Here is a 56,925-nt window from a genome sequence, read left to right as displayed (position 1 = left end):
GAACAAGTGAGTCTTGCGGTAGTTGCACAACCGCTCGCCCTGGGCGTCGATCAACTGCACGGCGTTGTAGATCTGCCCGTCTTCGGTGCGCTCCGGGTAGCCATATAAAATGGCGATCCCGGCAGACTTGGCAATGCGCGCAATGTGTTGCGCCGATTCACCGTTGTGCACCTCCGCGAGGACGCTGACGGCGTCGACGCCGATGTTGTAGCCGGTCAGGAACATCTCCGGCACTACCAGCAAATCGGCGCCTTTCGCTTCCTGGGCCAATTGCTGTAGACGTTGCAGATTGCCGGCGACGTCCAGGGGCAGCGGTGGACATTGGTAAAGGGCTACGCGCATTTCGGATTCCTCTTACTCGGGCAGGGCGATCGGTCCGATCTCGTTGAACACATCACCTGGACCCGGGTTCTCGGCGTGAGTTTCACCGCCGAAGTGTTTCATGATGCCCCACACCGCGTTGAGTGAGGTCTGCACCGCGCCTTCAACCCAGGCCGGCGTCCACGAAACGTCGTCGCCAGCGATGAAAATCCCGCGTTGCTCGGCTGGCATCTCGTCTTGCATGAAATGCGCGTACATGCGCTGGTTATAGCGATAGTGGCCGGGCAGGGCGCCTTTGAAGGCCCCGAGGAAATGCGGGTCGGCTTCCCAGGATACGGTGATCGGATCGCCGATGATGCGCGCTGCGATGTCGACTTTCGGGTAGATCTTTTTCAACGCGTCCAGCGCCAGCTTCACGCGTTTTTCCACCGGCTGCGGCAACATTTTCAGTGCGTCGCTCATCCACGAGTACGACAGGCAAATCACCCCCGGCTTATCGTCGCCGTTATCGAACAGGTAGGTGCCACGGGTCAGGCGATCGGTGAGCGTCATGCTCATCAAGTCGCGGCCGGTTTCCGGGTCCTTGTCCTTCCAGAACGGGCGGTCGACCATCACGAACGTCTTCGACGATTGCATGTAGCGCGTGCGATCCAGCGCCATCCACATTTTTTGCGAGAACAGGCTTTCGTCGCATTCGATCTGGGTGGTCAGCAGCCAGCTCTGGCAAGTGGTCAGCACCGCGGCGTATTCGCGGGTATCACCCCAGTTGTCGGTGACGGCGAAACGGCCACCCGGTGCATGGGCAATCTTCTTCACGCCGGTACGCGGTGCTCCGTTGTGCAGGGAGCTGAGGCTGGTGCCTTCAGGCCAGTGCACGCAACGTTCCGGCACATGGCGCCAGATACCCTGTGGCACCTGTTCCACCCCACCGACCACCAAGTGCTGATGATCGTCGCAGTTGGTCATCACCACGCGGAAGATTTCCAGCATAGAGTTGGGGAAATCCGAGTCCCAGCCGCCGGTGCCGAAACCGACCTGGCCGAACACTTCGCGGTGATGGAACGACAGCTTGGCGAACGCTTTGGAGGTGGCGACGAAGTCGTAGAAGGTGCGGTCGTCCCACAGCGGGACGAGGGTGTTCCACAGCTCCTTGAGGCGTGGCACGTCGCGGTCGCGGATCGCTTGCTGGATATCGGAGAACTGCGAGCCGGCTTCCAGGGCGTCGGCCCAGGCGTCAGCTACTTCCTGGAACAGTGCAGGAAGATCTGCCAGTTTTTGTGCGTAATGGGTTTTGCCTTCCAGATCGATCACGGTGCTGCCCGACGCGGGTGTCAGCGGGTTCGGGAAGGGTTTGGTCTCAAGACCGAGCTTGTCGACGTAGTGATAGAACGCGGTGGACGAGACCGGAAAACGCATGCCACCGAGCTCGGCGATGATGCCTTCAGCGCCATTGAACGCTTGGGAACGCAGGCGCCCGCCCATTTTCGAGGCTTCGTAGACGACGGGTTTGAGGCCCAGTTTCATCAATTCGTAAGCCGCCACCAAGCCGGCGATACCAGCACCGACAATCGCTACTTCGGCACCGTGGTTGTGCGCAGGAATGCTGCCCAGACCCGCCGGGTGTTCGATCCAGTCGTCGAAGGCGAAAGGAAAGTCCGGGCCGAAAATGGTGACTGGTTTTTTACCGTCTGCAGGATGGCGATTGTTCTTGTTCATGGCTGACCTTGCTGGCGACCCGACGCGGGATGCGCGTCTGAGTATAGGAAAAGATGGCAGCCATTCTAGTGAGCGTAGAACACGTTAATAAGACGCAAAATGTCGTCGATTTGCCATTTTAATGGTCAATATGACGTAGCGTTGAATCAGAGTGACAACTCGATCCCCTGTAGGCGCGAGCGTGCTCGCGATGGCGTCAGCTCAGGCGCCCATGAAACCTGAGTTGGAATGTCAAACCGGCTGCCCCCGATCAATCTTGCTGCTCAGAATGATCGAAGTCGTCGTCTTCTCCACCCCATCCACACTGCCGATCTGATCCAGCAATTGATCCAGCTGCTCTGGCGAGTCGGTACGCAACCACGCCACATAATCAAATTCGCCACTTACCGCACACAACTGCTGAACCTGAGCCATCGCACTGAGCCGGCGCAGCACTTCCTTGCCAGAGCGCGGTTGCACGGTAATCCCGACATACGCCTGCAATCCGCCATCGACCACGCGCTGACCGAGGCGCACGCCATAACCGGTGATGACTTTGGCCTTTTCCAGGCGCGCCAGTCGCGACGTGACGGTCGTGCGCGCGATGCCCAATTGCCGGGCCAGCATGGCCACGCTCTCGCGGGCGTTGATCTGCAAGGCTGCGATCAATTGGCGGTCGATTTCATCAAGCACGGGCGGGCGGATGTCAGGCAAGGGGTGGCTCCAGTGGCACGGTTCAATGGCTGAGCATGTTACAGACTCGTTCGGCGGGGCGCTTGTGGTCGATATTCGAACTGGGGCTATGTGATTGCTAGACATTGCCCAAGTGACGGCTGAATCACGGGCGTGAAAAAGCCGCGCATTAGCGCGGCTTTTCTGTTTGGCCGCTCAGCAGCCAGGAGTCGGCAGTTCGGAGCCGATGGTAATCGCGGTAACCTGCACAGCCTGGAAGCTTTGCTGCGCCTGCGCGTCGAAATCTCTCTCACAGTTAAAACGAGTATCGGTGACAAAATCTTCGCCCTTGACCTTGGTCATGCTGGCCTGCCACTGGTTAGAGGCTTTCAGCGCTTGATCGCTGACCAGCACAACTTCCAGCAACACCTGACGGAAGTCCACAGCTCGCGGGCCGTCCCATAGCGCAAAAACCGACGGATCGGCAGCGTTGCCGCACATGGTCAGGCAGTCCGCGTAGAAATTCAGGTCCCCAGCCGCTTGTTGAAAGTTTCCGAAGGTCAGGGGCTTGTTGGCGGCCGGTGCGAACGATTCACCGATGAAGGATTTCAAGTCGGCTTGGCAGGTCGGCGAAAGCTCCATGCGCAGTTCACTTATTGTGCCGCCACCGGCAGTCGCCGTAATTTGGCAACCTTGAACCTCATAAGAGTGATGATCGCCCGAACTCTCACGTGCGACGCCGGCAACCGATTCGAAGTGACGCAGATTAGTGCCCAACATTTTTCCATTAAAAACATCGGCAACGCTGGCTTTCGCTTGGGCAATCGCAGGGCTGCCTGCAACAATCAGTGCTGTGAACAGGCTGGTAAAAATGGCTTTCTTCATCCGCAAATTCCTTTTGTCTCGATTGAGTCGAACGTGCCCTTCGACGATGAGGCGCGAACATACACAACGTTGATAGTGATTGGCCAGTAGTGAGTGCCAGGTCGCGTATCGGCGAATGCGTCACGACACTCGTGACGATGAGCTGAAGGTCTCGAATACTCGGGGCACAATCCTGTTGAGTGCTGTTACTCGGATTTCGTCGCGGTCCGCGCAGGTCGCGGCGTAAGCACCTTCACTACATCATCAATCAACGCCTTATCCATCGCCGTCAGGTAGTGCGCGGCCCAAGCATGGCGGTCGGTGTCCTTTGTGTAGGTTGCATCCTCGGCAAATGCCTTGGCCAGGAATAGCAGATCGGAGGCTTGTGATAATGCTTCAACGATGGGGACGCCGGCGCGGACGTTGAACAACGCCTGATCCGAGCAGTATATGAACGGAGTGAAGCCAATGGTTTTTAGTTCTGATTGGTTGTTCATGGTCAACTTCCTTGATTTGAGGAGATGCCAATTTCGTTTCCAAGCGAATGGGTGGCAGCTGTGCGCAGGTTGGAAAACCGGGAATCAAGGAACCGGCACGCCCTAAGACGTCCCGCGCACAGCCGCCATAACTCAGGTTGCAGATAAGCTGCTGCAATCGTAATCAGGGGCGCTGTTACGTTTTGATTCGACGGGTTTCCAAGCCCGATCACTGCATTGGCAGTGACGTCCGGAGAGTATCCCGTCGAACAAAAGCGCAACAAGGCAGCAAAGTGCCCATCACAAGATAATCAGATGTTGCCTACAACCTTGGCGGGCGTCATCTGATAGCTGCGACATACAACTTAAAGAAAACCAGCTCGTCGCATACGAAAAAGCCGCGCATTAGCGCGGCTTTTTTGTTTGGTGGGCCCACACGGACTTGAACCGTGGACCAAAGGATTATGAGTCCTCTGCTCTAACCAACTGAGCTATAGGCCCTCAGTAGGTCGCGGATTATAGCGACGGTTTCTCGGCTGTGCTATCCGAAAAATCGGATACGGCTATACGAAGAAACGTCGCGGCAAATTCGTCGGGGGGCAGAGGCAGGCTGACGATGTAGCCCTGGATCTGTTCACAGCCTTCGGCAGTGAGGAATTCCTGTTGGGCCACGGTCTCGACGCCTTCGGCAATGACGGTAAATTGCATGCTGCGGCCCAGCGCGATGATCGCGCGAACGATCGCCGCATCGTGCGGATCGTCAGGCAGGCCGCGGACGAACGACTGATCGATCTTGAGAATATCCAGCGGCAAGCGCTTGAGGTAGCTCAGCGACGAATAGCCCGTACCGAAGTCATCGATGGCCAACTGAACACCCAGTTGTTTGAGTTGGTGCAGCACCGCCAGCGCTTCTTCGGCCTGGCTCATGATGAAGTTTTCGGTAATCTCCAGTTGCAGAAAACCCGGCGCGAGATGGCTGTCCTTGAGCAGTTGTTCGATCCGCCCCAACAGGTTCGGTTGGCGCAGTTGGGCGCCTGCGAGGTTGACCGAGAGCGGGCCGAGGCATTCATACACCTGATTCCACTCTTGCATCTGCCGGCAAGCCGTCTCGAGTACCCAGTCGCCAATTTGCAGAATCATGCCGTTTTCTTCGGCCAGGGGAATGAAGTGTTCCGGCGGCACGGTGCCGAAGGTCGGGTGATGCCAGCGAATCAGCGCTTCGGCGCCGACCAGTCGATGGTCGGCGAGGCTGATTTTCGGTTGGTAATGCAGGAATAGTTCGTTGCGCTCGATGGCGCGCCGCAGCTCATGTTCCAGCGCCACGCGTTCGCTGGCCTGTGCGGTGAGGTCGCGGGTGTAGCTTTCAACCCGGTTACGCCCCTTGGCCTTGGAGCGGTACATCGCCGCGTCGGCGTTTTTGACCAGCGTGGCGACGTCCCAGCCGTCGTTGGGGTACAGGCTGGTGCCGATACTGGCGCTGATGAAAAACTCATGCTCCCCGGCCTGGAAGGGCGCGGAGAAACAGTTGAGCAGCTTGGTCGCAATATTGTCGGCATCGCTGGATTGCTGAAGGCCCGGTAGCAGAATGATGAATTCGTCACCACCAAGGCGCGCAACAGTATCGATATCGCGCAACTGCTCTTTGAGGCGCACGGCGATGCCTTTGAGCAGCAGGTCGCCGACGGGGTGGCCGAGGCTGTCGTTGATGTGCTTGAAGCGGTCCAGGTCGAGGAACAGCACTGCGCCCTGGCCGCCGTTTTCCTTCTGCGAGTTGAGTGCGGTTTGTAGTCGGCTTTCGAACAGCGTGCGGTTTGGCAGGCCGGTCAGTGGGTCGTGATGCGCCTGGTAGTCGAGTTTGGCCTGGGCGTGTTTGAGGCTGGAAATATCGGCAAATACCGCCACAAAGTGGGTGATGAATTTTTCCCGGTTGCGCACAGCGCTGATGGTCAGCCAGCTCGGATAGAGTTCGCCGTTCTTGCGGCGGTTGGAAATCTCGCCTTGCCAATGACCTTCGGCTGTCAACTGATGCCACATCGCGGCATAGAATGCGCTGTCGTGGAGGCCCGAAGCGAGCAGGCGAGGGGTGTGGCCCAGTGCTTCGCTCTCGCTGTAGCCGGTAATCTCGGTAAAGGCACGGTTGACCGCGCTGATGTGCTGTTGGGTGTCGGTGATCAACACACCTTCGGCTGTGCTTTCGAATACGGTGGCGGCCTGTTGCAGCTTTTCCTGCATGAGGTGCCGCTCGGTAATGTCCCGGGCAATGGTCAGCATGCAATCTTCATCGCCGATCGGCAGCGGACGGCTCGATACCTCGCAGAGGCGGATCTGCCCGTCGCTGCGGCGGATGTGGCAGCTGAAGTCGCGGACGAAGCCATCGCGGTGCAGCAGGTCGAGCATTTGCTTGCGTTCGTTGAGGTTGACCCATATCCCCAGGTCCAGGGCCGACCGGTCCACGGACATTGCGCTGTTGAAACCGGTAATGCGGCTGAATCCTTCATTGACCTCCAGCAGTAACCCGTCGCTCTGGCGCGACAGCAACAAACCGTCTGGGGAAGCATGAAAGGCCTTGGCGAATTTCTCTTCGGAGGTTTGCAGTTGTTGCTGGGTTTCTTTTAGCTGGCTGATGTCACGCACCACCACTACGAGGGCGGGAGTGGTATCGAGATCAAAGGGTTCGGCGGAAATCAGGCCGGTAAACACGTGGCCATTACTGCGACGAAAGGGCATTTCCAGGTTGCGGATACTGCCGGCCTGCAGACGTTGCAGCAGGCCCGGACCCACACCGGGTATGCCCCAGATGTTCAGGTCGGTGGCGGTCTGGCCTATGACCTCTTCGGCCTTGAGACCAATCTGTTCTTCGAACGCTTTGTTGACCTCTAGCAGACAACCGTCACTAAGCCGCGCGATCACCAGGATGTCCGGGCACTGCTGGAATACCGAGGCGAATTTTTGCTCGGAAAGGCTTAGCGCCTCTTCAGTGCGCTTGGCATCACTGATGTCGATCATCAACCCGCGCAACACCGGCTCATGGCCGTGCTCGATCAGGCTGACGATGTCGCGCACCCACAGGCAGCGGCCATCGGCGGTGATGACCCGGTAATCAACGCTGTGATCGCGCCCGGCCAGCACTTCGTGATCGCAGTAGGTTTGAGCCCGTGTCAGGTCCGCAGGGTGGATGATATTGCGCCAGAACCCCGGAATCAGCCAATGGGACAGGGGATATCCCAGCAGGTCTTCGGCGTGTGGCGACACGTAGCTGTAGGTGTAATCGCTGATCCGTGCTTCCCACGCGATGGCCGACAGACTCTCGACCAGCCCGCGATAGTGGTACTCGCTGCTGCGCAGCTCCTGTTCGAGGTCGACCCGACGAGCAATTTCAGAACTCAGTCGACGGTTGATCCGAATCACCACGGCCAGCATGACCATCAGAAACAGCAGCCCCGGCAAGCCGTAAGCCAGCAGATCCGACCAGAAGCTACGGTGATCCAGGACATTTCCGACCCAGTGTTCCTGAATGGCGCTGATTTCACTCGGGCTCATGTCCGCCAGCACTTTATCCAGAATGCCGACCAGCACCTTGTTGTTGGGGGGCACGGCCATTGCCAGTTGATAGCGATACGGGGTTTCGCCGCTGACATACAACCCTTCGAGCTTGAGCTGACGAAGGCTCCAGACGCTGGAAGCGAGATCGCCCACCACGGCGTCTACTTCATCGGTGGCCAGCGCCTGCAAGGCTGAACTCACATTGGACATCGGCACCAGATTCAAGTCTGGGTGGTGGGTGCGCAGTAGCTCATGCGGCGCATAGTTTTCCACCACGGCAATCTTTAGCCCGTACAGGTCTTCGAGCTTGTGCGGTTGGGCGCCGCCGACATGGGCCAGGATGACAATCGGAAAGTCGAGGTAGGGGCGCGTAAACGACAGGTATGACTGGCGTTCCGGGGTCGACATGATGCCCGGTAACATGTCTAGCTTGCCTTGCTTGGCCTGTTCCAGTACGACCGTCCAACTGACCGGCTCGATGGGCGTGAGTTTGATCGCCAGCCTTTGGCGGATCACGTTGATGTAGTCCGCGGCCAGGCCTTGATAGCGGCCCTGTTCGTCGCGGAACTCAAATGGCGGCCATGACGCGTCCACACCCAAGCGTAAATCCGGGTGTGCGGTCAGCCAGCTACGTTCGTCGTCGGTCAGAGTCAGCGCGCCAGCCGTTGCGGTCCAGGTCATCAGCGACAGCAAAAAAAGCACGGTCGGCAGTCTGGGCATAACGGTCTCGTTATGGCTCGGGGGAATGTTTCGAGTGTAGACGGGCTAAGCGGTGGGGGGGATGTGCGGGGGATTTAATCTGCATAAAGCAAAACCCCCGGCCTGGGCCGGGGGTTCTGTTGTTACTCGTCGAGGAAGGAGCGCAAATGCTCGCTTCTCGTCGGGTGGCGCAGCTTGCGCAGTGCCTTGGCTTCGATCTGACGAATCCGTTCACGGGTCACGTCGAACTGCTTACCAACTTCCTCAAGGGTGTGGTCGGTATTCATGTCGATACCGAAGCGCATGCGCAGAACCTTGGCTTCACGTGCAGTGAGGCCGGACAGCACTTCGCGAGTCGCTTCTTTAAGGCTCTCAACAGTGGCGACATCGATTGGCGACTGCATGGTCGAGTCTTCGATGAAGTCACCCAGATGGGAGTCCTCGTCATCACCGATCGGGGTTTCCATGGAGATCGGCTCTTTAGCGATCTTCAATACCTTGCGGATCTTGTCCTCAGGCATTTCCATGCGTTCGCCCAGCTCTTCCGGAGTCGGTTCGCGACCCATTTCCTGCAACATCTGACGGGAAATACGGTTGAGCTTGTTGATCGTCTCGATCATGTGCACCGGAATACGGATGGTGCGGGCCTGGTCGGCGATCGAGCGAGTGATCGCCTGACGGATCCACCAGGTGGCATAAGTCGAGAATTTGTAGCCGCGGCGGTATTCGAACTTGTCTACCGCTTTCATCAAACCGATGTTGCCTTCCTGGATCAGATCGAGGAATTGCAGGCCACGGTTGGTGTACTTCTTGGCGATGGAGATCACCAGACGCAAGTTCGCTTCGACCATCTCTTTTTTCGCGCGGCGGGCCTTGGCCTCACCGATCGACATGCGACGGTTGATGTCCTTGATCTCGGCGATCGTCAAACCGGTTTCGGTTTCCAGCGCGGTCAGCTTCTGCTGGCAACGAATGATGTCCGGTTGCAGGCGACCAATGGCTTCAGCGTATTTGCTCTTGCCTTTGGCCAGTGCATCGGTCCAGCTTTCGTCAACTTCATTGCCCGGGAACTGGCGCAGGAAGTCGGCACGCGGCATGCGGGCATCACGAACGCAAAGTTGCATGATCGCGCGCTCTTGCTGACGCAGACGATCCAGGGCACTGCGAACACGCTCGACCAGGCCTTCGAATTGCTTCGGAACCAGTTTGATCGGCATGAACAGCTCAGCCAGGGCCAACAGCTCGGCGATTGCCAGCTTATTGCCACGACCGTGCTTTTTCAGCGCCTTGCGGGTGATTTCCATCTGATCGGAGACAGCGCCAAAACGCTGTGCAGCGATGATCGGATCCGGGCCGCTTTCGGCTTCTTCTTCGTCATCCGTTGCTTCGGCGTCATCGTCGTCGGTGTCGTCGGCAGCGGGAGCGGCTTTCGGATCGATCGGCGGTGGCACTTCTGCAGCAGGCGGTGCAATGCCGTCGTCCGGGTCGATATAACCGCTCAGGACGTCGGACAGGCGGCCACCTTCGGTGGTGACGCGAGTGTATTCGGAGAGAATATGGTCAACCGTGCCAGGGAAGTGCGCAATTGCGCCCATCACTTCGCGGATGCCCTCCTCAATACGTTTGGCGATTTCGATTTCGCCTTCACGTGTGAGGAGCTCTACCGTACCCATTTCACGCATGTACATGCGCACTGGGTCGGTGGTGCGACCAATGTCGGTCTCGACCGCTGCCAACGCTGCTGCTGCCTCTTCGGCCGCGGCTTCGTCGGTATCGGCGTCGGCCAGCATAAGGGAATCCTTATCTGGCGCAACCTCGAATACGTTGATCCCCATGTCATTGATCATGCGGATGATGTCTTCCACCTGTTCCGGATCTGAAATATCCTCCGGCAGGTGGTCGTTGACCTCCGCGTAAGTCAGGTAACCCTGCTCACGACCAAGTGTGATCAACTCTTTGATACGAGACTGCTGTTGCGCTTTTCCGGACATAACACCCTATCCACTGAAGGTCTTGGCGGGCAAAAAACAAGCCGAGGATTATACCTGAGCTATGACCTCACGCGCCAGTTGAGGTCGGGTTTGATACAGCCATATTGCGTTTTAATAGGTCGCGCATCTGATTTGCTATCTGATTTGCTTCCTCCGCGGTCAATCCTGGCTGCCTTGCTTTCCTGATTAGTACTTCCAGGCTATCCGTGTGTTGAGCGGCTGATAGCCTAGTAATGGTGTCTAAAAACTGTTGTTCAAGGTTGTCACCTGCAATCAGCCATTCCTTTTCCGCCAATGCCTTGAGCAAACGCCCCTGCTCAGTCCCGTGCCAGCGGGCCATAAGCTGAATTGAGTTTAGCTTAGGATTTTTTTGCACCGCTTCGATCAGTGCGACCAGCAGCTGTGCGTAGGTATTGCTCTCATTGGCGAAATGGTCGGCGGTTTCTACCCGGCCGGCCAGGTCTGGATGATGAATGAGGGTTCGAAGTGCGATCAGCGTTGGGGCTTCCACGGCAATTGGAGTGCGCGGGGCGCTCGGTTGATCACGATCGCCACCGCGTTTGCCATTCTTGTCCCAGGGTTTCTTGTCCCACTTCTTGCCGCCAGCGCCGGGTTTTTTCGGCGTCCACTCCTGCTGCGGCGCGTACATCTCTTGTGACTGCGGCTGATGGTAGTCGCTGTAATCGGGCATGGCGTCGTAATCGATGCCTGGATCGTATGCCGGTGGCGCTTCCTGCGGGGCGCTTTGCGCCAGTTGGCTGACGGCTTCACCGCTAAGCCCGGTGATTTCGCTCAGACGCTGGCGCATCAGGATGCGCAGGTTGGCACCCGGTACCTTGTCGATCAGCGGCGCGGCGAGGGTGGCCATGTGGGCCTTTCCTTCCAGCGAGCGCGGGTCCGACTCCTCGGTCAACTGCTGGAAGAAATAATCCGCCAGTGGCTGGGCGTGCTGGTTGATTCGCGCACGGAAGGCATCCGTGCCTTCGGAGCGAACCAATGTATCCGGGTCTTCGCCTTCCGGCAGGAACAGAAAGCGTGCGCGCCGCCCGTCTTGTAGGCAGGGCAGTGTCGCTTCCAGTGCCCGCCAGGCGGCATTACGGCCAGCCTGGTCGCCGTCGAAACAGAACAGCACGTTGGGCACGACGCGAAACAGACGCTTCAAGTGCTCTTCGCTGGTGGCGGTGCCCAGGGTCGCGACGGCATTGCGCAGGCCTTGCTGGGCGAGGGCGATGACGTCCATATAGCCTTCGACGACGATGATTTCGTCGAGGTTGCGGTTGTTTTTGCGTGCTTCATAAAGACCGTAGAGTTCCTGGCCTTTATGGAAGACCGGTGTTTCCGGTGAGTTCAGGTATTTCGGTTTGTCGTCGCCCAGTACCCTGCCGCCGAAAGCGATGATGCGCCCACGGCTGTCGCGAATCGGGAACATCACGCGATCGCGGAAGCGGTCATAGCGTTTGCCTGTTTCGGCGTTCTCGATCAGCAGCCCGGCGTCGACCATGGCTTTTTGTTGCAGGGTATCGCTGCTCAAGTGCTTGAACAGGTTGTCCCAGCCCGGCGGGGCAAAGCCGAGGCCGAAGTCGCGGGCAATCTCGCCGGTCAGTCCGCGGCCCTTCAAGTAATCCACCGCGGCTTTGCGTGACGGATGGCTTTTCAGCGCCTGACGATAAAAGTCGGCGGCAGCGGTGAGCAGCGGATACAGCGGCGAATCGGTTGGTTGCCGCGGTTTGTGCGCCCGACCGCTTTCTTCACGGGGGATTTCCATACCGGCTGCTTTGGCCAGTTCTTCGACGGCCTGGACGAAATCCAGGTTGTCGTGGTCCATGATGAAGCCGAGGGCGTTACCGCCAGCACCGCAGCCGAAGCAGTAATAGAACTGTTTGTCGGGGCTGACGCTGAAAGACGGGGTTTTCTCTTTGTGGAACGGGCAGCAAGCGGTGTGGTTCTTGCCGGCCTTTTTCAATTGCAGGCGCGAGCTGACCACATCGACGATGTCGGTGCGGTTCAGAAGGTCGTCAATGAAGCTCTGGGGAATTAGCCCGGCCATGGCGTTCTCGTCATCTGCGCTGAAATGGACCTTTAACGAAGGGCGGCCGGACGCGGGTCGTTGTTTGAGGCGCGCAAAAAGTGCGGCTCGACCGGTGTCGTCTGCGTAATCGCTATCGGGGAGTGTATCTGCCGAAAATCCACTGACGTTAATACCAATCAGTAATCGACTGTTTGAAAGTGTTGCGCTGAATCCGCTGCGGCCTGTCGATGGCCTCGGATAGCTCAATAAGCGGGCACGCAAGCAGGTGCCTTGGGCTGATCGTCGTGAGAGGAATCAGTGGGTGTGCTCGTCAGTAGCCTTGGAAGGCTCGTCAGAAAAGACGTGCACCGCTGGCAAAAGAGCCAGGTCTGACGCTGTAAAGCAGGTTTGTCTTGGTCGCGTCTGCGGCTTCGACAGTGAAGCATCAAGCGTTTTACGCAAATGCCATTAGCCCGGCTGAGAGCCGGGCTTGGCAGAAGCTTGCTACGATCGTCTGTGTATTAGTACAGACGAACGGCGCGGCGCTGTTCGCGCTGAACTTTCTTCGCGTGACGCTTAACAGCGGCTGCTGCTTTGCGCTTACGCTCGGAAGTTGGCTTCTCGTAAAATTCGCGGCTACGAACTTCAGCCAGTACACCGGCTTTTTCGCAGGAGCGCTTGAAACGACGCAGAGCTACGTCGAAGGGTTCGTTCTCTTTTACTTTGACGGCTGGCATCCAGAGCTACCTTCATTCATTACCGGGGTCAACATCCTCGCGGCAAAAGAGCACTTGAAGACGTCGGTTTTTAAGGGTTGCGGATGTTAACTCCTCATCGCTCGGAATGCAAAGCCTCTGATCGAAAACCGCTGGTCGGGGCATCACGCGGCGACTATTATGCGCGCCTTCGAATTCAGCCTAAACAAGGCGCAAACCCATGCTAGTACTGGGATTAGAAACCTCCTGCGACGAAACCGGCGTCGCATTATATGACAGTGAACGCGGGCTGTTGGCCGACGCACTGTTCAGTCAGATCGACTTGCACCGCGCCTATGGTGGTGTGGTGCCGGAGCTGGCCTCGCGCGATCACGTGAAACGGATGCTGCCCTTGATTCGTCAGGTGTTGGCCGAAGCTGACTGTGTGCCGACCGAGATCGACGCGATCGCTTATACCGCGGGTCCTGGCCTGGTTGGGGCGTTGCTGGTGGGGGCTTCCTGCGCCCAGGCGCTGGCCTTTGCCTGGGGTATTCCGGCCTTGGGTGTGCACCACATGGAAGGCCACTTGCTGGCGCCTATGCTGGAGACGCAACCGCCCGAATTCCCGTTCGTCGCTTTGTTGGTGTCCGGTGGTCATACGCAGTTGGTTCAGGTCGACGGGATCGGTCAGTACACGCTTTTGGGCGAGACGCTGGATGATGCCGCCGGTGAGGCCTTTGACAAGACCGCGAAGATGATGGGGCTCAATTATCCGGGCGGCCCGGAAATCGCGCGTCTGGCCGAGCAAGGTGTTGCGGGACGATTCACGTTTCCGCGTCCGATGTGCGACCGTCCAGGCCTGGCATTCAGTTTCAGTGGCTTGAAAACCTTCGCCCTGAACACCTGGCAGCAAAGCGTCAGCGCCGGGGACGACAGCGAGCAAGCCCGTTGCGACATCTCTCTGGCGTTCCAGCAGGCCGTGGTGGAGACTTTGACCATCAAGTGCAAGCGAGCCCTGAAGCAAGCGGGCATGAAGCGCCTGGTGATTGCCGGGGGCGTCAGCGCCAACAAGGCCCTGCGCACCTCGCTGGAGAAAATGCTCGGCGACATGAAGGGTGATGTGTTTTATGCCCGCCCGGAGTTCTGCACCGACAATGGCGCGATGATCGCGTTTGCCGGTTGCCAGCGCTTGCAGGCCGGCCAGCATGAATCTTTGGCGATCAGCGTGCAGGCGCGTTGGCCGATGGAGCAGTTGTCTGCGCTTTGATGAGCCGCGCTCACGTCCGGTATTTAAAAATGCCGTTCGCGCCCGGCAAACAGGTCGCGTAGATTGCCGCGATGACGCCAGACAATCAGCCCGGTGAGCACGCTCATGGGCAGCAACGCCGCCGGTTCTTGCCAGGCAAGCAGCGGCAGCGTCAGGGGTGTGGCGATCAGGGCGGCGAGTGAGCTGGTGCGGGTCAGGTAGAATGTCAGCAGCCAGGCGCAGACCGCCAGCAACGCGGCGGGCGGGTATAGCCCCAGCAACATGCCGGCCGCGGTGGCGACACCTTTGCCACCGCGAAAGCGAAAGTACACTGGAAACAGATGGCCGATGACGGCGCAGATGCCGATCCAGGCCTGTTCTTGCAGCGAAAGACCGGCAAGAGCGGCGATCAGCACGGGCAGCAAGCCTTTGCAGAGGTCGCCGAGAAGGGTCAGGACGGCGAGTTTCTTGCCGGCCAGGCGCAACATGTTGGTGGCACCGGCATTGCCTGAGCCACTCATTCGCGGATCGGGACTCCCGGTCAGGCGGCTGAGCAAAATGGCGAAGGACAGCGAGCCGAGCAGGTAGGCGAGGATCGCCAATAACCAAAACATGCTAACTATTCCGGGCGAGGACGCCCTGATTCTAACGGCGCATTGCGCCCTTGTCGTGCAGCGGAGAAAAGTGCTTGGACAGAGTGTTTATCGAGGGCCTGGAAGTCGACACCGTGATCGGTGCCTACGACTGGGAGCGAGGCATCCGACAGTGCCTGCGTCTTGATCTGAGCTTCGCCTGGGACAATCGCCCGGCCGCCGCCGGTGACGACCTGACCCTGGCGCTCGATTACGCCAGTGTGTCGTCGCGCATCCAGGCGTTTGCCGAGCAGGCGCAATACCAACTGGTCGAGACTTTTGCCGAGCGTCTGGTTGAAGTGCTGATGAATGAATTCAAGATCACCTGGATGCGCCTCAAGCTGACCAAGCCTGGCGCTGTCCCGGCGGCCACCGGTGGTGTGGGCGTGGAGATCGAGCGCGGATGTCGCTGACTCAGGTGTACCTCGGGCTCGGTAGCAATATCGAGCGTGAAACCCATTTGCAGGCAGGTCTGGATGCCCTTGCGGAGTTTCTGGTGGATATCCGCTGTTCGGCGGTGTTCGAAAGCCAGCCAGTGGGCATCAAGAGCGGGCCGTTCTTCAATTTCGTGGTGTCGGCTTACACCGATCTGCCGCTGATGGAGCTCGACCGTCGATTGAAATTCATCGAGGCGGACAACGGTCGCTACGCACCGGACCGCAAGGGATTGCCGCTGGATATCGACGTCCTGCTGTTTGGTGATCTGGTGGGTAATTTTGATGGTTTGATCCTGCCGCGAGCCGAAATTTTGAAGAACGCTTTCGTGCTGTGGCCGTTATCGCTGATTGCGCCTGATCGCGTGCATCCGGGTGTAGGAAAGAGCTTTGCGACCTTGTGGGGCGAAGCGCAGATTGATCAAGTATTGGCGCCGGTTGCGTTTGAGTGGCGTGGCGAGCAGCTAACACCTTCGAATTTGCTGTGATTTGACTGACATCATCGCGGGCAAGCCCGCTCCCACAAGGGTTGCATCGTACCTGTGGGAGCGGGCTTGCCCGCGATAGCTTTCAGACAGACGCCGCTTCTTTGTAGGCCTTCAGCGCCTTCAGTCGTTCACGCTTGATCGCTTCACCCAACTCCGGCCCTTTGAAGCCCTTCTCCAGCAGCGGCTGGACCGCCACGCTTCTGGCTGCCGTCGCCGCACCGCGCAAATAATCCGCCTGTGGATAAGTTCTCTGTTCCAGACCTTTGCGTCCGCGTGCATCCATCTCACACGCGTGGATAAATTCTTCGAACCGCTGAGGTCGTCGGTAGACGTCAAAACTCTGTAGCAAATCCAGCAGCGTCGAAGGCTTCAGCTCCAGGGCGCGATGACCATGGGTATGATATTCGCCCACCAGCAGTGCCAGTTCCTGGCAATCTCTCGGTGCCTTGAACCGTTCGTTGACCGCTTTGATCAGCTTCAAACCCCTGTGTTCATGGGCAATGTGCCGGGGCCAGTCTTCTTCGGGTGTCAGTCCTTTGCCCAGGTCATGCAGCAGGCAGGCCCAGCGCACGGTCAGCGGTTGTTTGTGATGCGCCGCTTGCTCGAGCACGCTCAGCGTATGCACCCCGGTGTCGATTTCCGGGTGATGAGCCTCGGGCTGGGGGACGCCAAACAACGCGTCAACTTCAGGCATCAGCACCTTGAGAGCGCCGCACCCGCGCAGCACTTCGATGAACACTTGCGGCTGATCTTCCATCAATGCTCGGGAAATTTCTTTCCAGCTGCGTTCGGCGGTCAGCGCTTCCAGTTCGCCCGATTCGCTGAGCTGGCGCATCAACTCCATGGTCTCGGGCGCGACGTTGAAACCTAGCGGCGCATAGCGTGCTGCAAAACGGGCGACGCGCAGGACACGGAGCGGATCTTCGGCGAACGCGGGGGAAACGTGACGAAGAAGGCGGGCTTCCAGATCGCGCTGGCCATGGTAGGGGTCGGTCAGGTTTTGCTGATCGTCCTCGGCCATGGCGTTAATCGTCAGGTCGCGACGGATCAGGTCTTCTTCGAGGGTGACTTCGGGACTGGCGTGAAAGGTGAAACCGCCATATCCGCGTCCACTCTTGCGTTCGGTACGGGCAAGGGCATATTCCTCACCGCTTTTAGGGTGAAGAAATACCGGGAAGTCCGCCCCGACCGGGCGAAATCCCTTGGCGAGCATCTCTTCAGTGGTGGCGCCCACCACGACCCAGTCGATATCGGTGACAGGTTTGCCGAGCAGGCGATCACGTACGGCACCGCCGACTTTATAAATCTGCATAAAAAACCTCCGTTAGCTCGACAGAATAACCGTTGCGTCGAACTTTCGGAGGCTCAAACCCGCTCAAAGATGAATGACGGCCAAGTCCAGCCGGCCGTAATCCCCTTCGCTATGCTCGTTTCTGGGTGGAACGTGATGGGTTTTCATCACCTGATCGCCTTGCAAGGTTTCCAGGTGGATATCAAAACCCCACAGGCGGTGCAGGTGCTTGAGCACTTCCTCGGTGGACTCGCCCAGCGGTTTGCGGTCGTGTTGCTGGTGGCGCAGGGTCAGGGAGCGGTCGCCGCGCCGGTCAATGCTGTAAATCTGCACGTTGGGTTCGCGATTGCCCAGGTTGTACTGCGCCGCCAGGGTTTCACGGATGATTCGGTAGCCTTCTTCATCGTGAATCGCTGGTACGAGCAGGTCGTCCTTTTGATCGTCATCGAGAATGCTGAACAGTTTCAGGTCGCGAATCACTTTCGGTGACAGGTACTGAAGGATAAAACTCTCATCCTTGAAGCTGCTCATGGCGAACTTGATGGTTGACAGCCAGTCGGTGCCGGCAATTTCCGGGAACCAGTGGCGATCTTCATCGGTGGGTTCTTCGCACATCCGCCGGATGTCCCGGTACATGGCAAACCCGAGGGTGTAAGGGTTGATTCCGCTGTAGTAAGGGCTGTCAAAGCCGGGTTGAAACACAACGCTGGTGTGGGATGTCAGGAACTCCATCATGAAGCCGTCGGTGACCAGGCCTTCGTCGTACAGGTCGTTCATCAACGTGTAGTGCCAGAACGTGGCCCAGCCTTCGTTCATCACCTGGGTCTGGCGCTGAGGGTAAAAATACTGAGCGATCTTGCGCACGATCCGCACGATTTCCCGCTGCCAAGGCTCCAGTAGCGGCGCGTGTTTTTCGATGAAGTACAGGATATTTTCCTGAGGTTCGGCGGGGAAGCGTGCATTGTCCTTGTCGCTGTACTTGTCTGCGCCTTTTGGAATCGTGCGCCACAAATCATTGATCTGTTTCTGCAAATGCTCTTCCCGATCCTTTTGCCGGCGCCGTTCTTCTTCAGCGGAAATCGGGTAGGGGCGTTTGTAGCGGTCGACACCGTAGTTCATCAGTGCGTGGCAGGAGTCCAGCAAGTCCTCCACCGCGTCGATGCCGTGGCGCTCCTCGCACTGCATGATGTACTGCTTGGCAAACACCAGGTAATCAATGATCGAGCTGGCGTCGGTCCAGGTGCGGAACAGGTAATTGCCTTTGAAAAAGCTGTTATGCCCGTAGCAGGCATGTGCCACGACGAGCGCCTGCATGCAGATGGTGTTTTCTTCCATCAGGTAAGCGATGCACGGGTCTGAGTTGATCACGATCTCGTAGGCCAGCCCCATCTGCCCGCGACTGTAGGACTTTTCCGTGCTGAGGAAGTGTTTGCCGTAGGACCAATGGTGGTACCCCAGTGGCATACCGACCGAGGCGTAGGCGTCCATCATCTGCTCGGCGGTGATGACTTCGATCTGGTTGGGGTACGTATCGAGTGCGTAACGAGCTGCCAGGCGGCTGATTTCGCGGTCATAGGCCTGGATCAGCTCGAACGTCCATTCGGAGCCGGTGGAAATGGGTTGGCGCTTCTGCTCTTTGGCGGTCATGTCACTAACCTGCGCTGGAAGAGTTCACGGAAGACCGGGTAGATATCCCCGGCCGAGACCAGTTGCTGCTGGGCGAAAGTGTCAGAAAAGGCTTCGGCTATGCGCTCGTACTCGAACCACAGGGCCTGATGTTCGCGCGGGGTGATCTCAACGTAAGTGTAGTACTGCACGAACGGCATTATCTGGTTGATCAGAATGTCACGGCAGATCGGCGAATCGTCATTCCAGTTGTCGCCGTCCGAAGCCTGGGCGGCATAAATGTTCCACTCGTTGCTCGGATAACGCTCGGCCATGATCTCCTGCATCAGTTTCAAGGCACTGGACACGATGGTGCCGCCGGTTTCGCGCGAGTAGAAGAACTCTTCTTCATCCACTTCGCGGGCACTGGTGTGGTGGCGGATGAACACGACGTCGATCTTGTCGTAGTTACGCTTGAGAAACAGGTACAGCAGGATAAAGAAGCGCTTGGCGATGTCCTTGGTCGCCTGCGTCATGGAGCCGGAGACGTCCATCAGGCAGAACATCACCGCTTTGGAACTGGGATTGGGCTGCTTGATGAGCAGGTTGTACTTGAGGTCGAACGTATCGAGGAACGGGATGCGATGAATGCGCGCACTGAGTTTTTCGATTTCTTCTTCGATTTTCTGGATATCGCCGAAGTTGTCCGGTTCCTCCAGCTTCAGGCGCAGAAGTTCTTCTTTGGCTTCACGCAGTTTCGCCCGGCTGCTGCCGGACAGGGCAATGCGCCGTGCGTGGGCCGAACGCAGGGTGCGGATGATATTGATGCGCGACGGGTTGCCTTCGTTGCTGATGCCTGCACGCACCGTTTTGAACGTGTCGGTGCCGGTCAGGTTGCGTTTGACCAGATTCGGCAATTCGAGGTCTTCGAACATGAACTCGAGGAATTCTTCCTGGGTGATCTGGAAGACGAATTCGTCCATCCCTTCACCCGAGTTGCCAGCCTTGCCGGGGCCTCTACCGCCGCTACCTCCGGGTGGGCGGGCGATGTGCTCGCCGCTGGTGAACTCCTTGTTGCCTGGATGTACGACGGTTTGTTTGCCGCCGCGACCGTGATGAAGCACCGGTTCGTCGATGTCCCGACCGGGAATGCTGATCTGTTCGCCGTGTTCCATGTCGGTAATGGACCGCCGGCTGACCGCCTCTTCGACAGCCTTTTTGATGTGGTCACGGTAACGCCGCAGAAACCGCTGACGGTTCACCGTGCTCTTGTTCTTGCCATTGAGACGTCGGTCGATCACATAGCTCATGACTGCTCCTTAGAAGCTGTCCTGAAAGGGGCGAGCGGTGGTGCAGCATCGAACCGAGGGCCAAGGGATATGCGACGCTCCCCCAAGCGCTGTGGATGCTGCTTGAACTCGCTACCGACTTTCGAACACCTTCCAGAGGCTTGTGTAACAGAAAATGCATGCACAGGCCTCTGGCTGACGACAACCGGTCTGACCGGCAGCGGGTTATTGTGATTTTCTGACCCGCAGGTACCACTCGGACAGCAGTCGGACCTGTTTGTCGGTGTAACCGCGCTCGACCATCCGTGTGACGAAGTCGTTGTGCTTCTGCTGGTCCTCTTTGCTGGCCTTGGCGTTGAAGCTGATGACCGGCAGGAGGTCCTCGGTGTTGGAGAACATTTTCTTCTCGATGACCACCCGAAGTTTTTCGTAGCTGAGCCAGGTCGGGTTCTTGCCGTTGTTGTTGGCCCGGGCGCGCAGCACGAAGTTGACGATTTCGTTGCGGAAATCCTTCGGATTGCTGATGCCGGCCGGTTTCTCGATTTTCTCCAGCTCTTCGTTCAGGGCGACACGATTGAGGATTTCGCCGGTTTCCGGGTCGCGGTATTCCTGGTCCTGGATCCAGAAGTCGGCGTACAGCACGTAGCGATCGAAGATGTTCTGGCCGTACTCGCTGTACGATTCGAGGTAAGCGGTCTGGATTTCCTTGCCGATGAACTCGATGTAACGCGGTGCCAGGTACTCCTTGAGGAAGCGCAGGTAGCGCTCGCGGGTTTCAGCCTGGAACTGTTCCTGTTCGATCTGTTGTTCCAGCACGTACAGCAAATGCACCGGGTTGGCGGCGATTTCGTGCGGATCGAAGTTGAAGACCTTCGACAGGATCTTGAACGCGAAGCGGGTCGAAAGACCGTTCATGCCTTCGTCGACACCAGCGTTGTCGCGGTATTCCTGGATCGACTTGGCCTTCGGATCGGTGTCCTTGAGGTTTTCACCGTCGTACACACGCATCTTGGAGTAGATGTTCGAATTTTCCGGCTCCTTGAGGCGCGAGAGCACGGTGAACTGGGCAAGCATTTTCAGGGTGTCGGGCGCGCAATGGGCCTTGGCCAGCGAACTGTTGAACAGCAGCTTGTCGTAGATCTTCACTTCGTCGCTGACCCGCAGGCAGTACGGCACTTTGACGATGTAGATCCGGTCGATAAACGCTTCGTTGTTCTTGTTGTTGCGGAAGGTGTGCCATTCCGATTCGTTGGAGTGGGCCAGCAGGATCCCGGTAAACGGGATCGCCCCGAGGCCTTCGGTACTGTTGTAGTTACCTTCCTGGGTGGCGGTCAGCAATGGGTGCAGCACCTTGATCGGCGCCTTGAACATTTCGACGAATTCCATCAGCCCCTGGTTGGCGCGGCACAGGGCGCCCGAGTAGCTGTAAGCATCGGCGTCGTTCTGTGGGTATTCTTCCAGTTTGCGGATATCGACCTTGCCCACCAGGGCCGAGATGTCCTGGTTGTTCTCGTCACCCGGCTCGGTCTTGGCCACGGCGATCTGATTGAGGATCGACGGATAGAGTTTCACCACCCGGAACTGGCTGATGTCGCCGCCGAATTCGGCCAGGCGCTTGGTGGCCCATGGCGACATGATGGTGTTGAGGTAGCGCCGCGGGATGCCGAAGTCTTCTTCGAGGATCGCGCCATCTTCGGTGGCGTTGAACAGACCCAGTGGCGACTCGAATACCGGTGAGCCCTTGATTGCGTAGAAGGGCACTTTTTCGATCAGTTGTTTCAGCTTCTCGGCCAGGGATGACTTACCGCCACCGACGGGGCCAAGCAAGTAGAGGATCTGTTTCTTTTCTTCCAGGCCCTGAGCGGCATGACGGAAATACGACACGATCTGGTCGATGCATTCTTCCATCCCGTGGAAGTCTTCAAAGGCCGGATAGCGACGGATCACTTTGTTGGAAAAGATTCGCGACAGTCTCGAGTTGGTCGAGGTGTCGAGCAGCTCCGGTTCTCCGATGGCCAGCAGCAGACGCTCGGCGGCGGAAACGTAGGCGCTGCGGTCCTTTTTGCACAGCTCAAGATACTCTTGCAGTGAGAGTTCTTCCTGGCGTGTGGACTCGAAGCGTTGTTGGAAGTGGCTAAAGATACTCATGACGTCACCTCGCTCGATACGTGGAGCCGACGCCGGATCACTCAGTCGATGCTGGCAGCAACCGAACAGGCGGTTGCTGTTTACCCCCCAGAACTCTTTCGGTGCTGACTACGCCGAAAGCTACTCCCGATGACCCGCGCGCCGGTGTACCGGCTCTCCCCTGTTTTGGATGGCCTGCGCTTAAGGATAGTTGGGAATTCGGGAGGTAAAGGCGAGATACGTAATAAGTTATGCCAGACCGTTCGTCTGCCATCGCGCGAGCCCGCGGGGCACGGGGGCTCGCACGTTACAAAAAAATTATTCCGAGGTGCCTTGCGCTGTTTCCGCAGGATAGGTCGTGCGCCACAGCTCAAAACCGCCATCCATGCTGTAGACGTCCGAGAATCCCTGGCTAATCAGGTAGGCCGCGGCGCCCTGGCTGGAATTGCCGTGGTAGCAGACCACGACGGTGGGGGCGTCCAGGTCTGCGCCCTGGATAAAGGCATGCAGGGAATGGTTGTCCAGATGCTTCGAGCCGCTGATATGCAGCGCGGCGAAGGTAGCAGGGTCGCGAACATCGACCACCACGGCGCCTTGTTCACGCAGGGCCTGAGCCTGCTCTGGGGGGATACGTTTGAATTCGCTCATGGCGGGCTCCTGTGGCTCGTCGGTAACGCAGTCTGGCGCGGGGCGCTGGCTGGCGATTGTTCGGTAGTGATTGGGGCGATTGGTGGCGTGCTATGGCCCTGGTCGTCGCATTTGCATTGCAGGCGCTCGCCGGTGTCGACATTCATCAGCGTCATGGCGCCACCCCACACACAACCGGTATCGAGGGCAAAGATCCCCGGCTCGTCACACTGGCCTTCGAGTGCAGCCCAATGACCGAAGATGATCTTCAGGTCTTTGGTCTTGCGCTCTTTGTAAGTGAACCATGGCTTATAGCCCGGTAGTGCAGTGTCGGCGCCTTCCTTGCTCTTGAGGTCGAGTTTGCCTTCGCGAGTGCAGAAACGCATGCGGGTGAAATAGTTGGTGATGACACGCAGGCGGGCTACACCCTTGAGGTCGTTGTCCCATTTCACCGGTTCGTTGCCATACATACCGTCGAGGTACGGCGCGATACGGTTGTCGTCGTGCAGCGCCTCTTCAACTTCGGCGGCGTATTTCAGGGCTTTGCGCAACGACCACTGGGGCGGGATGCCGGCATGAACCAGTGCGATGTTGCGCAGTTCGTCGTAGTGCATGAGCTTTTGCTGGCGCAGCCATTCCAGCAGTTCCGCGCGATCAGGCGCTTCGAGTATCTCGCGCAGGGTGTCGGCTTTCTTCAGGCGTTCAATGTTATGCCCGGCGGCCAGCAAGTGCAGGTCGTGGTTGCCCAGGACACACACCAGCGATTCGCGAATGCCGTAGAGAAAGCGCAGTGTCGCCAGCGACTGCGGGCCGCGGTTGACCAGGTCGCCTACCAGCCAGAGGTGATCCTTTGCAGGGTCGAAGGCGACTTGTTCAAGCAAGCATTGCAGGGGCTCGAGGCAGCCTTGCAAGTCGCCGACCGCGTACGTTGCCATCAGTGCAAGGCTCCGGGCACCGCCAGACGGAATGGAGCGATGATGGCGTCGAAATGCTTACCGTCGTCGGCAATCATCTGATAAGTGCCTTGCATGGTGCCGACCTTGGTGGTCATGACCGTGCCGCTGCTGTACGTGTGGCTCTCGCCCACCTCGATCAACGGTTGCTGGCCAACCACGCCGGCACCGCGAACCTCTTCGACATGCCCGTCACCATCGGTGATCACCCAATGCCGCGACAGCAGTTTGGCCGGTAACTCGCCGTTGTTGTGCACGGAAATGGTGTACGCAAAGGCAAAGCGACTTTGCTCGGGTTGCGATTGTTCTGCCAGATAGCGGGTGACGACGCTGACGTCGACCTGATAACGAGGATCGGACATGCAAGAGGCCTTAAAAACGAAGCGGGACGCGGGGCTTAGCTGATGGAGTTCAGTCTAGGCCAAGTATCGGGTAGTAAACCAGACATCGCGTCTGGCGTCCTACCCGATAACGCTCGTCACCTGTCAGTCGGCGGCGGGTTTGTTCAGGACTTGTTCGCTGAGCTTGTCGGCCAGGCGCACGAAAGCGGCCAGGTCGAGCTGCTCGGGACGCAGGCTGCCATCGACGCCAGCCGCTTCGATCTCGGCATTGCTCAGGAGCAACTTGAGGGTGTTGCGCAGGGTCTTGCGGCGCTGGTTGAACGCTTCGCGAACGACGCGTTCCAGCAGTTTGTGGTCTTTGGCCGGATGCGGCAATACCGCGTGTGGCACCAGGCGCACAATGGCCGAATCAACTTTTGGCGGCGGATTGAATGCGCCCGGTCCGACGTTGAACAGATGCTCAACCCGGCAGTGGTACTGAACCATGATCGACAGGCGGCCCCAGTCACCGCCACCAGGACCCGCCGCCATGCGCTCGACCACTTCTTTTTGCAGCATGAAGTGCATGTCGCGGATCAGGCTGGCGTTGTGCAACAGGTGAAAAATCAGCGGTGTAGAGATGTTGTACGGCAGGTTGCCGACCACGCGCAGACTGCCCGGCGCGGCATTCAGGCTGTTGAAGTCGAACTTCAGGGCGTCACCCTGATGCAGGCTGAAGTTGCTCCTGCCGGCGAACTGCTGATTGAGGATCGGGACCAGGTCCTTGTCCAGTTCCACTACGTCCAGCTGGGCGCCGCTGTTGAGCAGGCCCTGAGTCAGCGCACCCTGGCCCGGGCCGATTTCCAATACGCGGTCTTCGGCTTTGGCATGGATGGAGCGCAGGATGCGGTCGATAACACCGGCATCGTGCAGGAAGTTCTGGCCAAAGCGTTTGCGCGCCTTGTGTTGGTAATGCTCGGTCATAAACGGGTCTCGGCCATCTGGTAGGCGGTTTCCAGGGCGACTTGCAGGCTGCCGGTGTCGATTCTGCCACTGCCGGCCAGATCCAGGGCGGTGCCGTGGTCGACTGACGTGCGGATGATCGGCAAGCCGAGGGTCACGTTGACTGCCGCGCCGAAGCCTTTGTATTTCAGCACAGGCAGCCCCTGGTCGTGGTACATCGCCAGCACCGCGTCGCAGTGCTCCAGATATTTGGGGGTAAACAGAGTGTCGGCGGGCAGGGGGCCGCGAAGGTCCATGCCTTCACCGCGCAGGCGCTCTAATGTAGGTTCGATGATGTCGATTTCTTCATGGCCCAGGTGTCCGCCTTCGCCGGCATGCGGGTTAAGCCCGCAGACCAGGATGCGTGGCTGGGCGATGCCGAATTTGTCTTGCAGGTCGGCATGCAGGATTCGTGTGACCCGCTCCAGACGCTCCGGTGTGATTGCATCGGCAATCTCGCGAAGGGGCAGGTGAGTGGTGACCAGTGCCACGCGCAATCCGCGGGTGGCAAGCATCATCACCACTTGGGCGGTATGGGTCAGGTCAGCGAGAAACTCCGTGTGCCCGGAAAAGGCAATGCCGGATTCGTTGATCACGCCCTTGTGCACGGGGGCGGTGATCATGCCGGCGAAATGCCCGTCCAGGCAGCCTTGGCCCGCGCGGGTCAGGGTTTCCAGGACGAAAGCGGCATTGGCCTTGTCCAGTTGGCCGGCGGTGACCGGTGCATTGAGCGGTGTATCCCAGACATACAGGCTGTTGGCGGGTGCGGGTACATCCGGCCAACTGTCCGGGGTGACCGGCAATACATCGACAACCACACCCAGCTGCGCGGCCCGCTCAAGGAGCAGGTCGCGGCTGGTAATGGCAATCAGGGGGTGTGGCTGGGCTTGCGAGGCGAGCAGCAGGCACAGGTCAGGGCCTATGCCGGCCGGTTCGCCGGGTGTCAGCGCGAAACGCTTGGGTTTCACTGCGCTGCCTGGTCTGCACCAGGAAGTTTGATCTCTACGTACGCTTCGTCACGGATCTGACGCAGCCAGGTTTGCAGCTCTTCGTCGTATTTGCGGTTACGCAGTACGGTCATCGCCTGTTGCTCACGAGCCTGGGCAGTGCTGTCAGTGGCGCGACGGCCAAGGACTTCCAGAACGTGCCAGCCGTATTGGGTCTGGAATGGCTTGGACAACTGACCTTGTGGGGTCTTGGCCATCACTTCGCGGAATTCCGGTACCAGTGCGTTCGGGTCGACCCAGTTCAGGTCACCGCCGTTGAGGGCGGAACCCGGGTCTTCCGAGTAGCTCTTCGCCAGTTCGCTGAAATCTTCCCCCGCCTCGATGCGCGAGTAGAGCGACTGAGCCAGAGCCTTGGTTTTGGCTTCATCGCGGATCGGACTTGGTTTGACCAGGATGTGGCGCACGTGCACTTCGTCGCGTACCTGGGTCTGGCCGCCACGCTTTTCGAGGATCTTCAGGATGATGAAGCCGCCCGGTGTGCGCATCGGTTGTGTGACTTCGCCAATGGACATCGAGCTCAGCATGCGATCGAACGGAGGGGGCAATTGAGCGGCTTTACGCCAGCCCATGTCGCCGCCTTCCAGTGCGGTTTCGCTGGCGGATTTGGCGATTGCCAACTGACTGAAGTCAGCGCCTTGCTTGAGCTGCTGGTAAATCGAATCGGCCTGCTTGGCGGCATTCTGAATCGCATCGGAGTTGGCGCTTTCCGGTGTCGGGATCAGGATGTTGGCCAGGCGGAACTCTTCGGACAATTGCATCTTGCCGAGGTCGGACGCGAGGAAGTTCTTCACTTCCTGTTCCGACACCTGGATGCGCTCGGCCACACGACGCTGACGCACACGGCTGATGACCATTTCACGGCGAATCTGTTCACGGGCGTCGTCGTAAGACAGGCCGTCATGAGTCAGGGCCGCGCGGAATTGATCCACCGACATGTTATTGCGCTGGGCAATGGTGCCAACCGCCTGGTTCAGTTCTTCATCGGTAATGCGGATGCCCGAACGTTCGCCGATCTGCAGTTGCAGGTTTTCGACGATCAGACGCTCAAGCACCTGCTGCTCCAGCACGCTGGCTGGTGGCACGGCAGTGCCGCGCTTGGCAATGGTTTGCTGAACTTCACGGACGCGTTGGTCCAGTTGGCTCTGCATGACCACGTCGTTGTCGACGATGGCCACCACTTTATCGATGGACTGTACGGCGGCGTTGGCCGCAGTACCCAGGAACAGCGCGCCCAGCAAGAGCGGGCGCAGACAATCAGAAAGCTTGGTCTTCACGTTCACGATAACCTTGGATGCCTTTGTCGAGGAAACTCTCTACTTTGGCGCCGGTGAGGCCGCCGAGTCCCTTCAGAACAATTTGGAGGAAGACGCCGTGGTCGCCTTTTTCGTTTTGTGGAGCCTGCTGACTGAACTCGTCATAGGAAACCCAGTAACGGTTGATCAGGCGCAGTTTCCAGCAGCAGTTGTCGTACTCGAAACCACCGAAGGCTTCCAGGGTACGGTCACGGTTGTAGTCATACTGCCAGCGGCTGATGGCGTTCCATTGAGGCACGATCGGCCAGATAACCGAAAAGTCGTGCTGCTCGATCTTGTAGTAGTCCTTCACGTAGCCAGGCTGGCCAGGGGTGCCATAGTCACCGCCACCCACGGACCACTTACCGGTGTTCTGGTCATAACGGACCTGGTCATTGCGATAGCGATAGCCGGCGTTGATGACTTTGTTCGGGTTGTCCTCAGGCTGGTAGTGGAACATCGCGCTGCCCGAGCGAGGGCTGCGGCTGTCCGGGTCCCAGTTGTAGTCGGCCGTGGTGCGCCAATCGCGGTTCCAGCGGTATTCGTATTCCAGTGCGTAAGGCGAAACATTTGACTGCGCATCGGTGCGGGTTTTTGCGTCGATACCCGGCAACTGGACTTCGCGATCCTTGAAGTACAAGGCCTGGCCTACGCTGATGCGCTGACGTTCGAAACCATCGTCTTCGATCCAGCGGTTGGTGACGCCCAGCGACAGCTTGTTCTCGTCGCCGACACGGTCGGACCCGGAGAAGCGGTTGTCACGGAACAACGATGCATAGTTGAAGGTGTATTCGCTGGTGTCGAAAACAGGAATGTCTTCCTGGTCCACTTCTGGCACATAGAGGTAGTACAGACGCGGTTCAAGGGTCTGGCGATAGTTCTTGCCGAACCATTGGGTGTTGCGATCGAAGTACAGGCCGCTGTCGATGCTGGCAATCGGTACGCCACGGTTTTGATTGCTGTCGAAGGTACCGTTGAGCTGGTCCTGTTCCGGGGTCTGTGCAGCAATCTGCGATTTGCCGATGCTGTCGAGGTCCAGTTGGTACTGCGTGTACTGGTATTTGAGCTTGGGCGTCAGGAAACCATACGTCGAGCTCATTGGCAGGCTGATGGCGGGTGCCAGGTTCAGGCGGTCGCCGGTGGCACGTGCCAGGCCTTGAACGTTGGTATCCAGGCGCGGCGACTCGTTCCCGTCTTCGTCGGTGAACGTGCCGTTTTTCAGGTCGCGATCAAATCGCACGACTTCTGTTTCGTAGTCGAAATCAAGCCCGCCTGGATGAGTAGGCAATGAACCATTAAAGGTGATCTGCGGCAAACGATCATACGGCGTGATGTTGGAAACGGTCGCCAGCTCATAGGCCTGGGCGTTGATGCGAGCGATGTAGCTGTCGCCACGGTAGGTGACCGAGCCTTGCTGATTCACGTAGTCGGCGCTTTTTACACCGATCTGGTCAGTCTGCAGATCCTGGAAGTAATACGGATCGCTGATCTTGGTGTAATCGACCTGCGTGAGCACTCGCGAGTCGAGACCGCCCTTGTGCTGCCAGTTATACATGTAGCGGTCTTTCTGGTAGTCGGTCTGCTTGCTGCGATCGGTATCTTCGTCGTTGAGGTACGCAGCACCGAACTGACCTTCGCTGGACTTGGTCAGGTAGCGGAATTCGCCTTCCATCAGCAAGCCATGCTTTTCCATGTAGCGCGGGTACAACGTGGCATCGTAGTTCGGTGCCAGGTTGAAGTAATACGGTGTGACCAGCATGAAGCCGGTATCGCTGCCGGTGCCGATGGTCGGCGGCAGGAAGCCGGACTGGCGACGGTCGTCGATCGGGAAGTAGATGTACGGCGTGTACAGGACAGGAATGTCCTTGACCCGCAATGTCACGTTGGTCGCGGTGCCGAAGCCGGTCGCCGGGTTCAGGGTGATGTTGTTACCCTTTAGCTGCCAGGCGTTGCTGTTCGGTTCGCAGGTGGTGTACGTACCATCCTTGAGGCGGATGATCGCGTTTTCCGCACGTTTGGCGTACAGCGCGTTACCGCGGATGCGGGATTTGTGCATCACGTATTCGGCGTTGTCGACCTTGGCTTCACCGGTGTCGAGCTGCACATCGGCGTGGTCGCCGACGATCAGCGCGCCGTTGTCGCGAATACGCACGTCGCCATTGAGTTCGGCGCGGCTCTCGGCCTGATACAGGCTGGCCTCGTCGGACTCGACCTGCATGCTGCCCTGACGCAACACGACGTCTCCGGCCAGCGTGCCGACTTGATCTTCGGTGTTGTAGCGTGAGGCCTTGGCACCGATAAAGGTGGGCGCGTCACTTTTATTCGTCTTGTCATTCATGCCAGGACGAATCGGTTCGATATAGGAACCAGAGCAGTAAGGACCGGTTTCAGCCAATTGCGCGGCAGTGAGATTTTCGCGTGGCACCCAGTCGAGGTGGCTGTAATCTTCACTGCGCGACTTCATGCCGCGGCCTTTGGCCTCGGTAACGAGTGCGGGCTTGGCGCCGGTGTCTTCGCTGGAGCCGTTCTCGGCTGCGGCTTCGCCAGTGGCGGAAACTGCGCTGCCCTCATGGATGGGACGCGGTGGCAATGCCGCCGCCGGCGATTTTGGCGCACAGTCCCAGGAGCCCGAAGCAGAGACTGAGCAGTCATACTGTTCCGCGGCGACCACGAATGAAGTGGCTAGGGGTTGCAGGGCCAGCAGACTGCCGGTAACCAACAACGGAAATTTTTTACGAAACGCGGGGGATTTCAATGCCATCTTATTAGTCCGGGCTTCCTGCGTGCCATCTGCCCGCGGTGTGGGCCGCACGCCTCTCGATGGTCTGAAAAAGATGCTGGATAATAAAGCATGACCCGCTTGACGGCTAGCGCCGTCGGAGACCCTTGCAATGCCTGACCAAGATGTACGTTTGCAACACCTGAAAGTTTGGCTCGATGAGCAGTTGGCGATTCTCTTTGCAGAACAAGGTTGGGGCGTCGTACCCCCGGCCACACTGACTGCGGCCAGTAGTGACGCGAGTTTTCGGCGCTATTTTCGCTGGGAAGGCGAGGGCAAAAGCTTCATCGTGATGGACGCTCCGCCGCCCCAGGAAAACTGCAAACCCTTCGTGGATATCGCTTTTTTGCTGGCGAAATCCGGAATAAATGTGCCGAAAATTTATGCCGAAGACCTTGAGCGCGGTTTTCTTTTGCTCAATGACCTGGGCAACAAGACTTACCTGGACGTGATCGACAGCGAAAACGCCGACGATTTGTTCAACGACGCCCTGCAAGCGTTGTTGGCTTTTCAGCAGTTGCCGATGGTGGCGCCGTTGCCGAGTTACGACGTCGCGCTGCTGCGTCGCGAGCTGGAGTTGTTCCCTGACTGGTACGTCAAACACGAACTGGGCATCGAGTTCGATGCTGCGCAGAAAGTGCTGTGGCAGCAGGTCAGCGATCTGCTGATCGACAGCGCTCTGGCGCAGCCCAAAGTCCTGGTGCACCGCGACTACATGCCACGCAACCTGATGCTCAGCGAACCGAACCCGGGTGTGCTGGATTTCCAGGACGCGGTGTATGGTCCCGTGACCTACGACGTGACCTGCCTGTTCAAGGACGCCTTCCTCAGCTGGCCTGAAGAGCGTGTGCGCGGCTGGCTTGAAAATTACTGGCAGCAAGCTGCTGCGCTCGACATTCCGGTTCAACCGGACTTCGAGGATTTCCTGCGTGCCAGCGACCTGATGGGCGTGCAACGTCACTTGAAAGTCATCGGCATCTTCGCCCGCATTTGCCATCGTGACGGCAAGCCGCGCTACCTGGCCGACGTGCCGCGCTTCTTTGCTTATATAGAGGCGGTGATCGCCCGCCGTCCTGAACTGGCGGAACTGGATGTACTGCTCGCCAGTCTGCGCGCCGGAGTCCATGCATGAAGGCAATGATTCTGGCCGCAGGCAAAGGCGAGCGCATGCGCCCGCTGACCCTGACCACTCCCAAGCCGCTGGTTCGCGCTGGCGGCGTGCCGCTGATCGAGTATCACCTGCACGCCCTGGCGGCAGCCGGTTTTACCGAGATCGTAATCAACCATGCCTGGCTCGGTCAGCAGATCGAAGATTATCTGGGCGACGGTTCGCGCTACGGCGTCAGCATTGCGTACTCGCCCGAAGGTGAGCCGCTGGAAACCGGTGGCGGGATTTTCCGGGCACTGCCATTGCTGGGTGACGATGCGTTTGTCGTGGTCAACGGTGACATCTGGACCGACTACGACTTCAGCGTGCTGCACCAGCCCATTGCCGGGCTGGCTCACCTGGTATTGGCAAACAACCCGGCCCATCACCCGGTCGGCGATTTCACGTTGGCCGACGGGCACGTGAGCGATGGCCAACCGGGCGCAGCAACCCTGACTTACAGCGGCATCGCAGTGCTGCATCCGCAGTTGTTCGAGGGGTGTTCGGACGGGGCTTTCAAGCTCGCGCCGCTGTTGCGCAAAGCCATGGCAGAGGGGCAAGTCAGCGGTGAGCGGCTCAAAGGCCTGTGGGTGGATGTCGGCACGCACGAACGCCTGGCCGAAGTTGAAACACTGATAGAAGCGAGCCGCTGAGATGTTGTGGCCAGGGACTCTGATCGGAGCCGGAGCTGGTTTTGCCATAGCCAGCATTCCGGGGGCCATGCTCGGTGCCTTGTTGGGGCAGGCGCTGGATCGGCGCTTGCACCTGCAAAGCGTTGGGCATTTGCTGGAAAAGCTCGGCGGTCGTCCGATGCTGCGCAACGATGAACTGCTGTTCGTGTTGTTGGGTCGGTTGGCCAAGAGCGATGGACGGGTGGTGGAGGGTCACATCCAGCAGGCTCGCCAAGAGATGCGCTCTTTGGACATGTCTGATTCGGCGCAGCGGCGTGCCATTGCCGCGTTCAATCGGGGCAAGTCGGGGAATGACCGGTTACGCGGCTATCTGCGGCGCCTGAGTGCTCAGCCTCATGCAGCAGAAGGTGTCTTGCGCGCCTGTTGGCGGATGGTCTGGGCCGATGGCCGGGCCGGTCACCGCGAGCGCGAGCTGATTGCCCAGTGGGGGAAGTGGCTGGGCTGGACGCCGCACCAGGTTCAGGCGCTGGCGACCGATTATGAGCAGCACAAACGGCCACAGGTCAGCAACGCCATTACCTATCAGGATGCGTTGCGGCTTTTGGGCGTGTCGACCACCAGTGAGCCAGCGCAGATCAAGCGCGCGTATCGGCGCCTGCTGAGTCGCCATCACCCGGACAAGATTGCCGGCAGCGGGGCGACGGCATTGCAGGTTCGCGAGGCAACGGACAAGACGCGTGATCTGCACACGGCTTACACGTTGATTCGTGAGCGGCGGGATTTTCGTTAGCAGGAAAGAGATCTGTCGCCGGTGATGCCGCGATCGCGGGCAAGCCACGCTCCCACAATGGACCTGTGTTCGCAGGTTGAAATGTGGGAGTGAGCCTGCCCGCGAATCGGGCGATGCGGTCTGTCAGTCCGCCGCGTTTTGCGGATTCAACCAGCCGCGCACCCGGCGCACCAGTTGCTCTTGCTCCGCCTTGGCATCGCCGGGCAATGCCTTGAGCGAAACCTGGCTGAACGCCGATGCCTTCAAACGCTTGCTGGCCTGCAAACGCTCCAGCGCTGCGTTGCGATCCGCTACTTTGTCCTTATAGAACAGATCAGCCGTCGGCAGCTTCAACGTCGGCGTCAATTCGGCCAGCTCAGGCTTCGCCGCAACCGGCGTCTGGGCGGCGACCATCACAAATTTTTCCACTTGCGAGGGCTGCTTCTCACTCAAGTAGCGCGCGGCCCAGTAAGCGCCCGTACCATGGCCCAGCACGACAATGCTGCGGGCGCTTTGTTGTTCGGCATAGGCAATGGCGGCGTCGATACGCGCGAAGATTCGTTCGGCGTCGGCCTTGGCTTGCTCCTCGCTGGTTTCGGCGATGGCCTTGTCCGCCACGTCTGCTTCACCGCCAGCAGCCTGCTCGATCGGGGCTGCGGTGGTGGAGTCTTTGCTGACGGCTTCCGGCGCTTTAGGTGCCGGCGCGACTTCGACGATGCGAGGTGCAATGGCGTCGCTTTGCAAGTCGGGCAAGGTGATACTCAGGCTGCTCCATTGGGCGTTGGGCAATTGACGGCGCAATGGGCCGATTGCTTGAGGCCAGTCAACTGTTTCGCCGGCGCCAGGGATGATAATCACTGCGCCCTTGGGCTCGGCGGTATTGGCCGGCTTCCACAAGGCGAGAAAAATTGTCGGTGCCGGCTTGCAGTTGTTGCTGTTCCTGAGCAGGGATTTTTCGCTCAAGTGCTGTCGCTTCTTCCTGACTACGCTCAAGCAATGGCTGGCGTTCGACCGTTTTTTTCTTCTGCGGGTTTTTCTTCAACGACAGGCGCCGGGTCGGCGGCCTCGACAGAAAAGGCACAAGGCAGGATCAGCGACAGGCACAATGCTGGCAGTGCCAGGCGGTAGACAGGGGGCATCGGATATTCCAGGCCAGAAGTGATTCCGGCAGCCTAATGGGTTAGTCAGTGTTTGTCAGTGTGTGAGACTTCGATGATGCGTTTTCGCTGCCTGTGGGTTATCGGCTGTTTATGGTTTCCCTTGATGGGGTGGGCGGGGTCTGCACCACCGACCCATGTCGCACGGCTATCACCTGTGCAACAGCAATGGCTGGCCACCCATGATGAATTGCGGGTCGGCGTGGTGTTGCAGGCCCCGTATGCTCAATATGATCGGCGCTTGCAACGGCTGTCAGGGGTTAACATCGAGTTGATGAAGTGGCTGGCCCAGGCCCTCAATGTTGAGCTGCGCTGGCGCAATTTTCCTGATGTCGCACAAACTGGAAGACGCCGCGCGCGAGGGGGAAGTCGACATCGCGGTAGGGTTGACTCAAACCCCGGCCGGTTTTGCGGCTTTGGCAATTTACCGACCCGTACATGCGGGTGCCGCAACTGGTGGTCAGCGATCAGAAAGGCACCGGTGTCGTGGAGTTGGAGAAGCTCGACAGCCAGACCCGCGTAGCGGTGCGCATGCCCAGCGCGACCGCCGATTATCTGCGCAGCAATTACCCGCATCTGAATCTGCAAGGCGTACCGATCGAGCGCCAGGCGCTGCAATTGTTGCTGAGTCAGCAGGCCGGCTACGCGGTGGTCGATGAAGCACAGCTGGGGCGTTTGATTGCTGAACCCGAATTCGCCGGGCTGGTCGTGGTGGGCGATATCGGCTTGCCGCAATTGCTGCGAGTGGCCACTCGCCGGGATTGGCCTGAGCTGGCCGGCATCGTCGAAAGTGCGCTGCGGGCAATCCCGGCAAAAGACCTGGAGCAACTGCACAACCAATGGCTGCAGCCCAAGTATCCAAGGTTCTCCGAGTCCCCGGGTTTTCTGGCAAAACCTCTGTCTGCTGCTCGCCGTGGTGATGCTGAGCAGCATGGCCGTGGTGATCTGGCAGCGGCGCCAACAACACAGTCTGGAGCAGCGCCTGTTGGCCGCGCGCGAAGACATTGCCCTGCGTGAGGCCAGCGAAGAAGCGCTGCGCCTGACGCAGTTTTTCCATCGATCAGAGCACCGTCGGTATTCTCTGGGTCAACTGGGACAGCCATGTGCGTTACGCCAACCGCGCCGCAGAAACCATGCTCGGCTACCCACCGGGCGGGATCATTGATCGGCCGCTGATCGACTTCGAGCCTGGTTTTGCACATGGATCGCTGGCTGAACTTATGGAAGCGCGCACGGGCCAGCGAGGACGGACCGCAAAGTTTCGAAACCCAGTGCGTGCGGGCCGATGGCAGCATTTTGCCGACGGATGTTTCGTTGAGCTTTATGCGCTTCCGTGATGGCGAATACCTGGTGGTCTACCTCAATGACGTCACCGAGCGTCGTCGGGCATTGGCCGCGTTGCAGGAAAGCGAGGCCCGGTTTGCAGGGGATCGCTGCCAACGTTCCCGGGCTGGTCTTTCGCCTGGAGCGCGCGCTGGTGACAGGGCAAATCGACTTTGCCTACATCAGTGAAGGCAGTGAAAGCCTGGTAGGGTACTCGCCGGCTACCCTGGGCCCATCGCGACAAAGGCTTGCGCAGCCTGGTGCACCCGGACGACAAGGCGAGCTATCACCAGACTCAGGACCTTGCGCTTGATACTGACAGCGACTGGTCGTGGCAAGGACGGATCCTGACCCGTTCGGGTGAACAGCGTTGGGCCGAAATCAAAGCCATCACCCGTCGGCTCGAAGACGGCACCTATGTCTGGGACGGTATCGTCTGGGACATCAGCGAGAGCAAGCGTATTGAGCTGGAAACTCGCCAGCTCCCGCGAGCAGTTGCGCGAGTTGTCTGCCCATCTGGAGAGCGTGCGCGAAGAGGAAAAAGGCCCGTATCGCCAGGGAAGTCCACGACGAACTGGGTCAGATGCTGACCGTGCTCAAACTGGAAAACGTCCATGTGCGAATTGGCCTACGCCCAACTCGACCCGGGTCTGAAACGAACGCTTGAAACAGCATGAAGCGCTTGATCGCCCAGCTGTTCCAATTGGTGGCGCGACGTGGCCACGGCGCTGCGACCACCGATCCTGGATGCCGGGATCGCGTCTGCCATCGAATGGCAGGCCCGGCGTTTCGAGGCGCGCACACAGATCCCTTGTTTGGTGCAGGTGCCGGACAATCTGCCACTGCTCAGCGATGCGAGGGCAATTGGTTTTGTTCCGGATCCTTCAGGAGGCCCTGACCAATGTCATGCGTCATGCCCAGGCGCATACTGTCGAACTGTCATTGTCGCTGGACGGCGACGAGTTGTGTCTGACGGTCAGCGATGATGGCGTAGGATTTGTCGCCGCGACCGGCAGGCCAACCTCCTTCGGGATTGTCGGCATGCGTGAGCGGGTGTTGATCATGGGCGGGCAGTTGTCGCTTGAAAGTGAACCGGGTGAAGGCACCACCCTGAGTGTGCGCGTGCCGGTGGATGAAGTTTGAAGAATAGGTGTTGGTTGTATTGACGCCTTCGCGAGCCTGCTCGCGAATGATCTTGAATCTGGAGAAGACTGTGATCCGTGTACTGGTAGCTGAAGACCACACCATCGTTCGCGAAGGCATCAAGCAATTGATTGGCCTGGCCAAGGACTTGCTGGTGGTGGGGGAGGCGAGCAATGGCGAACAGTTGCTCGAGACCTTGCGGCATGTGCCCTGCGAGGTGGTATTGCTGGATATCTCCATGCCGGGCGTCAATGGCCTGGAAGCGATTCCGCGCATTCGTGCACTAAACAATCCACCCGCCATCCTGGTGCTGTCGATGCACGACGAAGCACAAATGGCCGCCCGGGCGTTGAAGGTCGGCGCTGCGGGGTATGCGACCAAGGACAGCGATCCGGCCCTGCTGCTGACGGCGATCCGCAAAGTGGCGGCGGGCGGGCGCTATATCGATCCGGACCTCGCCGACCGCATGGTGTTCGAAGTCGGCCTGACCGATTCAAGGCCATTGCATTCATTGCTTTCAGAGCGCGAGTTTTCGGTGTTCGAACGTCTTGCCCAAGGCGTTAACGTCAATGACATCGCCCAGCAATTGGCACTGAGCAACAAAACCATCAGCACCCACAAGGCGCGGCTGATGCAGAAGCTCAACATCACGTCCCTGGCGGAACTGGTGAAGTACGCGATGGAACACAAACTCCTCTAAAACCCGCCGCGAACCCTTTAGGAGCAAGGCTTGCCCGCGATGGCGTCCTTGAAATCGTCATCGCGAGCAAGCTTTGCTCCTGCAAGACAAACGCGGTGGCATATCCATTTACGACACCCCGCCAACCTGCTTTTGCCAGTCCTTGCGGCTTGTAGCCGACCGCTTGCCGCTGCGTTTGCCAAAACGCGCCATCCTTGTAGGGCAATCCCTACCCCGAGCCTTCCGTCCGGCTGAGGCGATTCTCTCCTGCACCCCGATTTGCGTGGTCGGCAGGGTCCACTAGGCTTAGTCCCACAGCAGTCATCAATAACAAAGGTGTGGGTATGAGCCAGGTCGATTCAAGCGCAGGGGCCAGCGATATTCTGGTCAGCTTTCGTGGAGTGCAAAAAAGCTACGACGGCGAGAACCTGATCGTCAAAGACCTCAACCTGGACATTCGCAAAGGCGAATTCCTCACCTTGCTCGGGCCGTCCGGCTCCGGCAAGACCACCAGCCTGATGATGCTCGCCGGTTTCGAAACCCCGACCGCGGGCGAAATCCTGTTGGCCGGGCGCGCCATCAATAACGTGCCGCCGCACAAGCGCGACATTGGCATGGTGTTCCAGAACTACGCATTGTTCCCGCACATGACGGTCGCCGAGAACCTCGCGTTCCCGTTGACCGTGCGCGGTCTGAACAAGAGCGATGTCAGCGACAAGGTCAAGCGCGTCCTGAGCATGGTGCAACTCGACGCCTTTGCTCAACGTTATCCGGCCCAACTGTCCGGCGGTCAGCAACAGCGTGTGGCGTTGGCCCGTGCGTTGGTGTTCGAGCCGCAACTGGTGCTGATGGACGAACCGCTCGGCGCACTCGACAAACAACTGCGCGAACACATGCAGATGGAGATCAAGCACCTGCATCAACGCCTCGGTGTGACCGTGGTCTACGTGACTCACGACCAGGGCGAAGCCCTGACGATGTCTGACCGGGTTGCGGTGTTCCATCAAGGTGAAATTCAACAGATCGCACCGCCGCGTACGCTTTACGAAGAACCGAAAAACACCTTCGTCGCCAACTTCATCGGCGAGAACAACCGCCTCAACGGCCGCTTGCATAGCCAGACCGGCGACCGCTGCATCGTTGAACTGGGTCGCGGCGAGAAGGTTGAAGCGCTGGCGGTCAACGTCGGCAAGACCGGCGAACCCGTCACCCTGTCGATTCGCCCCGAGCGTATCAGCCTCAATGGTTCCAGCGAGTCATGCGTCAACCGCTTCTCAGGGAGGGTGGCGGAATTCATCTATCTGGGCGACCACGTCCGGGTTCGCCTGGAAGTCTGCGGCAAGACTGACTTCTTCGTGAAACAACCGATTGCCGAGCTCGATCCCGCGCTGGCTGTCGGCGACGTGGTACCGCTTGGCTGGCAGGTCGAACACGTTCGCGCGCTCGACCCACTTTTAGAGGCGAACTGATCGCCCCGGCTTCAACAACACCAACCCTGCACGTGGAGAGAACAATAAATGTTGAGATCCCTGAAATTCACCGCTCTGGCACTGGGCATGATGGGGGCGGCAAGCGCAATGGCTGCCGGCCCGGACCTGACCGTGGTGTCCTTTGGCGGGGCGAACAAGGCTGCGCAGGTCAAAGCCTTCTACGCACCGTGGGAAGCGGCAGGCAACGGCAAGATCGTGGCGGGCGAGTACAACGGTGAAATGGCCAAGGTCAAAGCCATGGTCGACACCAAGAGCGTGTCCTGGGACCTGGTCGAAGTTGAATCGCCAGAACTGTCCCGTGGTTGCGACGAAGACATGTTCGAGCAGCTGGATCCGAAGTTGTTCGGCAAAACCGAAGACTACGTCAAAGGCGCCATCCAGCCATGCGGCGTAGGCTTCTTCGTGTGGTCGACCGTGCTGGCCTACAACGCCGACAAACTGGCTTCCGCGCCAACCAGCTGGGTGGATTTCTGGGACACCAAGAAATTCCCGGGCAAACGTGGCCTGCGTAAAGGCGCCAAGTACACCCTGGAATTCGCTCTGATGGCCGACGGCGTTGCGCCGAAAGACGTCTACAAAGTGCTGGCCGGCAAAGATGGTCAGGACCGCGCGTTCAAGAAGCTCGATGAACTCAAGCCAAGCATCCAGTGGTGGGAAGCTGGCGCACAACCGCCGCAGTACCTCGCCTCCGGTGACGTGGTCATGAGTTCGGCCTACAACGGCCGGATCGCTGCCGTGCAGAAAGAAAGCAACCTGAAAGTCGTGTGGAATGGCGGCATCTACGACTTCGACGCATGGGCGATTCCAAAAGGCCTGGACAAGGCACGCGCTGAAGCGGCGAAGAAATTCATCGCTTTCTCGGTGATGCCACAGCAGCAGAAGACCTACTCGGAAAACATCGCTTACGGCCCGGCCAACACCCAAGCCGTTCCGTTGCTGTCCAAGGATGTCCTGAAAGACATGCCGACCACCCCGGAAAACATCGCCAACCAGGTGCAGATCGACGTCAGCTTCTGGGCTGACAACGGCGAGCAACTGGAGCAGCGTTTCAACTCCTGGGCTGCAAAATAAGACCACCCTGTGGGCTTATCCACTCCTGTAGGAGCAAGGCTTGCCCGCGATGAAGGTGTGTCATTCAACATTCATGTTGAATGTGCCGACGCTATCGCGGGCAAGCCATGCTCCTACAGGGGCGATGTGTAGCTAACAAGAACAGAGGTGGCCTCCCTTACAGGGAGCGCCTGCCTCTGTAACGATCAAAGATTTCCGGAGTACGCCATGGCCACCGCCATTCCCCTGAACGCGGGCACTGACCCCACCTTGAAGCAGCGACTCAAGCACGCCGAGCGGGTCAACCGCTGGAAAGCCCAGGCCTTGATCGCGCCCCTGGTGCTGTTTCTGTTGCTGGTGTTCCTGGTGCCCATCGTGGCGCTGCTCTACAAAAGCGTGGGCAACCCGGAAGTGGTCGGCGGCATGCCGCGCACCGTGTCGGCCATCGCCAGCTGGGACGGCCGAGGCTTGCCCGCTGAACCGGTATACAAAGCGGCCAGCGAAGACCTCGCCGAAGCCCGCAAGAATCAAACCCTGGGCGATTTGTCCAAGCGCCTGAACATGGAATTGGCCGGCTATCGCAGCCTGCTGACCAAAACGGCTCGCGCCTTGCCGTTCGCCACCGAACCGACCTCTTATAAAGAAGCGCTGGAAGGTCTCGACGAGCGTTGGGGTGATCCAGCCTACTGGCAGGCGGTACGCCGCAACGTCAGCAGCATTACGCCTTACTACTTGCTGGCGGCTGTCGATCATCGCATCGATGACCTCGGCGAAATTGCCCCGGCCACCCCCGACCAGGCGATCTACCTCGATATTTTCGCCCGGACTTTCTGGATGGGGCTGATCATCACGGCCATTTGCCTGGTGCTGGCGTATCCACTGGCCTACCTGCTGGCGAACCTGCCTTCGCGTCAAAGCAACCTGTTGATGATTCTGGTGCTGCTGCCGTTCTGGACCTCGATCCTGGTGCGTGTTGCGGCATGGATCGTGTTGTTGCAATCGGGCGGCCTGATTAACAGCGGCCTGATGGCCATGGGCATCATCGATAAACCGCTGGAGCTAGTGTTCAACCGTGTCGGCGTCTACATCTCGATGGTGCACATTCTGCTGCCGTTCATGATCCTGCCGATCTACAGCGTGATGAAAGGCATCTCGCCCACCTACATGCGTGCCGCGATTTCCCTCGGCTGCCATCCGTTTGCAAGCTTCTGGCGGGTGTACTTCCCGCAGACCTATGCCGGTGTCGGCGCCGGTTGCCTGTTGGTGTTCATCCTCGCCATCGGCTACTACATCACCCCGGCATTGCTGGGCAGCCCGAACGATCAGATGGTCAGCTACTTCGTCGCCTTCTACACCAACACCAGCATCAACTGGGGCATGGCGACCGCACTCGGCGGCCTGCTGCTCCTGGCGACGGTGGTGCTTTATCTGATTTACAGCTGGCTGGTGGGCGCCAGCCGCCTGCGCCTGAGCTAAGGGGAGAACGAAATGCTGAGTCCTTATATGTCGCCCGTCGAGCGGGTGTGGTTCTACAGTTTGCGGATTCTCTGCGGCTTGATTCTGTTGTTCCTGATTCTGCCGGTGCTGGTGATCATTCCGCTGTCGTTCAACTCAGGCAGTTTCCTGGTGTACCCGCTGCAAGGCTTTTCGCTGCACTGGTATCAGGACTTCTTCGCCTCGGCCGAATGGATGCGCGCACTGAAGAACAGCATCATTGTTGCCCCGGCGGCGACGGTGCTGGCGATGGTCTTCGGCACACTCGCGGCGATTGGCCTGACACGCGGCGATTTTCCTGGCAAGGCGCTGGTCATGGCACTGGTGATTTCGCCGATGGTGGTGCCGGTGGTGATCATTGGCGTGGCGAGTTACCTGTTCTTTGCCCCGCTCGGATTGGGCAACAGCTTCTTCTCGCTGATCGTGGTGCACGCGGTGTTGGGTGTGCCGTTTGTGATCATCACCGTGTCGGCGACGTTGCAGGGCTTCAACCATAACCTGGTGCGTGCCGCTGCAAGCCTCGGTGCATCGCCGCTGACTGCGTTTCGCCGGGTGACGTTGCCGCTGATTGCGCCGGGCGTGATTTCGGGGGCGCTGTTTGCCTTCGCAACCTCGTTCGATGAAGTGGTGGTGACGTTGTTCCTCGCCGGTCCCGAGCAAGCCACCCTGCCACGGCAGATGTTCAGCGGGATCCGCGAAAACCTCAGCCCGACGATTGCCGCGGCCGCGACCCTGCTGATTGCCTTCTCGGTGATCCTGCTGCTGACCCTGGAATGGCTGCGCGGTCGCAGCGAAAAACTGCGCACCGCCCAGGTCTAAGATTTCACACCGATGATCGTTCCCACGCTCCGCGTGGGAATGCAGCCCAAGACGCTCTGCGTCCCGTTTCGAGCCGAACGCAGAGTGTCCGTTGAAGCATTCCCACGCAGAGCGTGGGAACAATCGGAATGGCCACTCGGTTATTCACGACCTGAATAGCAGACAAACCCCAATCCCCAGCTACTATTGTGCCCAGCTCCCCTACCTATAAGAGGCTGCGCACGATGAGTCTTTCCTCTTTCAAAATCGCTCACAAACTGATCACCGGCGCAGGTGCCATCGAGCAGCTCGCCGCTGAACTGACGCGTCTGGATGTCGATAACCCGCTGATTGTCACTGACGCGGCGCTGGTCAAGTCCGGCACGGTCGAACTGGCGCTGGCACAGCTGGGGGACCGGACCTACGAGATATTTGATCGGGTGCTGCCAGACCCGGAAATCGCGATCGTCGAAGATTGCATGCGGGTGTATCGCGACGGCGGGCATGACGGCTTGATCGGTCTGGGCGGCGGCAGTGCCATCGACATTGCCAAGAGCGTGGCGGCGTATGCCGGTTACCACGGCGCGCTGGAAGATTTGTTCGGCATCGACCAGGTGCCGCGCAAAGGGCCGCCGCTGATCGCGATCCCGACCACCGCCGGCACCGGCTCTGAAGTCACCAACGTGGCGATCCTTTCCGACAAGGTCGCGCAGCTGAAAAAAGGCATCGTCAGCGACTATCTGTTGCCGGACGTGGCGCTGGTCAGCCCGCAAATGACCCTGACTTGCCCGCGCGGTGTCACCGCTGCCAGCGGCGTCGATGCGCTGGTGCATGCCATTGAATCCTACCTGTCCGTCAACGCTTCGCCGATCACCGACGCCCTCGCCATCGGCGCCATCAAACTGATCGCCAAGGCGCTGCCCAAGGCCTATGCCAATCCGTCCAACCTGCAAGCCCGCGAAGACATGGCCACCGCCAGCCTGATGGCCGGCATGGCATTCGGTAATGCCGGGGTCGGCGCGGTGCATGCGTTGGCGTATCCGCTGGGCGGACGTTTCAACATCGCCCACGGCGTCAGCAACGCCTTGCTGCTGCCCTATGTCATGACCTGGAACAAGATGGCCTGCGTCGAACGCATGCAGGATATTGCCGAGGCCATGGGGGTGAAGACCTCTCATCTGAGTGCCAACGAAGCAGCAGATAAAGCCGTGGAGGCGATGACCGGGTTGTGCGCTGCGGTGGAAATTCCGCAGGGGCTGCGCAGCTTCGGCGTTCCCGAAGACGCCATCCCGGCGATGGCCGCAGAAGCGGCGGGGATCGAGCGCCTGATGCGCAACAATCCGCGCAAATTGAGCGCCGTCGATATCGAGAAAATCTATCGGGCGGCGTACTAGAGCTCCTCGTGACTTATTGATCGAAGGCAGCCCCAATCATCGCGGTCACAGTGCGCGCGCCAAAGTATGAGGTATACAATGCGCGCCATCGTGATTCTGCTCAAAAAAGGTGCGTCATGCAGCCCTTCGTCATTGCTCCGTCGATTCTCTCCGCCGACTTCGCCCGCCTGGGTGAAGAAGTGGACAACGTCCTGGCCGCCGGCGCCGACTTCGTGCACTTCGATGTCATGGACAACCACTACGTACCGAACCTGACCATTGGCCCGATGGTGTGCGCTGCGTTGCGCAAATACGGCGTGACCGCGCCGATCGACGCGCACCTGATGGTCAGCCCGGTGGACCGTATCGTCGGTGACTTCATCGAAGCCGGCGCGACTTACATCACCTTCCACCCGGAAGCCTCGCAGCACGTCGACCGCTCGCTGCAATTGATCCGCGAGGGCGGCTGCAAGTCGGGCCTGGTGTTCAACCCGGCGACCCCGCTCGACGTGCTCAAGTACGTGATGGACAAGGTCGACATGATCTTGCTGATGAGCGTCAACCCGGGCTTCGGCGGGCAGAAGTTCATACCCGGCACCCTCGACAAACTGCGTGAAGCACGGGCGTTGATCGATGCCTCCGGGCGTGACATTCGCCTGGAAATCGACGGCGGCGTGAACGTGAACAACATTCGTGAAATCGCGGCGGCGGGGGCTGACACCTTCGTCGCCGGTTCGGCAATTTTCAACGCGCCGAACTATCAGGAAGTGATCGAGAAGATGCGCGCCGAGCTGGCGTTGGCTCGCCCATGAGTGGTTTTGAGCAGCTGTTCCCGGGGCGTCTGCCGCGGCTGGTGATGTTCGATCTGGATGGCACGCTGATCGATTCGGTCCCGGACCTCGCAGCGGCTGTGGATCACATGCTGCTCAAGCTGGGCCGCAAGCCTGCCGGCATCGAGTCGGTCCGTGAATGGGTCGGTAACGGCGCGCCGGTATTGGTGCGTCGTGCATTGGCGGGTGGCATCGAGCATGCGGCCGTCGATGACGTCGAGGCCGAACACGCGCTGGAAATTTTCATGCAGGCCTATGGCGCTAGCCATGAGCTGACCGTGGTCTATCCCGGTGTGCGCGACACCTTGAAGTGGCTGCACAAGCAGGGTGTCGAGATGGCGCTGATCACCAACAAGCCGGAGCGTTTCGTCGCGCCGCTGCTGGATCAGATGAAAATCGGTCGCTACTTCAAATGGATCATCGGCGGCGATACCCTGCCGCAGAAGAAACCCGATCCGGCCGCGCTGTTTTTCGTAATGAAAATGGCCAACATTCCGGCTTCGCAATCCTTGTTCGTCGGCGATTCGCGCAGCGATGTGCAGGCGGCAAAAGCGGCGGGGGTCAAGTGTGTGGCGCTCAGTTATGGCTACAACCATGGCCGGCCGATTGCCGAGGAATCGCCAGCGCTGGTCATCGACGATTTGCGCAAGCTAATTCCCGGTTGCCTGGATCCGGCCGCTGAGATAACGTTGCTCGACGCTGTTCAACCCCCTGCTGGAAACGCCATCGTGGTGGTCACTCGCAAACTCTGGATGAAAGTCATCAAGGCCCTGGCCCGCTGGCGTTGGCGCGCCTGACTTGTTCCTGGCCGGCATACCGGCGCGTTTGCATACCTGACTGTTAGACCCTCAAGCCACGAGGCTACCCCATGATCCGCGAAGAATTCCTGCGTTTGGCCGCTGCCGGCTACAACCGCATCCCGCTTGCCTGCGAAACCCTGGCTGACTTCGACACGCCGCTGTCGATCTACCTGAAACTGGCCGACGAGCCGAACTCCTACCTGCTGGAATCGGTTCAGGGCGGGGAGAAGTGGGGCCGTTATTCGATTATCGGCCTGCCATGCCGCACCGTTCTTCGGGTGCATGACCATCATGTCAGTGTGACCGTCGACGGTGTCGAGACCGAAAGCCACGACGTTGAAGACCCGCTGGCGTTCGTCGAAACCTTCAAGGCCCGTTACAACGTGCCGACCATCGCTGGTCTGCCACGTTTCAACGGCGGTCTGGTGGGCTATTTCGGTTATGACTGCGTGCGGTATGTGGAGAAGCGTCTGGGCAAATGCCCGAACCCGGATCCACTGGGCGTGCCGGACATTCTGCTGATGGTTTCGGATGCAGTAGTGGTGTTCGACAACCTCGCCGGCAAGATGCACGCGATTGTGCTCGCCGATCCATCGCAGGCCGGTGCGTTCGAGCAAGGCCAGGAGCGTCTGGAAGAGCTGCTGGAAAAACTCCGTCAGCCGATCACGCCGCGCCGTGGCCTGGATTTCAGCAAGCAACAGTCGGCTGATCCGGTGTTCCGTTCGAGCTTCACCCAGGACGATTACGAAAAAGCTGTCGACACCATCAAGGAATACATCCTGGCCGGTGACTGCATGCAGGTCGTACCGTCCCAGCGCATGTCGATTGACTTCAAGGCAGCACCTATCGATCTGTACCGGGCGTTGCGCTGCTTCAACCCGACGCCTTACATGTACTTCTTCAACTTCGGCGACTTCCATGTCGTTGGCAGTTCCCCGGAAGTGCTGGTGCGGGTCGAAGACAACCTGATTACCGTGCGCCCGATTGCCGGTACCCGTCCACGCGGGGCCAACGAAGAAGCCGATCTGGCGCTGGAAAAAGACCTGCTGTCCGATGACAAGGAAATCGCCGAGCACTTGATGCTGATCGACCTGGGTCGTAACGACACCGGTCGGGTTTCGGAAATCGGATCGGTGAAACTCACCGAGAAGATGGTCATTGAGCGTTATTCCAACGTGATGCACATCGTGTCCAACGTTACCGGGCAGTTGAAGGCCGGGCTGACGGCGATGGACGCGCTGCGGGCGATTCTGCCGGCCGGTACGTTGTCGGGTGCACCGAAGATTCGCGCGATGGAGATCATCGATGAGCTGGAACCGGTGAAGCGCGGTGTCTACGGCGGCGCGGTCGGTTACTTTGCCTGGAACGGCAACATGGACACGGCGATTGCGATCCGTACCGCCGTGATCAAGAACGGCGAACTGCACGTGCAGGCCGGTGGCGGCATCGTCGCCGACTCGGTCCCGGCGCTGGAATGGGAAGAAACCCTGAACAAACGCCGCGCAATGTTCCGTGCCGTAGCTTTGGCAGAACAGACCCCGGACGCCTGAGTTCACGCAATACCCCCTGTAGGAGCGAGCCTGCTCGCGATGACGGACTGACATTCACTATTGATGTCGACTGACACTCCGCTATCGCGAGCCGGCTCGCTCCCACATTGGATTTGCGGGCATAAAAAAACGCGGCGCCTGTGAGGGCGCCGCGTTTTTTATGACCTGCGATTTAGAAGTCCAGCGCAACGCCCACGTTGATGCCTTGTTGAGTGAAGTCGTCATCCTTGCGAATGACGTAGCTGGCGCGCAGTGCCAGGTCCTTGGTGAGGTTGTGGCTCACACCCAGGTTCACACGGTTCAGGTTGGTTTGCGGGGTGTAGCCTTCCAGCGTGAACTGATTGTTCGGCAGGCTGTTGAGGTGAATGGACACGTCCTGGGCGTCGTCGTTGTACTCACGCTCGTGAGCCACTTCGCCAAACACCTGGGTTTGTGGCGTGATCTGGTATTTGCCCTGCAAACCGATACCCAGGCGCCGGGAGATGCTCTCTTGATCGGCAAAGGTCAGCGCTGTGGCATCAGCGCCGTCTTCCGAGTAACCGTCGACCTTCACCTTGGCGAAATCAGCGCTGACAAAGGGCGACAGGTGCCAAGGACTGCTGGCTTGCTGCGCAATGTCATAACCAATGCGAGCGCTGAAGGCTTCGACGTAGCCACTGGTATCGCCTTTTTCACCGCGTTCATTGGCACCCAACTGGAATTTACGCTTGAGGCTGTCGTAATCCAGATGCCCGGCGGTCAACGCTGCGTCAGCCCATACGCGGTTTTCCTGGTACTGGGCGAATGCCGTGCCCATATACGTGTTGAGCTTGTAGTCGGAGTCGCTCGCACCGGCTTCGAGTTTCTGGTCATAGAAACCGGCGGCCACGCCGACGCGCCAGGCATCGTTGAGGCGGTAGCTGCCACCGATGTTCAGGTTGTAACCGTTACCGTCGGCGCTGACGACACTGTCCTGCCCGTCAAAGTCCTGATGCTGGCCACCGCCGGCAACAATGGCGCGCCATTGGCCGACGCCTTGCCAGTTTTCCCAATCGGCCAGCCATTGGTTGCGCAGTTCATCCTGATGCGCACGCAAGGTGCCTTGGGCCATTTGCGGCAATAGCGTCAGCTCCCACGGCGCCGCCAACAGCGAGTACGCGTAATCGGCAATCAAGCGCTGCCCGGTTTCGGTGGGGTGCACCGCGTCGTTGTAGATCAGCTTGGTCGGATCGGGTGTGGCGCTGTTGATGCCGTAACGGGCGTTTTCAGTGCAGCTGTTGCCGCTGAAGCAGGTGGCACTCAGGTTCTGGTCGGTGGCCAAGCCAAATTGCGCCGGGTTGGCGAACGTCTCTTTGAGCAGTACCGGAATGTTGAGCGGGATGATTTCAGCATTGATGTTCTGCAGTCGGCTGACCAGTTCGGTGTTGAACTGGGCGCTGAGCTGAGACGTGAATGCTTGCAGCGGGGAACCGTTGAATGCAGGGGTGAAGCCGATGTCGGGCAGCAGCCAGACCATGACGTAGCGGGCGCCGGCGCCTTGCAGCGTCTGCACGCTGTCGGCCAGTCGGTCGGCGGCGGCACTGGCTTGGGGCAGGCTGGTAACGCGACCTTGCAGGAAGTCGTTACCGCCACCCGACAGGTAATACAGTGCGTTCGGGTCGGCACGGAAGTTGTTCGACGGCAAGTATCCGGCACGGACACGAGCCCCCGTGTCGGACGTGGTGGTGATCGAATCGAGAATCTGATCGGTGCGATAACCGCCGACGGCCCAGTTATTACCATCGGGCTGGCCGTTGCTGGCGCGGACCGCCGAGTTCGATGAAGCGGTCTGGTCCGCCGTGAACCCGAGTTTTCCACCCAGTATCTGCGTGGAGTTGAGTGAGCGGACTTCGCCGCTGCCATCCAGATAAACCGGCCCCGTCCGGTTGGTAAAGCGTTGTGTCGCCCCGGCAGGTCCGCCGGTGTCGGCAAAGGTCCCGGCGTCGTTGAGGCTGTCGCCGAAGACGACGAAACTGGTGTATGGATTCGGCGCGGCGTACGCCTGGGCGCAGGCCATTGCGAGCAAGCATCCTGCGAGCGGTACAAACAACGTCTGTTTGATCATGAGCAAGTCCGTTTATTTATTGTTTTAGGTGAACGAAACGACAGTACCAAAAACTTCCGGCCTTTTGCCATCCGTCGCGAAGCCTTTGATAGTTTCGCAAGCAGCAGCCCCGGCCATATTGCACGCTCTGCCCAGCTAAGTTACTGTGCCGAGACGTATGAATGAGACCTTCCCCGTGTTGATCATCAGTAAACTCCTGGATCAAGTCATCAAGGCACACGCCCGCTGGCGTTGGCGCGCCTGAATTCTTTTGCCGGCCCCGCCGGACCTGTACCGCTTTGCCTTCTACCCGTTTGAAATGCCGCTTTGCTGGCGCTACTCCAGCACCTGATAAAGCGCAACGCCCTGCGGGTCGATCATTCGAAGGCCATCTTTAAAGTCAGTGAATTCAAGAGGTTCAAAAACGCCATGCTGCTGATGATCGATAACTACGACTCCTTTACTTACAACGTTGTGCAGTACCTCGGTGAGCTTGGCTCCCAGGTCAAGGTTGTGCGCAACGATGAGCTGACCATCGCTGAAATCGAAGCCCTCAACCCCGAGCGCATCGTGGTGTCCCCCGGTCCTTGCACCCCGACCGAAGCCGGTATCTCGATTGAAGCGATCAAGCATTTCGCCGGCAAGCTGCCTATTCTGGGCGTCTGCCTCGGCCACCAGTCCATCGGCCAGGCCTTTGGTGGTGATGTGGTCCGCGCCCGTCAAGTCATGCACGGTAAGACTAGCCCGGTATTCCACGAGGACAAGGGCGTATTCGCAGGGCTGAATCGCCCATTGACCGTGACCCGTTATCACTCGCTGATCGTCAAGCGCGAAACCCTGCCCGATTGCCTGGAGTTGACGGCATGGACGCAGCTTGAAGACGGTTCGGTCGACGAGATCATGGGGTTGCGCCACAAGACACTGAACATCGAAGGCGTGCAGTTCCACCCTGAGTCGATCCTCACCGAACAGGGCCACGAATTGTTCGCTAACTTCCTCAAACAAACCGGCGGCACGCGCTAAGGACTTTTCATGAATATCAAGACAGCCCTGGGCCGTATCGTCGATCACCTCGACCTCAGCACCGATGAGATGCGCGATGTGATGCGCGAAATCATGACCGGCCAATGCACCGACGCACAGATTGGCGCGTTCATGATGGCCATGCGCATGAAGAGCGAAAGCATCGACGAAATCGTCGGCGCCGTGTCGGTCATGCGCGAGCTGGCGGACAAGGTCGAACTCAAGACACTCGACGGCGTGGTCGATGTGGTCGGTACCGGCGGTGACGGTGCGAATATCTTCAACGTGTCGACCGCTTCTGCCTTCGTCGTTGCGGCGGCCGGTTGCACCGTGGCCAAGCATGGCAATCGTGCGGTGTCGGGCAAAAGCGGCAGCGCCGATCTGCTGGAAGCGGCGGGCATCTACCTGAACCTGACCCCGGTTCAAGTCGCACGCTGTATCGACAACGTCGGCATCGGTTTCATGTTCGCCCAGACTCACCACCGTGCCATGAAGTACGCCGCCGGTCCGCGCAAGGATCTTGGCCTGCGTACCTTGTTCAACATGCTCGGCCCGCTTACGAATCCGGCCGGTGTGAAGCATCAGGTGGTGGGCGTGTTCAACCAGGCGTTGTGCCGGCCATTGGCTGAAGTCCTGCAGCGACTGGGCAGCAAGCATGTGCTGGTGGTGCACTCGAAGGATGGCCTGGACGAATTCAGTCTGGCAGCGCCGACCTTTGTGGCCGAATTGAAGAATGACCAGATCACCGAGTATTGGGTCGAGCCGGAAGACCTCGGCATGAAGAGCCAGAGCCTGCATGGGCTGGCCGTCGATAGCCCGGATGCTTCGCTGGAGCTGATTCGCGATGCCTTGGGCAAACGCAAAACCGAAAGCGGTCAGAAAGCTGCCGAAATGATCATGCTCAATGCCGGTGCCGCGTTGTATGCCGCTGACCATGCAACCAGTTTGAAAGAAGGCGTTGCCCTGGCGCACGATGCGCTGCACACAGGCCTCGCTCGCGAGAAGCTGGAGGAGTTGGGTGCATTTACCGCGGTATTCAAAGTGGAGAATGAAGGATGAGTGTACCGACGGTTCTGGAAAACATTCTGGCGCGCAAGGTCCAGGAAGTCGCCGAGCGTAGCGCTCGTGTGAGCCTGGCCGAGCTGGAAAGTCTGGCCAAGGCGGCCGATGCACCCCGTGGTTTTGCCAAGGCGATGTTGGCGCAAGCCAAGCTCAAGCAGCCAGCGGTGATTGCCGAAATCAAGAAAGCCTCGCCGAGCAAGGGCGTGATCCGCGAGAACTTCGTTCCTGCCGACATCGCCAAAAGCTACGAGAAGGGCGGCGCGACGTGTTTGTCGGTGCTGACCGATATCGATTTTTTCCAAGGCGCCGATGCCTACCTGCAACAGGCCCGGGCCGCGTGCAAACTGCCGGTGATCCGCAAGGACTTCATGATCGATCCTTACCAGATCGTCGAAGCCCGGGCGCTGGGAGCCGACTGCGTGCTGTTGATCGTCTCCGCGCTGGATGACGTGAAGATGGCCGAGTTGGCGGCCGTGGCCAAAAGCGTCAATCTCGATGTGCTGGTGGAAGTCCACGATGGCGACGAGCTGGAGCGGGCCTTGAAAACCCTCGACACCCCACTGGTCGGCATCAACAACCGCAACCTGCACACCTTCGATGTCAGCCTGGAAACCACCCTCGACTTGTTGCCGCGTATCCCGCGTGATCGCCTGGTCATCACCGAGAGCGGCATTCTCAACCGTGCCGATGTCGAACTGATGGAAATCAGCGACGTCTACGCCTTCCTGGTCGGCGAAGCGTTCATGCGCGCCGAAAGCCCGGGGACCGAGCTGCAACGTCTGTTCTTCCCGGAGCGTGGTACCGCGGTGAGTGGTTCTACACTCGACTGATTACACGCAGACCGAGTCGACCCCATCGCCGAGCAGGCTCGGCTCCTACAGGAGAACCCATGTAGGAGCCGAGCTTGTCTCCGGACGGCGTTCCGACGATGGCGGCATAAGTACCACCACAGACTTCATGTCCAACGGAATACCTTATGACCTCAATCCTCTCTCTGACCGTCGAAACCGGCCTGCAAGCCGAACAGGATCTGTTGGCCTCGGTCTGCGCCGGCGACGCCGAGTTCGGCCTGCTGTTCTGGCAGCCGAGTGATCGGGCGCTGGTCATGCCGCGCCGTTTGAATCGCTTGCCCGGTTTCGAGACTGCGTGTGAAGTGTCCGCAGCAGCCGGTTGGCCGGTTCTTCTGCGTGAAACCGGCGGTGAGCCGGTGCCGCAATCGGCGTCCACTATCAACATTGCCCTGGTCTACGCGCCACCCCGCAGTGAAGGTGACCAGAACCGGATTGAAACCGCTTATCGCCGACTCTGCGATCCGATCTGTCAGTTACTGGAAGAGTTGGGCGGCAAGTCGTCCCTTGGCGAAATCGATGGCGCGTTCTGCGATGGCCGTTTCAACGTCAACCTCGACGGTCGCAAAATGGTCGGCACCGCTCAACGCTGGCGCCAGAGCAAGGGCGGTACGCGTCCGGTCGGGTTGGTTCACGGTGCTTTGTTGCTGGATAACGAGCGTGAGTCGATGGTTGCGGCGGTCAACCGCTTCAATGAAGCCTGCGGTCTGGAGCAGCGGGTTCGCGCCGAAAGCCATATCGCCTTGCATGAGAAGTTCGCCGCGCCCGATGCACTCGGGCGGCTCGACACGCTGTATCGCCAGTTGCTGGCAGGGATGTTTGAAGGTTAACGCGTGCCGAAGACCACCATGGTCTTGCCTTTGACGTCCACCAGGTTGCGCTCTTCCAGATCCTTGAGCACGCGGCCGACCATTTCTCGCGAACAGCCGACAATCCGCCCGATTTCCTGGCGGGTCACTTTGATCTGCATGCCGTCCGGGTGAGTCATCGCGTCGGGCTGTTTGCACAGTTCCAGCAGGCAGCGGGCGACGCGCCCAGTGACGTCGAAGAACGCCAGGTCTCCGACCTTTTTCGTGGTGTTGCGCAGACGCTGTGCGATTTGTCCGCTAAGCACGTAAAGAATGTCGGGGTCTTGCTGGGACAGCTCGCGGAATTTCGCGTAGCTGATTTCCGCGACTTCGCATTCAATCTTGGCGCGTACCCAGGCGCTGCGCTGCTGTTCCAGGCCAGCCTGTTCAAACAGGCCCAACTCACCAAAAAAGTCCCCGGCGTTCAGGTAGGCGATGATCATTTCACGACCATCGTCATCCTCAATCAGGATCGTGACAGAGCCTTTGATGATGAAGAACAACGTTTCCGAGCGATCACCCGCACAAATGATGTTGCTCTTGGCCGCATAGCGCCGACGCTGACAATGCATCAACAGCTTGTCGAGGTTCTTGATTTTGGGTGTTGGGGCAATAGCAACCATGGTTGTATCCCGAAAAGACTTCACGGTGTGTTTTGGTTTTTTTATGAGTCGCTGACAATGGTCAATGCAAAGCTGGCCATGCGCCAGTGAATTGGCGTCAGCTTAACAGACACTTCCTGCAACATTCGAACATTTACCTACGGCGTCGACACTTGCGTCCCAGGAAGGCGAAACGCTGTCAAACCAGGGCCCTGTGCTAAGCTGGCGACCCTTTTTTTAGACAGTGGAGTCTTGGCGATGAAGGCACGCATCCAATGGGCTGGCGAAGCCATGTTCCTCGGTGAATCCGGCAGCGGTCATGTCGTGGTCATGGACGGTCCGCCCGATGCCGGCGGTCGTAACCTGGGTGTCCGGCCGATGGAAATGCTCCTGCTGGGTGTCGGCGGTTGCAGTAACTTCGACGTGGTGAGCATCCTCAAGAAGTCCCGCCAGGCCGTCGAAAGCTGTGAAGCCTTCCTCGAAGCCGAGCGTGCCACCGAAGACCCGAAGGTCTTCACCAAGATTCACATGCACTTCGTGGTCAAGGGCCGTGGGCTGAAAGAAGCCCAGGTCAAACGCGCTATTGAGCTGTCGGCTGAGAAGTATTGCTCGGCTTCGATCATGCTCGGCGCGGCAGGCGTGGCGATTACCCACGACTACGAGATCATCGAACTCGGTTGAGTCGACATTCAACTATCATAAAAGCGGTGCAGACTCTGGCGAACCCAAGCTGACGTCTGCATAATGCGCCACTTTTTTCAGGGTCGTGGCCTGTCAACCGACAGGCCGCAGTCCCGAACAGACAACCAAAATCGCCATCGCGAAGAGGTGTTAACCGTCCTACGCAGGTGCGTCGTTCGCATCTGACGGGCATGCTTGATCACGCGGCCGGGCCGCAATACATAGAGAGTTTTTTAACGGTGAAAAGCAAACTCAAGCTCCACGGGTTCAATAACCTGACAAAGACCTTGAGCTTCAACATCTATGACATCTGCTACGCGGAAACCCCGCAAGACCAACAGGCCTACGTTGAGTACATCAATAAAGAGTACAACGCGAAACGCCTGACGCAGATCCTCACGGAAGTTGTCGATATCATTGGTGCCAACATCCTGAACATCGCCAGTCAGGACTACGAACCACAGGGTGCCAGCGTCACAATTCTGATCTCTGAAGAGCCGGTGACCCCGACCGACAGCCAGATCGAAGAGTCCCCGGGCCCACTGCCTGAAATTATCCTGGCCCACCTCGACAAGAGCCACATCACGGTGCACACCTACCCGGAAATCCATCCGGTCAGCGGTATTGCAACGTTCCGTGTGGACATCGACGTGTCGACTTGCGGGGTCATTTCACCGCTTAAAGCGCTCAACTTCCTGATTCACCAGTTCGATTCGGACATCGTGACCGTGGACTATCGTGTGCGCGGCTTTACCCGCGATGTTGAAGGCAAGAAGCACTTCATCGATCACGAGATCAACTCGATCCAGAACTACCTGTCCGACGACACTTACGACGCGTACCAGATGACCGACGTAAACGTGTACCAGGAAAACCTGTTCCACACCAAAATGCTGCTGAAGAATTTCGAACTGGATAACTACCTGTTCGGTGACGCCACCAGCAACCTGTCTTCCGAGCAACGTGCTCAGGTGACTGACCGTGTGAAACACGAAATGCTAGAGATCTTCTACGCACGCAACATGGCGTAAGATTTACGGGCAAAAAAAGGCGACTCCCTCACGGCAGTCGCCTTTTTTATGTCTGTCGCAAAACCTTCGTAGGAGCATGGCTTGCCCGCGATAGCGTCCTCGAGATCGCCATCGCGGGCAAGCCATGCTCCTACGGTCAGATCCGATAAGTACTCTTGGTCATCACTTTGGCCAACAGGCTCATCCCGAACTTCACCGGTGCCGGGAAGCGGAAGCCGCCAGCATCCAGTGCGCTTTCCGCATGATGTTCTTCATCAATGCGCATCTGCTCGAGAATCGCCCGGGATTTTTCATCTCCCGCCGGCAATTGCTCAAGGTGTTCGTTCAAGTGTTTGCACACTTGATGTTCGGTGGCGGCAACGAACCCGAGGCTGACTTTGTCGCTGATCAACCCGGCAACTGCGCCAATCCCGAACGACATGCCGTAAAACAGCGGATTAAGAATGCTGGTATGGCTGCCCAATTGATGGATGCGTTGCTCGCACCAGACCAGATGGTCGATTTCTTCTTCTGCTGCATGTTCCATTGCCTCGCGCACATGGGGCAGCTTGGCGGTCAGGGCTTGCCCTTGGTACAACGCCTGGGCGCAGACTTCGCCGGTGTGGTTGATGCGCATCAGACCGGCCACGTGGCGGGTGTCTTCATCGCTCATTTGCGCATCGGGCTGGACGATGGCTGGCGACGGACGGTACGGCTGGCCACTGAAGGGCAGCAGGGTGCGCATGGCGGCATCGGCTTGCAGCAGAAGACGATCAATCGGCGAATAGTGACGTTGGGTAGTCATGCTGACCTCCGGGAAAATCTCGGCGGCCAGTTTAACCCAATCGGCCGGGGGAAGGTTTGCGCTGGGTCATTGTGCTGCAGTTGTTGTGACAGTGCTGTGATGCCGTTGTGGGAGCGGCGGTGCACCACGCCCACAGGATCAATTGCAATCAGCCCGGCGGCCAATGCATCTGGCGCTGACCCAGCACGTGCATGTGAATGTGATAGACGGTTTGCCCACCTTCTTCATTGCAGTTCATGACAACGCGGAAGCCTTTTTCACAGCCCAATTCCAGGGCCAGGCGTTGGGCGGTGAACAGAATATGTCCGGCCAGGGCCTTGTCGTCCTCGGTGAGGTCGTTAAGGGTGCGCACCGGTTTTTTCGGGATCACCAGAAAATGCACCGGTGCCTGTGGGGCGATGTCGTGGAAGGCCAGTACCTGGTCGTCCTCGTAGATGATCCTGGCCGGGATTTCCCGGTTGATGATCTTGGTGAACAGAGTATCCACAGCTGTTTTCTCCGTTGTTTTGGCTGGCCCGAGTGTACTCATGGGGAATGCCCCCGCCCAGTGTTTTACCGTAGGACCCTTCAGCGAGGGCAGTAAGCCTTGTTGATCATGCCGACGATTGTCCTGTTCAACCAGCGAGAACCGAGCCGTGGCAGAAAGGCGCGCCAACGGTTCCCTCGGCCCGGGATAATGATCGCGCGATCTTTTTCCAGGGCCCGCACGGTGTACAGCGCCACTTCTTCAGGGCTCATCAGCATTTTGTTATCGATCAGTTTGCCGGTGTCCAGTTGCGCGGTACGGAAAAAACCGGTGCGTGTCGGGCCGGGGCAGAGCACCGAGACCTTGACCGCGCATTTTTTCAGCTCGACGCGCAGACCTTCGGAAAAATGCAGCACATACGCCTTGCTGGCGTAGTAAGTGCTCATCCAGGGGCCGGGGATAAATGCGGCGACCGAGGCCACATTGAGGATCTGCCCTCCACCCTGCAAGGCCATGCTGTTTCCGATGGCATGGCACAGGCGGGTGAGCGCCAGGATGTTCACTTCGATCAGGTCCTGCTCGGTCATCCAGTCTTGAGCCAGAAAGGGACCGCAGGTACCCATGCCGGCACAATTGACCAGCAAATCGATTTGTCGGTCACCTTCCTCCAGTTCCAGCAGAAACCCTGACAGCCGGAGCGGCTCGCCGAGGTCGCAGGCACGGAAAAGTACTTCCACGCCAAAACGTTGAGTCAGTTCAATCGCAATACTTTCCAGCTGATCACGCTGTCGGGCCACCAGAATCAGGCTGCGGCCACGTCGGGCCAGCGCTTCGGCCATCGCCAGGCCGATGCCGCTGGAAGCGCCGGTGATCAGAGCGTAACGGGTCATGCAGTTCTCCATCGCAACAGCTCCGCGCCGCGACGCAGGTGTCACGGGCGGGGAGCGCTGTTTATTCTTTCGCAGAGTCTACAGGGGCCGGGGCTTCTTCGGCTTCATCGTCTGCAGAATCTGGTGCAGGTTCAGCAGCTTCGGCTGGCTCGACGTCGATTTCTTCGGTGGTCACCGAGCCGCTGTCGTAGCTGCTTTGGGTCGTGCTTTCATACTCTTCCTGAATCGCACTGAAACCGCCGGCCAGTGCAGCAACGAAGACGATGGCGATAAACACGATCCACAACGAAGCCAGTGCTTTGACCGCTGTGCTGTTGGGCGGCGGCGGTGGGCCATA

Annotated in this window: 52 protein-coding genes, 1 tRNA gene and 3 pseudogenes (2 of these 56 running past the window's edge); 25 read left to right on the top strand and 31 right to left on the bottom strand. The window is 58.9% G+C overall.

Annotated elements, in window-relative coordinates; translation table 11 throughout:
* The 10 genes from LOY55_RS27930 to rpsU all read right to left on the bottom strand — a co-directional run.
* Positions 1–342: the beginning of a carbon-nitrogen hydrolase family protein gene (locus LOY55_RS27930; protein WP_046029952.1), read on the bottom strand. 453 nt of this gene lie to the left of the window's left edge; the window shows 342 of its 795 coding nt (coding positions 1–342); it begins with the start codon at positions 340–342; its stop codon lies beyond the left edge, outside the window.
* A 12-nt stretch (positions 343–354) separates the two neighbouring features.
* Complete coding sequence (locus LOY55_RS27925) at positions 355–2,037, bottom strand: NAD(P)/FAD-dependent oxidoreductase (protein ID WP_046029954.1); 1,683 nt, start codon at positions 2,035–2,037, stop codon at positions 355–357.
* A 231-nt stretch (positions 2,038–2,268) separates the two neighbouring features.
* Positions 2,269–2,730: an Lrp/AsnC family transcriptional regulator gene (locus tag LOY55_RS27920; RefSeq protein WP_046029956.1), complete on the bottom strand. Its 462-nt coding sequence runs from the start codon at positions 2,728–2,730 to the stop codon at positions 2,269–2,271.
* A 174-nt stretch (positions 2,731–2,904) separates the two neighbouring features.
* On the bottom strand, positions 2,905–3,573 hold the full coding sequence (locus tag LOY55_RS27915; RefSeq protein ID WP_046029957.1) for a hypothetical protein: 669 nt from the start codon (positions 3,571–3,573) through the stop codon (positions 2,905–2,907).
* Between the two features lie 185 nt (positions 3,574–3,758).
* The gene (locus tag LOY55_RS27910) at positions 3,759–4,049 is read right to left on the bottom strand and encodes a DUF3077 domain-containing protein (RefSeq protein WP_258667138.1); all 291 of its coding nucleotides are present in this window, start codon (positions 4,047–4,049) and stop codon (positions 3,759–3,761) included.
* Between the two features lie 403 nt (positions 4,050–4,452).
* Positions 4,453–4,529 (bottom strand) — tRNA-Ile (locus LOY55_RS27905).
* A gap of 15 nt (positions 4,530–4,544) precedes the next feature.
* Positions 4,545–8,291 (bottom strand): bifunctional diguanylate cyclase/phosphodiesterase, encoded by a 3,747-nt coding sequence (locus LOY55_RS27900; protein ID WP_223522846.1) that lies wholly within the window; start codon positions 8,289–8,291, stop codon positions 4,545–4,547.
* Positions 8,292–8,413: 122 nt separating this feature from the next.
* Complete coding sequence (rpoD, locus tag LOY55_RS27895; RefSeq protein ID WP_046029963.1) at positions 8,414–10,261, bottom strand: RNA polymerase sigma factor RpoD; 1,848 nt, start codon at positions 10,259–10,261, stop codon at positions 8,414–8,416.
* 67 nt (positions 10,262–10,328) lie between these two features.
* Positions 10,329–12,308, bottom strand: coding sequence for a DNA primase (gene dnaG, locus LOY55_RS27890; RefSeq protein ID WP_223522844.1), 1,980 nt, complete (start codon positions 12,306–12,308; stop codon positions 10,329–10,331).
* Positions 12,309–12,790: 482 nt separating this feature from the next.
* Positions 12,791–13,006, bottom strand: a complete 216-nt coding sequence (rpsU, locus tag LOY55_RS27885; RefSeq protein ID WP_002551877.1) for a 30S ribosomal protein S21 — start codon at positions 13,004–13,006, stop codon at positions 12,791–12,793.
* Positions 13,007–13,205: 199 nt separating this feature from the next.
* Here rpsU and tsaD point away from each other — a divergent pair, with 199 nt between their 5' ends.
* Positions 13,206–14,231, top strand: coding sequence for a tRNA (adenosine(37)-N6)-threonylcarbamoyltransferase complex transferase subunit TsaD (tsaD, locus tag LOY55_RS27880; protein WP_027926719.1), 1,026 nt, complete (start codon positions 13,206–13,208; stop codon positions 14,229–14,231).
* A 23-nt stretch (positions 14,232–14,254) separates the two neighbouring features.
* On the opposite strand, the gene plsY is transcribed toward tsaD, so the two are convergent.
* Positions 14,255–14,824 (bottom strand): glycerol-3-phosphate 1-O-acyltransferase PlsY, encoded by a 570-nt coding sequence (gene plsY / locus LOY55_RS27875; protein WP_046029970.1) that lies wholly within the window; start codon positions 14,822–14,824, stop codon positions 14,255–14,257.
* 74 nt (positions 14,825–14,898) lie between these two features.
* Here plsY and folB point away from each other — a divergent pair, with 74 nt between their 5' ends.
* Together folB and folK are read left to right on the top strand one after the other, a co-directional pair.
* Positions 14,899–15,255, top strand: a complete 357-nt coding sequence (gene folB / locus LOY55_RS27870) for a dihydroneopterin aldolase (RefSeq protein WP_077431164.1) — start codon at positions 14,899–14,901, stop codon at positions 15,253–15,255.
* Positions 15,246–15,764 (top strand): 2-amino-4-hydroxy-6-hydroxymethyldihydropteridine diphosphokinase, encoded by a 519-nt coding sequence (folK, locus tag LOY55_RS27865; protein ID WP_077431165.1) that lies wholly within the window; start codon positions 15,246–15,248, stop codon positions 15,762–15,764. Before folB ends, folK begins: the two co-directional genes overlap by 10 nt.
* 82 nt (positions 15,765–15,846) lie before the next feature.
* Here the strand turns inward: folK and LOY55_RS27860 are convergent, their stop codons facing one another.
* The 11 genes from LOY55_RS27860 to LOY55_RS27810 all read right to left on the bottom strand — a co-directional run bounded on the left by LOY55_RS27860 (position 15,847) and on the right by LOY55_RS27810 (position 30,038).
* Positions 15,847–17,076, bottom strand: coding sequence for a multifunctional CCA addition/repair protein (locus LOY55_RS27860; RefSeq protein WP_046029978.1), 1,230 nt, complete (start codon positions 17,074–17,076; stop codon positions 15,847–15,849).
* Between the two features lie 63 nt (positions 17,077–17,139).
* Positions 17,140–18,702 carry a SpoVR family protein gene (locus LOY55_RS27855; RefSeq protein WP_046029980.1) on the bottom strand — a complete coding sequence of 521 codons (1,563 nt, stop codon included), beginning with the start codon at positions 18,700–18,702 and terminating at the stop codon, positions 17,140–17,142.
* Positions 18,699–19,970: a YeaH/YhbH family protein gene (locus LOY55_RS27850; protein ID WP_109785553.1), complete on the bottom strand. Its 1,272-nt coding sequence runs from the start codon at positions 19,968–19,970 to the stop codon at positions 18,699–18,701. Before LOY55_RS27850 ends, LOY55_RS27855 begins: the two co-directional genes overlap by 4 nt.
* Before the next feature lie 204 nt (positions 19,971–20,174).
* On the bottom strand, positions 20,175–22,097 hold the full coding sequence (locus LOY55_RS27845; RefSeq protein WP_046029985.1) for a PrkA family serine protein kinase: 1,923 nt from the start codon (positions 22,095–22,097) through the stop codon (positions 20,175–20,177).
* Positions 22,098–22,394: 297 nt separating this feature from the next.
* Positions 22,395–22,724 carry a thiosulfate sulfurtransferase GlpE gene (glpE, locus tag LOY55_RS27840; protein ID WP_008061556.1) on the bottom strand — a complete coding sequence of 110 codons (330 nt, stop codon included), beginning with the start codon at positions 22,722–22,724 and terminating at the stop codon, positions 22,395–22,397.
* Entirely contained in the window at positions 22,721–23,638 is a 918-nt protein-coding gene (locus LOY55_RS27835; protein WP_109785552.1) for a symmetrical bis(5'-nucleosyl)-tetraphosphatase, read from the bottom strand. Before LOY55_RS27835 ends, glpE begins: the two co-directional genes overlap by 4 nt.
* The gene (apaG, locus tag LOY55_RS27830) at positions 23,638–24,018 is read right to left on the bottom strand and encodes a Co2+/Mg2+ efflux protein ApaG (protein ID WP_223522842.1); all 381 of its coding nucleotides are present in this window, start codon (positions 24,016–24,018) and stop codon (positions 23,638–23,640) included. The genes LOY55_RS27835 and apaG overlap by 1 nt, the downstream gene beginning before the upstream one ends.
* A 123-nt stretch (positions 24,019–24,141) precedes the next feature.
* A complete protein-coding gene (gene rsmA / locus LOY55_RS27825) occupies positions 24,142–24,960 on the bottom strand; it encodes a 16S rRNA (adenine(1518)-N(6)/adenine(1519)-N(6))-dimethyltransferase RsmA (protein WP_109785550.1) in 819 nt (272 codons plus the stop codon).
* Complete coding sequence (pdxA, locus tag LOY55_RS27820) at positions 24,957–25,946, bottom strand: 4-hydroxythreonine-4-phosphate dehydrogenase PdxA (protein ID WP_046029996.1); 990 nt, start codon at positions 25,944–25,946, stop codon at positions 24,957–24,959. Before pdxA ends, rsmA begins: the two co-directional genes overlap by 4 nt.
* Positions 25,943–27,259: a peptidylprolyl isomerase SurA gene (surA, locus tag LOY55_RS27815; RefSeq protein WP_109785766.1), complete on the bottom strand. Its 1,317-nt coding sequence runs from the start codon at positions 27,257–27,259 to the stop codon at positions 25,943–25,945. Before surA ends, pdxA begins: the two co-directional genes overlap by 4 nt.
* Complete coding sequence (locus LOY55_RS27810) at positions 27,240–30,038, bottom strand: LPS-assembly protein LptD (RefSeq protein ID WP_258667131.1); 2,799 nt, start codon at positions 30,036–30,038, stop codon at positions 27,240–27,242. The genes surA and LOY55_RS27810 overlap by 20 nt, the downstream gene beginning before the upstream one ends.
* A gap of 130 nt (positions 30,039–30,168) precedes the next feature.
* Here LOY55_RS27810 and LOY55_RS27805 point away from each other — a divergent pair, with 130 nt between their 5' ends.
* The 3 genes from LOY55_RS27805 to LOY55_RS27795 are packed head-to-tail and all read left to right on the top strand — an operon-like array spanning position 30,169 to position 32,625.
* Positions 30,169–31,188 (top strand): aminoglycoside phosphotransferase family protein, encoded by a 1,020-nt coding sequence (locus tag LOY55_RS27805; RefSeq protein WP_046030002.1) that lies wholly within the window; start codon positions 30,169–30,171, stop codon positions 31,186–31,188.
* Complete coding sequence (gene murU / locus LOY55_RS27800; RefSeq protein WP_223522838.1) at positions 31,185–31,856, top strand: N-acetylmuramate alpha-1-phosphate uridylyltransferase MurU; 672 nt, start codon at positions 31,185–31,187, stop codon at positions 31,854–31,856. The genes LOY55_RS27805 and murU overlap by 4 nt, the downstream gene beginning before the upstream one ends.
* 1 nt (position 31,857) lies before the next feature.
* Complete coding sequence (locus LOY55_RS27795; RefSeq protein ID WP_223522836.1) at positions 31,858–32,625, top strand: TerB family tellurite resistance protein; 768 nt, start codon at positions 31,858–31,860, stop codon at positions 32,623–32,625.
* Positions 32,626–32,748: 123 nt separating this feature from the next.
* On the opposite strand, the pseudogene LOY55_RS27790 reads toward LOY55_RS27795, so the two are convergent.
* The 3 genes and pseudogenes from LOY55_RS27790 to LOY55_RS27780 all read right to left on the bottom strand — a co-directional run.
* Positions 32,749–33,519, bottom strand: a pseudogene (locus LOY55_RS27790) (DUF3530 family protein); the annotation flags it as partial.
* Positions 33,428–33,646 (bottom strand): alpha/beta hydrolase family protein, encoded by a 219-nt coding sequence (locus LOY55_RS27785; RefSeq protein ID WP_258667130.1) that lies wholly within the window; start codon positions 33,644–33,646, stop codon positions 33,428–33,430. The pseudogene LOY55_RS27790 and the gene LOY55_RS27785, both read right to left, overlap by 92 nt.
* On the bottom strand, positions 33,594–33,743 hold the full coding sequence (locus LOY55_RS27780; protein ID WP_258668378.1) for a hypothetical protein: 150 nt from the start codon (positions 33,741–33,743) through the stop codon (positions 33,594–33,596). The genes LOY55_RS27785 and LOY55_RS27780 overlap by 53 nt, the downstream gene beginning before the upstream one ends.
* A 456-nt stretch (positions 33,744–34,199) precedes the next feature.
* On the opposite strand from LOY55_RS27780, the gene LOY55_RS31320 reads away from it, so the two are divergent.
* The 13 genes and pseudogenes from LOY55_RS31320 (at position 34,200) to trpE (ending at position 46,291) form a co-directional block, all read left to right on the top strand.
* Positions 34,200–34,778: a hypothetical protein gene (locus LOY55_RS31320; protein WP_408980968.1), complete on the top strand. Its 579-nt coding sequence runs from the start codon at positions 34,200–34,202 to the stop codon at positions 34,776–34,778.
* A gap of 86 nt (positions 34,779–34,864) precedes the next feature.
* On the top strand, positions 34,865–35,098 hold the full coding sequence (locus tag LOY55_RS31315) for a PAS domain-containing protein (protein WP_408980967.1): 234 nt from the start codon (positions 34,865–34,867) through the stop codon (positions 35,096–35,098).
* Between the two features lie 246 nt (positions 35,099–35,344).
* Positions 35,345–35,494: pseudogene (locus LOY55_RS31310) on the top strand (PAS domain-containing protein); the annotation flags it as partial.
* A gap of 73 nt (positions 35,495–35,567) precedes the next feature.
* Positions 35,568–36,227, top strand: a pseudogene (locus LOY55_RS31305) (sensor histidine kinase); the annotation flags it as partial.
* 46 nt (positions 36,228–36,273) lie between these two features.
* Positions 36,274–36,927 carry a response regulator transcription factor gene (locus LOY55_RS27770; protein WP_175648964.1) on the top strand — a complete coding sequence of 218 codons (654 nt, stop codon included), beginning with the start codon at positions 36,274–36,276 and terminating at the stop codon, positions 36,925–36,927.
* 323 nt (positions 36,928–37,250) lie between these two features.
* The gene (locus tag LOY55_RS27765) at positions 37,251–38,375 is read left to right on the top strand and encodes an ABC transporter ATP-binding protein (protein WP_046030013.1); all 1,125 of its coding nucleotides are present in this window, start codon (positions 37,251–37,253) and stop codon (positions 38,373–38,375) included.
* A gap of 48 nt (positions 38,376–38,423) precedes the next feature.
* The gene (locus LOY55_RS27760; RefSeq protein ID WP_046030014.1) at positions 38,424–39,467 is read left to right on the top strand and encodes an ABC transporter substrate-binding protein; all 1,044 of its coding nucleotides are present in this window, start codon (positions 38,424–38,426) and stop codon (positions 39,465–39,467) included.
* A 207-nt stretch (positions 39,468–39,674) separates the two neighbouring features.
* On the top strand, positions 39,675–40,922 hold the full coding sequence (locus LOY55_RS27755; protein ID WP_046030015.1) for an ABC transporter permease: 1,248 nt from the start codon (positions 39,675–39,677) through the stop codon (positions 40,920–40,922).
* 12 nt (positions 40,923–40,934) lie between these two features.
* Positions 40,935–41,759 carry an ABC transporter permease gene (locus LOY55_RS27750; protein ID WP_027926741.1) on the top strand — a complete coding sequence of 275 codons (825 nt, stop codon included), beginning with the start codon at positions 40,935–40,937 and terminating at the stop codon, positions 41,757–41,759.
* A 224-nt stretch (positions 41,760–41,983) separates the two neighbouring features.
* Positions 41,984–43,132 carry an iron-containing alcohol dehydrogenase gene (locus LOY55_RS27745; protein WP_223522830.1) on the top strand — a complete coding sequence of 383 codons (1,149 nt, stop codon included), beginning with the start codon at positions 41,984–41,986 and terminating at the stop codon, positions 43,130–43,132.
* A gap of 116 nt (positions 43,133–43,248) precedes the next feature.
* On the top strand, positions 43,249–43,923 hold the full coding sequence (gene rpe / locus LOY55_RS27740; RefSeq protein ID WP_046030019.1) for a ribulose-phosphate 3-epimerase: 675 nt from the start codon (positions 43,249–43,251) through the stop codon (positions 43,921–43,923).
* Positions 43,920–44,738, top strand: coding sequence for a phosphoglycolate phosphatase (locus LOY55_RS27735; RefSeq protein WP_046030020.1), 819 nt, complete (start codon positions 43,920–43,922; stop codon positions 44,736–44,738). The genes rpe and LOY55_RS27735 overlap by 4 nt, the downstream gene beginning before the upstream one ends.
* Positions 44,739–44,809: 71 nt before the next feature.
* Positions 44,810–46,291 (top strand): anthranilate synthase component I, encoded by a 1,482-nt coding sequence (trpE, locus tag LOY55_RS27730; protein WP_109785542.1) that lies wholly within the window; start codon positions 44,810–44,812, stop codon positions 46,289–46,291.
* 172 nt (positions 46,292–46,463) lie between these two features.
* Here trpE and estP read toward each other — a convergent pair whose 3' ends face one another.
* Positions 46,464–48,374, bottom strand: a complete 1,911-nt coding sequence (gene estP, locus LOY55_RS27725) for an esterase EstP (RefSeq protein WP_223522828.1) — start codon at positions 48,372–48,374, stop codon at positions 46,464–46,466.
* Between the two features lie 408 nt (positions 48,375–48,782).
* On the opposite strand from estP, the gene LOY55_RS27720 reads away from it, so the two are divergent.
* From LOY55_RS27720 to LOY55_RS27705, 4 genes are all read left to right on the top strand, one after another.
* A complete protein-coding gene (locus tag LOY55_RS27720) occupies positions 48,783–49,376 on the top strand; it encodes an aminodeoxychorismate/anthranilate synthase component II (RefSeq protein WP_007980194.1) in 594 nt (197 codons plus the stop codon).
* Between the two features lie 9 nt (positions 49,377–49,385).
* Positions 49,386–50,435, top strand: a complete 1,050-nt coding sequence (gene trpD, locus LOY55_RS27715) for an anthranilate phosphoribosyltransferase (protein ID WP_223522826.1) — start codon at positions 49,386–49,388, stop codon at positions 50,433–50,435.
* Positions 50,432–51,268 carry an indole-3-glycerol phosphate synthase TrpC gene (trpC, locus tag LOY55_RS27710; RefSeq protein WP_223522825.1) on the top strand — a complete coding sequence of 279 codons (837 nt, stop codon included), beginning with the start codon at positions 50,432–50,434 and terminating at the stop codon, positions 51,266–51,268. The genes trpD and trpC overlap by 4 nt, the downstream gene beginning before the upstream one ends.
* 146 nt (positions 51,269–51,414) lie before the next feature.
* Positions 51,415–52,116 carry a lipoyl protein ligase domain-containing protein gene (locus LOY55_RS27705; RefSeq protein WP_109785540.1) on the top strand — a complete coding sequence of 234 codons (702 nt, stop codon included), beginning with the start codon at positions 51,415–51,417 and terminating at the stop codon, positions 52,114–52,116.
* Here LOY55_RS27705 and crp read toward each other — a convergent pair.
* Positions 52,113–52,757 carry a cAMP-activated global transcriptional regulator CRP gene (gene crp, locus LOY55_RS27700; RefSeq protein ID WP_046030029.1) on the bottom strand — a complete coding sequence of 215 codons (645 nt, stop codon included), beginning with the start codon at positions 52,755–52,757 and terminating at the stop codon, positions 52,113–52,115. The genes LOY55_RS27705 and crp overlap by 4 nt on opposite strands.
* A 237-nt stretch (positions 52,758–52,994) precedes the next feature.
* Between crp and LOY55_RS27695 the strand changes: the two genes are divergently transcribed.
* Together LOY55_RS27695 and speD are read left to right on the top strand one after the other, a co-directional pair.
* Positions 52,995–53,417 carry an OsmC family protein gene (locus LOY55_RS27695; protein WP_007941657.1) on the top strand — a complete coding sequence of 141 codons (423 nt, stop codon included), beginning with the start codon at positions 52,995–52,997 and terminating at the stop codon, positions 53,415–53,417.
* A gap of 239 nt (positions 53,418–53,656) precedes the next feature.
* Positions 53,657–54,448, top strand: a complete 792-nt coding sequence (speD, locus tag LOY55_RS27690) for an adenosylmethionine decarboxylase (protein ID WP_109785539.1) — start codon at positions 53,657–53,659, stop codon at positions 54,446–54,448.
* A gap of 136 nt (positions 54,449–54,584) precedes the next feature.
* Here speD and coq7 read toward each other — a convergent pair whose 3' ends face one another.
* From coq7 to LOY55_RS27670, 4 genes are all read right to left on the bottom strand, one after another.
* The gene (coq7, locus tag LOY55_RS27685) at positions 54,585–55,232 is read right to left on the bottom strand and encodes a 2-polyprenyl-3-methyl-6-methoxy-1,4-benzoquinone monooxygenase (protein ID WP_046030035.1); all 648 of its coding nucleotides are present in this window, start codon (positions 55,230–55,232) and stop codon (positions 54,585–54,587) included.
* Positions 55,233–55,380: 148 nt separating this feature from the next.
* Positions 55,381–55,719 (bottom strand): histidine triad nucleotide-binding protein, encoded by a 339-nt coding sequence (locus LOY55_RS27680; protein WP_046030041.1) that lies wholly within the window; start codon positions 55,717–55,719, stop codon positions 55,381–55,383.
* 80 nt (positions 55,720–55,799) lie between these two features.
* A complete protein-coding gene (locus LOY55_RS27675) occupies positions 55,800–56,588 on the bottom strand; it encodes an SDR family oxidoreductase (protein ID WP_046030042.1) in 789 nt (262 codons plus the stop codon).
* 61 nt (positions 56,589–56,649) lie between these two features.
* Positions 56,650–56,925, bottom strand: the 3' end of a protein-coding gene (locus LOY55_RS27670) for a DUF805 domain-containing protein (RefSeq protein ID WP_223522824.1). 702 nt of this gene lie beyond the right edge of the window; 276 of the gene's 978 nt are visible here — the last part of the coding sequence; the start codon falls outside the window, past its right edge; its stop codon occupies positions 56,650–56,652.

This window comes from Pseudomonas sp. B21-040 (assembly GCF_024748695.1).
Taxonomy (GTDB): domain Bacteria; phylum Pseudomonadota; class Gammaproteobacteria; order Pseudomonadales; family Pseudomonadaceae; genus Aquipseudomonas.
The sequence above is the reverse complement of the archived record's forward strand: the minus strand, read 5'-3'. Positions and strand labels throughout refer to the sequence as shown.

Bases quoted from the DNA above. Each gene is read 5' to 3' on its own strand.
- folK (WP_077431165.1), top strand. From the start codon at position 15,246: ATGTCGCTGACTCAGGTGTACCTCGGGCTCGGTAGCAATATCGAGCGT.
- estP (WP_223522828.1), bottom strand. From the start codon at position 48,374: ATGATCAAACAGACGTTGTTTGTACCGCTCGCAGGATGCTTGCTCGCA.
- dnaG (WP_223522844.1), bottom strand. From the start codon at position 12,308: ATGGCCGGGCTAATTCCCCAGAGCTTCATTGACGACCTTCTGAACCGC.
- LOY55_RS31320 (WP_408980968.1), top strand. From the start codon at position 34,200: ATGCGGGTGCCGCAACTGGTGGTCAGCGATCAGAAAGGCACCGGTGTC.
- trpD (WP_223522826.1), top strand. From the start codon at position 49,386: ATGAATATCAAGACAGCCCTGGGCCGTATCGTCGATCACCTCGACCTC.
- LOY55_RS27705 (WP_109785540.1), top strand. From the start codon at position 51,415: ATGACCTCAATCCTCTCTCTGACCGTCGAAACCGGCCTGCAAGCCGAA.
- LOY55_RS27695 (WP_007941657.1), top strand. From the start codon at position 52,995: ATGAAGGCACGCATCCAATGGGCTGGCGAAGCCATGTTCCTCGGTGAA.
- coq7 (WP_046030035.1), bottom strand. From the start codon at position 55,232: ATGACTACCCAACGTCACTATTCGCCGATTGATCGTCTTCTGCTGCAA.
- trpC (WP_223522825.1), top strand. From the start codon at position 50,432: ATGAGTGTACCGACGGTTCTGGAAAACATTCTGGCGCGCAAGGTCCAG.
- LOY55_RS27915 (WP_046029957.1), bottom strand. From the start codon at position 3,573: ATGAAGAAAGCCATTTTTACCAGCCTGTTCACAGCACTGATTGTTGCA.
- crp (WP_046030029.1), bottom strand. From the start codon at position 52,757: ATGGTTGCTATTGCCCCAACACCCAAAATCAAGAACCTCGACAAGCTG.
- LOY55_RS27810 (WP_258667131.1), bottom strand. From the start codon at position 30,038: ATGGCATTGAAATCCCCCGCGTTTCGTAAAAAATTTCCGTTGTTGGTT.
- tsaD (WP_027926719.1), top strand. From the start codon at position 13,206: ATGCTAGTACTGGGATTAGAAACCTCCTGCGACGAAACCGGCGTCGCA.
- LOY55_RS27780 (WP_258668378.1), bottom strand. From the start codon at position 33,743: ATGCCCCCTGTCTACCGCCTGGCACTGCCAGCATTGTGCCTGTCGCTG.
- LOY55_RS27835 (WP_109785552.1), bottom strand. From the start codon at position 23,638: ATGGCAACGTACGCGGTCGGCGACTTGCAAGGCTGCCTCGAGCCCCTG.
- LOY55_RS27845 (WP_046029985.1), bottom strand. From the start codon at position 22,097: ATGAGTATCTTTAGCCACTTCCAACAACGCTTCGAGTCCACACGCCAG.
- LOY55_RS27855 (WP_046029980.1), bottom strand. From the start codon at position 18,702: ATGACCGCCAAAGAGCAGAAGCGCCAACCCATTTCCACCGGCTCCGAA.
- LOY55_RS27925 (WP_046029954.1), bottom strand. From the start codon at position 2,037: ATGAACAAGAACAATCGCCATCCTGCAGACGGTAAAAAACCAGTCACC.
- LOY55_RS27675 (WP_046030042.1), bottom strand. From the start codon at position 56,588: ATGACCCGTTACGCTCTGATCACCGGCGCTTCCAGCGGCATCGGCCTG.
- LOY55_RS27750 (WP_027926741.1), top strand. From the start codon at position 40,935: ATGCTGAGTCCTTATATGTCGCCCGTCGAGCGGGTGTGGTTCTACAGT.
- LOY55_RS27805 (WP_046030002.1), top strand. From the start codon at position 30,169: ATGCCTGACCAAGATGTACGTTTGCAACACCTGAAAGTTTGGCTCGAT.
- LOY55_RS27910 (WP_258667138.1), bottom strand. From the start codon at position 4,049: ATGAACAACCAATCAGAACTAAAAACCATTGGCTTCACTCCGTTCATA.
- LOY55_RS27735 (WP_046030020.1), top strand. From the start codon at position 43,920: ATGAGTGGTTTTGAGCAGCTGTTCCCGGGGCGTCTGCCGCGGCTGGTG.
- LOY55_RS27770 (WP_175648964.1), top strand. From the start codon at position 36,274: ATGATCTTGAATCTGGAGAAGACTGTGATCCGTGTACTGGTAGCTGAA.
- plsY (WP_046029970.1), bottom strand. From the start codon at position 14,824: ATGTTTTGGTTATTGGCGATCCTCGCCTACCTGCTCGGCTCGCTGTCC.
- rpoD (WP_046029963.1), bottom strand. From the start codon at position 10,261: ATGTCCGGAAAAGCGCAACAGCAGTCTCGTATCAAAGAGTTGATCACA.
- LOY55_RS27745 (WP_223522830.1), top strand. From the start codon at position 41,984: ATGAGTCTTTCCTCTTTCAAAATCGCTCACAAACTGATCACCGGCGCA.
- glpE (WP_008061556.1), bottom strand. From the start codon at position 22,724: ATGAGCGAATTCAAACGTATCCCCCCAGAGCAGGCTCAGGCCCTGCGT.
- LOY55_RS27900 (WP_223522846.1), bottom strand. From the start codon at position 8,291: ATGCCCAGACTGCCGACCGTGCTTTTTTTGCTGTCGCTGATGACCTGG.
- trpE (WP_109785542.1), top strand. From the start codon at position 44,810: ATGATCCGCGAAGAATTCCTGCGTTTGGCCGCTGCCGGCTACAACCGC.
- LOY55_RS27765 (WP_046030013.1), top strand. From the start codon at position 37,251: ATGAGCCAGGTCGATTCAAGCGCAGGGGCCAGCGATATTCTGGTCAGC.
- apaG (WP_223522842.1), bottom strand. From the start codon at position 24,018: ATGTCCGATCCTCGTTATCAGGTCGACGTCAGCGTCGTCACCCGCTAT.
- LOY55_RS27795 (WP_223522836.1), top strand. From the start codon at position 31,858: ATGTTGTGGCCAGGGACTCTGATCGGAGCCGGAGCTGGTTTTGCCATA.
- rpe (WP_046030019.1), top strand. From the start codon at position 43,249: ATGCAGCCCTTCGTCATTGCTCCGTCGATTCTCTCCGCCGACTTCGCC.
- rsmA (WP_109785550.1), bottom strand. From the start codon at position 24,960: ATGACCGAGCATTACCAACACAAGGCGCGCAAACGCTTTGGCCAGAAC.
- rpsU (WP_002551877.1), bottom strand. From the start codon at position 13,006: ATGCCAGCCGTCAAAGTAAAAGAGAACGAACCCTTCGACGTAGCTCTG.
- murU (WP_223522838.1), top strand. From the start codon at position 31,185: ATGAAGGCAATGATTCTGGCCGCAGGCAAAGGCGAGCGCATGCGCCCG.
- LOY55_RS27860 (WP_046029978.1), bottom strand. From the start codon at position 17,076: ATGCAGATTTATAAAGTCGGCGGTGCCGTACGTGATCGCCTGCTCGGC.
- LOY55_RS27850 (WP_109785553.1), bottom strand. From the start codon at position 19,970: ATGAGCTATGTGATCGACCGACGTCTCAATGGCAAGAACAAGAGCACG.
- LOY55_RS27720 (WP_007980194.1), top strand. From the start codon at position 48,783: ATGCTGCTGATGATCGATAACTACGACTCCTTTACTTACAACGTTGTG.
- LOY55_RS27760 (WP_046030014.1), top strand. From the start codon at position 38,424: ATGTTGAGATCCCTGAAATTCACCGCTCTGGCACTGGGCATGATGGGG.
- LOY55_RS27755 (WP_046030015.1), top strand. From the start codon at position 39,675: ATGGCCACCGCCATTCCCCTGAACGCGGGCACTGACCCCACCTTGAAG.